Origin of the sequence: Streptomyces sp. NPDC085937, from assembly GCF_044540535.1 — a bacterium.
Classification (GTDB): domain Bacteria; phylum Actinomycetota; class Actinomycetes; order Streptomycetales; family Streptomycetaceae; genus Streptomyces.
Genome location: NZ_JBITSH010000003.1, coordinates 607,694 through 659,798 on the forward strand (window position 1 = coordinate 607,694; position 52,105 = coordinate 659,798).

Annotated in this window: 46 protein-coding genes and 2 rRNA genes (1 of these 48 only partly in view); 13 read left to right on the top strand and 35 right to left on the bottom strand. The window is 72.8% G+C overall.

What is annotated here, in order from left to right:
• On the bottom strand, window positions 1–975 hold the 5' portion of the coding sequence (locus ACIF8S_RS09845; RefSeq protein ID WP_399998504.1) for a DNA polymerase III subunit alpha. The gene continues 2,604 nt to the left of window position 1, outside the view; only the first 975 of its 3,579 coding nucleotides appear in the window; it begins with the start codon at window positions 973–975; the stop codon falls past the left edge of the window.
• 153 nt (window positions 976–1,128) lie between these two features.
• Here ACIF8S_RS09845 and ACIF8S_RS09850 point away from each other — a divergent pair, with 153 nt between their 5' ends.
• Window positions 1,129–2,187, top strand: a complete 1,059-nt coding sequence (locus tag ACIF8S_RS09850) for a DUF3533 domain-containing protein (RefSeq protein WP_399998422.1) — start codon at window positions 1,129–1,131, stop codon at window positions 2,185–2,187.
• 80 nt (window positions 2,188–2,267) lie between these two features.
• On the opposite strand, the gene ACIF8S_RS09855 is transcribed toward ACIF8S_RS09850, so the two are convergent.
• From ACIF8S_RS09855 to ACIF8S_RS09865, 3 genes are all read right to left on the bottom strand, one after another.
• Window positions 2,268–3,314, bottom strand: coding sequence for a S1 family peptidase (locus tag ACIF8S_RS09855; protein WP_399998505.1), 1,047 nt, complete (start codon window positions 3,312–3,314; stop codon window positions 2,268–2,270).
• Between the two features lie 507 nt (window positions 3,315–3,821).
• Window positions 3,822–4,727, bottom strand: coding sequence for a S1 family peptidase (locus ACIF8S_RS09860; protein ID WP_349790635.1), 906 nt, complete (start codon window positions 4,725–4,727; stop codon window positions 3,822–3,824).
• Between the two features lie 320 nt (window positions 4,728–5,047).
• The gene (locus tag ACIF8S_RS09865) at window positions 5,048–6,196 is read right to left on the bottom strand and encodes a DUF5685 family protein (RefSeq protein ID WP_399998423.1); all 1,149 of its coding nucleotides are present in this window, start codon (window positions 6,194–6,196) and stop codon (window positions 5,048–5,050) included.
• 291 nt (window positions 6,197–6,487) lie between these two features.
• Here ACIF8S_RS09865 and ACIF8S_RS09870 point away from each other — a divergent pair, with 291 nt between their 5' ends.
• Window positions 6,488–6,925 (top strand): cell division protein SepF, encoded by a 438-nt coding sequence (locus ACIF8S_RS09870; RefSeq protein ID WP_024885275.1) that lies wholly within the window; start codon window positions 6,488–6,490, stop codon window positions 6,923–6,925.
• A gap of 40 nt (window positions 6,926–6,965) precedes the next feature.
• On the opposite strand, the gene ACIF8S_RS09875 is transcribed toward ACIF8S_RS09870, so the two are convergent.
• Complete coding sequence (locus ACIF8S_RS09875) at window positions 6,966–8,156, bottom strand: acyl-CoA dehydrogenase family protein (RefSeq protein WP_399998424.1); 1,191 nt, start codon at window positions 8,154–8,156, stop codon at window positions 6,966–6,968.
• Between the two features lie 125 nt (window positions 8,157–8,281).
• The gene (locus ACIF8S_RS09880) at window positions 8,282–10,015 is read right to left on the bottom strand and encodes an MFS transporter (RefSeq protein ID WP_399998425.1); all 1,734 of its coding nucleotides are present in this window, start codon (window positions 10,013–10,015) and stop codon (window positions 8,282–8,284) included.
• 263 nt (window positions 10,016–10,278) lie between these two features.
• Here ACIF8S_RS09880 and ACIF8S_RS09885 point away from each other — a divergent pair, with 263 nt between their 5' ends.
• A complete protein-coding gene (locus ACIF8S_RS09885; protein WP_399998426.1) occupies window positions 10,279–11,613 on the top strand; it encodes a glycosyltransferase family 39 protein in 1,335 nt (444 codons plus the stop codon).
• Window positions 11,614–11,842: 229 nt separating this feature from the next.
• The gene (locus tag ACIF8S_RS09890) at window positions 11,843–12,847 is read left to right on the top strand and encodes a phosphatase PAP2 family protein (RefSeq protein WP_399998428.1); all 1,005 of its coding nucleotides are present in this window, start codon (window positions 11,843–11,845) and stop codon (window positions 12,845–12,847) included.
• A gap of 70 nt (window positions 12,848–12,917) precedes the next feature.
• Here the strand turns inward: ACIF8S_RS09890 and ACIF8S_RS09895 are convergent, their stop codons facing one another.
• The gene (locus ACIF8S_RS09895; protein WP_024885280.1) at window positions 12,918–13,133 is read right to left on the bottom strand and encodes an I78 family peptidase inhibitor; all 216 of its coding nucleotides are present in this window, start codon (window positions 13,131–13,133) and stop codon (window positions 12,918–12,920) included.
• Between the two features lie 731 nt (window positions 13,134–13,864).
• Here ACIF8S_RS09895 and ACIF8S_RS09900 point away from each other — a divergent pair.
• Complete coding sequence (locus ACIF8S_RS09900) at window positions 13,865–14,743, top strand: hypothetical protein (protein WP_399998429.1); 879 nt, start codon at window positions 13,865–13,867, stop codon at window positions 14,741–14,743.
• A 282-nt stretch (window positions 14,744–15,025) separates the two neighbouring features.
• A complete protein-coding gene (locus ACIF8S_RS09905) occupies window positions 15,026–15,397 on the top strand; it encodes a hypothetical protein (protein WP_399998431.1) in 372 nt (123 codons plus the stop codon).
• A gap of 69 nt (window positions 15,398–15,466) precedes the next feature.
• On the opposite strand, the gene der is transcribed toward ACIF8S_RS09905, so the two are convergent.
• From der to aroH, 5 genes are all read right to left on the bottom strand, one after another.
• Window positions 15,467–16,957, bottom strand: coding sequence for a ribosome biogenesis GTPase Der (gene der / locus ACIF8S_RS09910; RefSeq protein ID WP_024885283.1), 1,491 nt, complete (start codon window positions 16,955–16,957; stop codon window positions 15,467–15,469).
• Between the two features lie 73 nt (window positions 16,958–17,030).
• Window positions 17,031–17,723 carry a lysophospholipid acyltransferase family protein gene (locus tag ACIF8S_RS09915; protein WP_399998432.1) on the bottom strand — a complete coding sequence of 231 codons (693 nt, stop codon included), beginning with the start codon at window positions 17,721–17,723 and terminating at the stop codon, window positions 17,031–17,033.
• Window positions 17,720–18,406 (bottom strand): (d)CMP kinase, encoded by a 687-nt coding sequence (gene cmk, locus ACIF8S_RS09920; protein ID WP_349790625.1) that lies wholly within the window; start codon window positions 18,404–18,406, stop codon window positions 17,720–17,722. The genes ACIF8S_RS09915 and cmk overlap by 4 nt, the downstream gene beginning before the upstream one ends.
• Window positions 18,407–18,532: 126 nt before the next feature.
• Complete coding sequence (locus ACIF8S_RS09925) at window positions 18,533–19,618, bottom strand: prephenate dehydrogenase (RefSeq protein ID WP_399998435.1); 1,086 nt, start codon at window positions 19,616–19,618, stop codon at window positions 18,533–18,535.
• Entirely contained in the window at window positions 19,615–19,977 is a 363-nt protein-coding gene (gene aroH / locus ACIF8S_RS09930; RefSeq protein ID WP_399998436.1) for a chorismate mutase, read from the bottom strand. The genes ACIF8S_RS09925 and aroH overlap by 4 nt, the downstream gene beginning before the upstream one ends.
• Window positions 19,978–20,170: 193 nt before the next feature.
• On the opposite strand from aroH, the gene ACIF8S_RS09935 reads away from it, so the two are divergent.
• Window positions 20,171–20,587, top strand: coding sequence for a Rieske (2Fe-2S) protein (locus tag ACIF8S_RS09935; protein WP_399998437.1), 417 nt, complete (start codon window positions 20,171–20,173; stop codon window positions 20,585–20,587).
• Window positions 20,588–20,609: 22 nt separating this feature from the next.
• Complete coding sequence (locus ACIF8S_RS09940; RefSeq protein WP_399998438.1) at window positions 20,610–21,299, top strand: DNA polymerase beta superfamily protein; 690 nt, start codon at window positions 20,610–20,612, stop codon at window positions 21,297–21,299.
• A 4-nt stretch (window positions 21,300–21,303) separates the two neighbouring features.
• Here ACIF8S_RS09940 and ACIF8S_RS09945 read toward each other — a convergent pair whose 3' ends face one another.
• The 11 genes from ACIF8S_RS09945 to ACIF8S_RS09995 all read right to left on the bottom strand — a co-directional run bounded on the left by ACIF8S_RS09945 (window position 21,304) and on the right by ACIF8S_RS09995 (window position 34,480).
• Entirely contained in the window at window positions 21,304–22,332 is a 1,029-nt protein-coding gene (locus ACIF8S_RS09945) for an ADP-ribosylglycohydrolase family protein (RefSeq protein ID WP_399998440.1), read from the bottom strand.
• Window positions 22,329–23,060, bottom strand: a complete 732-nt coding sequence (locus ACIF8S_RS09950) for an NUDIX hydrolase (RefSeq protein ID WP_399998441.1) — start codon at window positions 23,058–23,060, stop codon at window positions 22,329–22,331. Before ACIF8S_RS09950 ends, ACIF8S_RS09945 begins: the two co-directional genes overlap by 4 nt.
• Before the next feature lie 57 nt (window positions 23,061–23,117).
• Window positions 23,118–24,233, bottom strand: coding sequence for a pseudouridine synthase (locus ACIF8S_RS09955; protein WP_033276794.1), 1,116 nt, complete (start codon window positions 24,231–24,233; stop codon window positions 23,118–23,120).
• On the bottom strand, window positions 24,233–24,886 hold the full coding sequence (gene scpB, locus ACIF8S_RS09960; RefSeq protein ID WP_399998443.1) for an SMC-Scp complex subunit ScpB: 654 nt from the start codon (window positions 24,884–24,886) through the stop codon (window positions 24,233–24,235). The genes ACIF8S_RS09955 and scpB overlap by 1 nt, the downstream gene beginning before the upstream one ends.
• A complete protein-coding gene (locus tag ACIF8S_RS09965; protein WP_399998506.1) occupies window positions 24,883–25,860 on the bottom strand; it encodes a segregation and condensation protein A in 978 nt (325 codons plus the stop codon). The genes scpB and ACIF8S_RS09965 overlap by 4 nt, the downstream gene beginning before the upstream one ends.
• A 534-nt stretch (window positions 25,861–26,394) precedes the next feature.
• Window positions 26,395–26,898 carry a hypothetical protein gene (locus tag ACIF8S_RS09970; RefSeq protein ID WP_399998445.1) on the bottom strand — a complete coding sequence of 168 codons (504 nt, stop codon included), beginning with the start codon at window positions 26,896–26,898 and terminating at the stop codon, window positions 26,395–26,397.
• Between the two features lie 41 nt (window positions 26,899–26,939).
• Window positions 26,940–28,076 (bottom strand): ParA family protein, encoded by a 1,137-nt coding sequence (locus ACIF8S_RS09975; RefSeq protein ID WP_078492773.1) that lies wholly within the window; start codon window positions 28,074–28,076, stop codon window positions 26,940–26,942.
• Between the two features lie 425 nt (window positions 28,077–28,501).
• The gene (gene ald, locus ACIF8S_RS09980) at window positions 28,502–29,626 is read right to left on the bottom strand and encodes an alanine dehydrogenase (protein WP_024885297.1); all 1,125 of its coding nucleotides are present in this window, start codon (window positions 29,624–29,626) and stop codon (window positions 28,502–28,504) included.
• 136 nt (window positions 29,627–29,762) lie between these two features.
• Window positions 29,763–31,820 (bottom strand): tetratricopeptide repeat protein, encoded by a 2,058-nt coding sequence (locus ACIF8S_RS09985; RefSeq protein WP_399998447.1) that lies wholly within the window; start codon window positions 31,818–31,820, stop codon window positions 29,763–29,765.
• Window positions 31,821–32,081: 261 nt separating this feature from the next.
• Window positions 32,082–32,708: an NUDIX domain-containing protein gene (locus tag ACIF8S_RS09990; RefSeq protein ID WP_399998448.1), complete on the bottom strand. Its 627-nt coding sequence runs from the start codon at window positions 32,706–32,708 to the stop codon at window positions 32,082–32,084.
• A gap of 104 nt (window positions 32,709–32,812) precedes the next feature.
• The gene (locus ACIF8S_RS09995) at window positions 32,813–34,480 is read right to left on the bottom strand and encodes a CTP synthase (RefSeq protein WP_349790610.1); all 1,668 of its coding nucleotides are present in this window, start codon (window positions 34,478–34,480) and stop codon (window positions 32,813–32,815) included.
• Window positions 34,481–34,943: 463 nt separating this feature from the next.
• On the opposite strand from ACIF8S_RS09995, the gene ACIF8S_RS10000 reads away from it, so the two are divergent.
• Both ACIF8S_RS10000 and ACIF8S_RS10005 read left to right on the top strand, forming a co-directional pair.
• Window positions 34,944–36,746, top strand: coding sequence for a glycoside hydrolase family 15 protein (locus ACIF8S_RS10000; protein WP_399998508.1), 1,803 nt, complete (start codon window positions 34,944–34,946; stop codon window positions 36,744–36,746).
• A gap of 159 nt (window positions 36,747–36,905) precedes the next feature.
• A complete protein-coding gene (locus ACIF8S_RS10005; RefSeq protein ID WP_399998450.1) occupies window positions 36,906–38,537 on the top strand; it encodes a PucR family transcriptional regulator in 1,632 nt (543 codons plus the stop codon).
• A gap of 24 nt (window positions 38,538–38,561) precedes the next feature.
• Here the strand turns inward: ACIF8S_RS10005 and ACIF8S_RS10010 are convergent, their stop codons facing one another.
• The 5 genes from ACIF8S_RS10010 to ACIF8S_RS10030 all read right to left on the bottom strand — a co-directional run bounded on the left by ACIF8S_RS10010 (window position 38,562) and on the right by ACIF8S_RS10030 (window position 43,872).
• Window positions 38,562–39,701, bottom strand: a complete 1,140-nt coding sequence (locus tag ACIF8S_RS10010; protein ID WP_399998452.1) for a glycosyltransferase family 4 protein — start codon at window positions 39,699–39,701, stop codon at window positions 38,562–38,564.
• 207 nt (window positions 39,702–39,908) lie between these two features.
• Window positions 39,909–41,651 (bottom strand): DNA repair protein RecN, encoded by a 1,743-nt coding sequence (recN, locus tag ACIF8S_RS10015; RefSeq protein WP_399998453.1) that lies wholly within the window; start codon window positions 41,649–41,651, stop codon window positions 39,909–39,911.
• A 169-nt stretch (window positions 41,652–41,820) separates the two neighbouring features.
• Window positions 41,821–42,726: an NAD kinase gene (locus tag ACIF8S_RS10020; protein ID WP_006132518.1), complete on the bottom strand. Its 906-nt coding sequence runs from the start codon at window positions 42,724–42,726 to the stop codon at window positions 41,821–41,823.
• Window positions 42,723–43,538 (bottom strand): TlyA family RNA methyltransferase, encoded by an 816-nt coding sequence (locus ACIF8S_RS10025; protein ID WP_399998454.1) that lies wholly within the window; start codon window positions 43,536–43,538, stop codon window positions 42,723–42,725. The genes ACIF8S_RS10020 and ACIF8S_RS10025 overlap by 4 nt, the downstream gene beginning before the upstream one ends.
• Before the next feature lie 7 nt (window positions 43,539–43,545).
• Window positions 43,546–43,872 (bottom strand): hypothetical protein, encoded by a 327-nt coding sequence (locus tag ACIF8S_RS10030; RefSeq protein ID WP_399998455.1) that lies wholly within the window; start codon window positions 43,870–43,872, stop codon window positions 43,546–43,548.
• Between the two features lie 42 nt (window positions 43,873–43,914).
• Between ACIF8S_RS10030 and ACIF8S_RS10035 the strand changes: the two genes are divergently transcribed.
• Entirely contained in the window at window positions 43,915–44,262 is a 348-nt protein-coding gene (locus ACIF8S_RS10035) for a sterol-binding protein (RefSeq protein ID WP_399998456.1), read from the top strand.
• 69 nt (window positions 44,263–44,331) lie between these two features.
• Here the strand turns inward: ACIF8S_RS10035 and ACIF8S_RS10040 are convergent, their stop codons facing one another.
• From ACIF8S_RS10040 to ACIF8S_RS10055, 4 genes are all read right to left on the bottom strand, one after another.
• Window positions 44,332–45,192, bottom strand: coding sequence for an ABC transporter ATP-binding protein (locus tag ACIF8S_RS10040; RefSeq protein ID WP_399998457.1), 861 nt, complete (start codon window positions 45,190–45,192; stop codon window positions 44,332–44,334).
• Window positions 45,189–46,226 carry a FecCD family ABC transporter permease gene (locus ACIF8S_RS10045; RefSeq protein ID WP_399998459.1) on the bottom strand — a complete coding sequence of 346 codons (1,038 nt, stop codon included), beginning with the start codon at window positions 46,224–46,226 and terminating at the stop codon, window positions 45,189–45,191. The genes ACIF8S_RS10040 and ACIF8S_RS10045 overlap by 4 nt, the downstream gene beginning before the upstream one ends.
• Window positions 46,223–47,266 (bottom strand): iron chelate uptake ABC transporter family permease subunit, encoded by a 1,044-nt coding sequence (locus ACIF8S_RS10050; RefSeq protein ID WP_349790602.1) that lies wholly within the window; start codon window positions 47,264–47,266, stop codon window positions 46,223–46,225. Before ACIF8S_RS10050 ends, ACIF8S_RS10045 begins: the two co-directional genes overlap by 4 nt.
• Before the next feature lie 64 nt (window positions 47,267–47,330).
• Entirely contained in the window at window positions 47,331–48,359 is a 1,029-nt protein-coding gene (locus ACIF8S_RS10055; RefSeq protein WP_399998460.1) for an HAD-IIA family hydrolase, read from the bottom strand.
• A gap of 72 nt (window positions 48,360–48,431) precedes the next feature.
• Between ACIF8S_RS10055 and ACIF8S_RS10060 the strand changes: the two genes are divergently transcribed.
• Window positions 48,432–49,721, top strand: coding sequence for a DUF1015 domain-containing protein (locus ACIF8S_RS10060; protein WP_399998461.1), 1,290 nt, complete (start codon window positions 48,432–48,434; stop codon window positions 49,719–49,721).
• Window positions 49,722–49,804: 83 nt separating this feature from the next.
• On the opposite strand, the gene ACIF8S_RS10065 is transcribed toward ACIF8S_RS10060, so the two are convergent.
• Entirely contained in the window at window positions 49,805–50,596 is a 792-nt protein-coding gene (locus tag ACIF8S_RS10065; protein ID WP_399998509.1) for a hypothetical protein, read from the bottom strand.
• 267 nt (window positions 50,597–50,863) lie between these two features.
• On the opposite strand from ACIF8S_RS10065, the gene ACIF8S_RS10070 reads away from it, so the two are divergent.
• Window positions 50,864–51,724, top strand: a complete 861-nt coding sequence (locus ACIF8S_RS10070) for a hypothetical protein (protein ID WP_399998511.1) — start codon at window positions 50,864–50,866, stop codon at window positions 51,722–51,724.
• An 87-nt stretch (window positions 51,725–51,811) separates the two neighbouring features.
• On the opposite strand, the gene rrf is transcribed toward ACIF8S_RS10070, so the two are convergent.
• Window positions 51,812–51,928, bottom strand: a 5S ribosomal RNA gene (gene rrf / locus ACIF8S_RS10075).
• A 104-nt stretch (window positions 51,929–52,032) separates the two neighbouring features.
• Window positions 52,033–52,105: ribosomal RNA gene (locus tag ACIF8S_RS10080) — 23S ribosomal RNA — on the bottom strand; the annotation flags it as partial.

Here is a 52,105-nt window from a genome sequence, read left to right on the forward strand (position 1 = left end):
CCGCTGGGCGGTGCGGTGGCCGGCGCCGACCAGGTGCGGCTCGGGGAAGTGGACGCTGCCCATGCCGAGGTCGTCCTCGGGGTCGACCAGGCATTCGGCGGCCGTCGCCCGGGTCTGGTCGAGCAGCCGCAGGGCGGTCTCGCGCCGGAAGCCGGCGGCCTCGACGATCCGCTCGGCGGCCCGCAGCATGGCGCCCTCGTCCTTGAGCCAGGCCTCGCCCGGGTCCAGCCCTTTGGCCGGGTCGACGGGGACCAGACGGCGGGCGGCGTCCAGCACGTCGGCGACCGGACCGAGGCCGGGGTCGGCGTACCGGACGGCGTTGCTGAGTACGGGCCGTACGTGCTGCTCGGCGGCGAAGCCCAGGGTGCGGGCGGCCAGCCGCAGCGAGCCGGGCCCGGTGCCGGTACGGCCGTGCCAGACGGCCTCCAGGCGCAGGGCGTCGCCGTACACCTCGCGCCAGGGGGCGAGCAGCCGGGCGGCACGGTCGGGGCGGCCGGCGGCGAGGGCGCGGCCGACGTCGGAGTCGGGGCCGAGCAGGACGGTCAGGCCGTCGGCGCGGTTGTCCTCCCAGGCCAGCCGGGGCGGACCGTCGGCGGTGTGGGCGGCGGAGACCAGGCGGCACAGGTCGGCCCAGCCGCGGGCGCCGTCCCGGGCGAGGAAGGTGACGCGCGGTGTCGACTCGTCGATGAAGGCACCGCCGCGCACCGGGGTGCGGAGGCGGTCCCGCCGGACGGAGACGTCCCCGGGGGCGGCCGCCGGGGCGGTCACCGCCAGCTCCGCGCCGAACAGCGGACGGACGCCGGCCTTGGCGCAGGCCTTGGCGAAGCGGACGGACCCGGCGAGGGTGTCGCGGTCGGTGAGGGCGAGGGCGTCCATGCCCCGTTCCGAGGCCCGCTCGGCCAGCCGCTCCGGGTGCGAGGCGCCGTAGCGCAGGGAGAACCCGGAGACGGTGTGCAGATGCGTGAAACCCGGCACACGCACCTCCCGCACTCTGAGTCCCGACCGCCTATCGAACAACTGTTCCCAGTCACCTCACCCCCACCATAGACCAATTTTCGAATGAGTGTGCGACATCCGTTCGGCCCCGTCCCACCTGCGCAAACACCCGCTTCCCAGGACCGTGGGGGCATGACGGAGAGCACCGGCCCCGGCACCCGCCCGCGCTCGTTCCTCGGCGAGGTGCGCGACGCCGTCACCCCCCGGGCCACCCTGCTCGTGCTCGGCGTGCTCGCGCTCATGCTGCTGTTCATCACCTCGTACGTGGGCGCCCTGCACCACCCGAAGCTGCGGGAGACACCCTTCGGGGTCGTCGCGCCGGCGTCCGTGGCCGAGCAGACGGTCAGCCGGCTGAAGGAGCTGCCCGGCTCACCGCTGGACCCGCGGGCGGTGGCCGACGCGGGCACCGCCCGGGAGCGGATCGAGGACCGGGACATCTACGGCGCGCTGCTCGTCGACCCCGAGGGCACCACCGACACCCTGCTGGTCGCCACCGGCGGCGGCACCTCGCTGGCCACCGCCCTGGAGCGGCTCTTCACCGAGGTGGAGCAGGACGAGCGGCGCACCCTGCGGGTCGAGGACGTCGCCCCGGCGTCCGCCCAGGACGCCAACGGGCTCTCGTCGTTCTACGTGGTGGTGGGCTGGTGCGTGGGCGGCTACCTGTGCGCGTCGATCCTGGCGATCAGCGCGGGCGCCCGGGCGTCCACCCTGCGCCGGGCGACGATCCGGCTCGGCACCATGGCGCTGGTCGCCGTCGTCGGCGGACTCGGCGGCGCCCTCATCGTCGGGCCCGCCCTGGACGCGCTGCCGGACGGTTTCGCGGGGCTGTGGGGGCTGGGCGCGCTGATCATCTTCGCGGTGGGCGCCGCCACGCTCGCGCTCCAGGCCGTCTTCGGGGTCCTCGGGATCGGCGTGGCGATCCTGATCGTGGTGATCCTGGGCAACCCCAGCTCGGGCGGCGCGCTGCCGCCACCGCTGCTGCCGCCGTTCTGGTCGGCCGTCGGACCGGCGCTGCCCCCGGGCGCCGGCACCTGGGCGGCCCGCTCGATCGTGTACTTCCGGGGCAACGACGTGACCGTCTCGCTGCTGGTGCTGTCCGCCTGGGCGGTGGCGGGGACCGCCGTCACCCTGCTGATGTCGGCCATGCGGAAACGGCTGACACCGGAACCAGGACGTCCGGCCGCGCACTGAGGCAGACGGCGCCCGCCGCGCACGCCGACGTCCCGCCCCACCGTGGTGGAGGGACGGGACGTCGTACTGCCGGAGCGGGCTCAGCCGATCTGCGTACCGGTGGCCGACAGGGCCTCCGTCACGGGCTGGAAGAAGGTCTCGCCGCCCGAGGAGCAGTCGCCGCTGCCGCCGGAGGTGAGGCCGACCGCGCTGCTGCCCGAGAAGAGCGAGCCGCCGCTGTCGCCGGGCTCGGCGCAGACGTCGGTCTGGATCAGGCCGTTGACGATGTCGCCGTTGCCGTAGTTCACCGTGGCGTCCAGGCCGGTGACCGTGCCGGAGTGCACCTGGGTGGTGGAGCCGCTGCGGGTCACCTGCATGCCGACGGTGGCCTCGGCGGCGCCGCTGATGGACTGCGAGGAGCCGTTGTAGAGGTTCACCTCGCTCGGGTGGGCCACGTCGGCCGTGTACTTGACCAGGCCGTAGTCGTCGCCCGGGAAGCTGGACGCGGCGTTCTCACCGATCACGTTGCCCGAGGAGTCCGACCAGGTCGAGATGCCCTCGGTGCAGTGGCCCGCGGTGAGGAAGTGCGGCTCGCCGCCCTTGGTCACGTTGAAGCCGAGCGAGCAGCGCCCGCCGTTGCCGGTGATGGCGTCGCCGCCCGCGATGAAGGGCTTGTACTCGCCCTTGGTGCGCTTGAGTTCGGCCTTGGCGCCGAGCCCCTCGACGACCTGGGTGAGCTTGGCCCACTCGGCCTTGGAGACGGTGCGGTCCGCCGTGACGACGACCCTGTTGGAGACCGGGTCGGTCACCCAGGAGGTGCCCGGGATCGTGGCGTCCTGCTGGAGGGTGGTGCGCGCGCCCTTGAGATCGGCGAGGGAGTTCGCCACGACTCTCGCCTGCGCCCCGGCCGACGTGACGGCCTCGGCCGCGGTCTCGTCGAGCACGTTCACCACGAGGCTCTTGGTCTTCGCGTCGTAGTACGTTCCCGCCGCGTCGGTGCCCAGGTCCCGGAGCAGCGTCGAGGCGAGGTTTCCGGCCGCCTGGACCGAGAGGGTGCGGGGCGCGGCGTCGGCCGGGACCTCGCTGGCGTTCGCAGTCTGGAAGGTGACCGCGCCCGCGGCCAGTGCGGCGATGCCCGCACCCGCCATGACGGCACGGCGCCTGGGTATGCGTCGGTGCTTCAACTCACGTCCTCCTGTGGGGGGACGGCCCGGGGTGGTTGTGGGGACCCCACCGGACCGGAAGGCGTACGGCCACGGGGGTGACGCACAACAAAAGCCACGCCCGTGCCGGTTGAACAGCGCCTACTCTTCCGAACCTCACAGGGAGCACACAAGGTCGACTTCAGGACGCGCGTACGACAAGAGGCGTGCGCCCCCTATGTCCTGACAGTTCATGGACACGGGCGACGGTTCGCACTGCAAACGACACACCGGCGTAACTCCCGGTACGGCCCACCCGTTCGCAGTGTGGCCGAAAATCGCCCTCTCTCGGCCGGGATTCGGCCGGGGCGCGGCGAGCGGGCGTTGCGTCCGCACCGGTTGCGACGCCGACCCCGGACAGGGACGAGCCCCCGCACGCGGATCGCGTGCGGGGGCTCGTCGGGCTGCCGGCTCCTGACGGAGCCACGGGGACCGGCGTCGCCGGAGGGCGTCCTAGTAGACGCTGACCCCGTAGGCGCTCAGGGCCTCGGTCACCGGCTGGAAGAAGGTCGTACCGCCGGAGGAGCAGTTGCCGCTGCCGCCGGAGGTCAGACCGTACGCGGTGCCGTTGCTGCCGTAGAGCGCGCCGCCGGAGTCGCCGGGCTCGGCGCAGACCGTGGTCTGGATGAGACCGGAGACGATGTCGCCGCCGCCGTAGTTGACGGTCGCGTTGAGCGCGGTGACCCGGCCGCTGTGCGTACCGGTGGTGGAGCCGTCACGGATGACCGTGGTGCCCACGCTCGGGGTGGCCGCGCGGGTGATGTCCACGCCGTTCGCGGTGCCGGGCCGGCTGACGGAGCCGGTGTACCGGACGATGCCGTAGTCGTTGCCCGGGAAGCTGGATCCGGCCGTCGTACCGATGGCCGTGGTGCGCGCGGAGTTGGAGTACCAGGTACCCGCGCCGTCGGTGCAGTGACCGGCGGTCAGGAAGTACTCGGTCCCGCTGCTGCTGCGGACGTTGAAGCCGAGGGAGCAGCGCCAGCTGCTCGCGTAGATGGCGTCGCCGCCCTGGATGAGCTTGGTGAACTGGCCCGGGGTGCGCTTGACGGTGATCGCCTCGGCGTTGTCCCCGGCCTGCTGCTTGATCTTGTTGATCTCGGCCTGGGAGACGGTGCTGTCGACGGTCACGACGACCCGGTTGGTCTTGCTGTCGACGGCCCAGGCGGTGCCCGGGATGTCGGCCTTCAGCACCGAGCTGCTCGCGCTCTTGAGCGCGGAGGAGCTGAAGGTGGTGGGGGTGTCGGCCGCGTTCGCGCTGGGGATCGCGATCGCGGCGGCGGCCACGAGGCCGGTGGAGACGGCGATCAGCCGAGTCCGTCTCGAAATGCCGCTGCGAGGGGTGGTGCGCTTGATCCTCACTTTTCGTTCCTCCACAAAGGAAGTAGGGGGCCCTCGTGGGGTTTGTGGGCCCGTGAGGCGCAGTCAGGAGACCCGACGGCGTTCGGATTCCGAACCCGACGTGCCCCTGACAAGCGCTGCGGCGAGTATTCGGCCGACCGACCGTTCGGCGCAAGGGTGCCTTTTGGCCTGTGCTTTAGGGACGAGTAGTCGAGTTGCTCCCCGCCCGACATCGCGTTACCGGTCGTCACACCCCGGTGACGACCGGTCGAACAAGAATCAGGATGGCCGGATTCCGCTCAGGACCGCACGGCACCCACCCGGTGACACCGGCCTCCCGTTCAGCAGTCGCACCCGCAGTCGCACCCGCCGCACCCGCCGTCCTCCCCGCAACAGCTGCAGCAGTCACAGCACTCGCAGCAGTCACAGTCGCAGTTGTTGGCGCAGCCTTCCTTGCGCTCCCGCGTCCACGGATCCTCGTACTCCCCGCAGCACATCTGGCACGTACAGGCGAGTCCCAGCCACACGGCGCACCCCGCCAGCAGCCCGCGCCGGTTGCGGCGCGGCGGCTCGGGGGGCGTCGGGGCGCCCGGAGCACCGGGAGGGGCGTAGGGGTGCGAACCGTGGGCACAGGAGGGCGTACCGAAGGCACGTCGGACGGAGTCGGGGAGTTCATGCACGAGAAGGCGATGGGCGAGACCGCCGTCCGTGAACTCGACCTCGCGCAGCGCGAGACGGATGCCGTGCACCGCGTCGTCGGCGAGCCGCCGGGCCTCCTCGAGCGGGGTGCCGGTGGCGGTGAGCGGGTTCCATGCGCCGGAGGCGGCGTCCGCCTCCCGGTCCTCCACGGCGTCCAGCAGATGCGCGAGGCGCCCGAAGAGCCGCCCCGCCTCCGCGAGCGGCGCCGCGTTGCCGGGCCGTCCGGCCAGCACCGCGGTGTGCGCGAAGGCCGCCGCGGTCGCGGTCTCGGTCGGCTCGGTGACGGTGAGGAGCGGGGTGCCGAATCCGGCCAGGGTCTCGATGCCGGTCTGCCGGTCCACCGCGTCGACGAGGACCGCGGTGTCGAAGCCGAGGTCGGAACCGGTCCGGGCGCCCGCCCGGTCCCAGCTCGCCGCGATCCGGCGGGCGGCGACCGCCACCGGACGGCGGGCCAGCAGCCCGTCCCCGTCGGCGACATGGTCACGCACCTTGGCCGAGGCCAGGACGAGGGAGACGGCCGCGGCCAGCCGCGCGCCCTCACCGTGGGCGACGGACGCGGTGCGCATGCCGCGCAGCGGACAGGGCCCCGCGGTGCGCCGTTTCGCGTCACCGGCGTCCGACTGAGCCTCCGTCAGGACGGAGACCAGCAGTCCGTCGTAGTTGGTGACGATCCGCGCGAGCTGTCCGTGGTCCCCGCGCAGTGCGAGGCACAGACCGCAGAGATGGGCCGTCCACTGGGCGGTGAGCTTCTGGCCCAGCCGGTGACGGCAGGGCCTGACGATTCCGAACACGACGTTCCCCCGTGCATGCGTGCGACGTTCAGCGGCGGCATCGTATCGGTCACGGCGTTCACCCGTATGCGGCCTTCATCACCCGTACGCCGCGTAGAATCATATTTCACTCACAGTCAGCAGCCGTTTACGTCAGGGCCCTTGGGAAACCAGGACTCTCGACGGATCCGCTGTGCACCAGTACCGTCACAAACCCCCCGCGCGGCGTCTATCCACTTGGCGCACCCTCCGCATCATGGACGACCATAGGGATGCGGAAAGCACGAAAGACCGCTGTGAGAGGAGGCGTCCATGGGATCGGTACGCAAGGCGAGTGCCTGGCTTGGCCTCGTCGACGACAACGAAGACGAGCGTTACTACGACGACGACTACTCCGACGGGACCGAGCCCGGGGAGGCATGGGTCACCGATCCGCGGGTCAAGGTGGCCGCGGACGCCGCCGAGGAGCGGGGCCGACGGATCGGCACGATCACCCCGGACAGCTTCCGGGACGCCCGCGCCATCGGTGAGCTGTTCCGCGAGGGCGTGCCGGTCATCATGAACCTCACGGCCATGGACGCCACCGACGCCAAGCGCGTCGTCGACTTCGCGGCGGGCCTGATCTTCGGTCTGCGCGGCTCCATCGAGCGGGTCTCCAACCGGGTCTTCCTGCTCAGCCCGGCCGACACCGAGGTGGTCAGCGGCGAACCGGCCGCGCACCGCACCGACGGTTTCTTCAACCAGAGCTGAGGCGGGGCCGCTCGCCGGCCCCGCCCCCGCAGGCGTGGTCCTACCGGAACGCGTCGATTCCGGTGAGCGCCTTGCCCAGCACGAGCTGGTGCATCTCGACGGTGCCCTCGTAGGTGAGCACCGACTCCAGGTTCGTCGCGTGCCGCATCACCGGGTATTCGAGCGAGATCCCGTTGGCCCCGAGGATCGTCCGGGCCGTGCGGCAGATGTCGATGGCCTCGCGCACGTTGTTGAGCTTGCCGAAGCTGACCTGCTCGGGACGCAGGCGGCCGGCGTCCATCCGCCGCCCCAGATGGTGGGCGAGCAGGATCCCCTTGTGCAGTTCCACCGCCATGTCGGCGAGCTTGGCCTGGGTGAGCTGGAAGCCGCCGATGGGCCGACCGAACTGCTCCCGTGTCCTGGCGTAGTCGACCGCCGCCTCGAAGCTGCTCCGCGCGGCGCCCATCGAGCCCCACACGATCCCGTACCGGGCGTGCGACAGACAGCTCAGCGGGCCCTTCAGCCCGGTCACCTCCGGCAGCACCGCGTCGGCGGGCAGCCGTACGTCGTCCATGACGAGTTCGCTGGTGACGGAGGCGCGCAAGGACCACTTGTGCTTGATCTCCGGGGCCGAGAAGCCCGGGACGTCGGTCGGCACGGCGAAGCCGCGGATGCCGTCGTCGGTCTGCGCCCACACCACGGCGACCCCGGCGACGGACCCGTTGGTGATCCACATCTTGCGGCCGTTGAGCACCCAGTCGGTGCCGTCCTTCTTGGCGTAGGTGCGCATCGAGCCCGGGTCGGAGCCGTGGTCGGGTTCGGTGAGCCCGAAGCAGCCGATGACCTCGCCGGCCGCCATCCGGGGCAGCCACTGCCGCTTCTGCTCCTCGCTGCCGAAGCGGTGGATGGCGTACATGGCGAGCGAGCCCTGCACGGAGACCAGGGAGCGGATCCCGGAGTCGGCCGCCTCCAGCTCCAGGCAGGCCAGCCCGTACTGCACGGCGCTCGCGCCCGCGCACCCGTAGCCGTCGAGGGACATGCCGAGCGCGCCGATCCCGCCGAGCTCCCGGGCCAGGTCCCGGATGCCGGGCAGCTCGCCCTTCTCGTACCAGTCGGCCACGTACGGCAGCACGCGGTCCGCCGCCCAGCCGCGCACCGTGTCCCGGATCGCCAGGTCCTCCGGCTCCAGCAGGTCGTCGAGGCCGAGGGGGTCGGCGGGATCGAACGCGGGCGGCTTCGCGGACGCGGACATGGGGGCACCCTCCGGGGGCTGGTGGGCCGGGACGTCGACGTGCACGACTAGCACTGCTAGTCAGGCTCGGGGCGACGTTACGACGCCGTCCCTCCGGCGTCCACCCCGGGCGGTTCGGGCGTGGCTCACACCTTCAGGCCCGGCCCGCGGGATTCCGCGGCCTTCCGGGGTGCGGGCATCTGCGCGGGGCCGCCACCCGGGCCGGCCTGCGCGGTGGTCTCCGGGGCGGCCCCGGGACCGGTCGTGGGAATGGTCCCGGGGGTGGTCCCGGAGGGGGTCCCGGAAGAGGCTCCAGGGGTGGTTCCGGGCGTGGCCTCAGGGGTGGTCTCGCACTGCATCACCCGCGGCAGCCGCAGCGCCATCGCCGCGCCGGCCAGCAACAGGCCCGCACTGACCAGCAGCGTCACATGCAGCCCGTGCACGAAGGAGTGGCGCGCCGCGAGTCGCAGCGCCTCCCCCGCGGGACCGCCGAGCCGCGCCGCCACCTCGTACGCCTCGCCCAGCGAGTGGGCCGCCGCGTCGGACGCCTGGGCGGGCACCCCGGGGACCTGGGCGAGGCCGGGCGCGTAGGCCCCGTTCATCACGCTGCCGAGCAGCGCGATGCCGATGCCGGCGCCGAGCTGGTAGGAGGTCTCGCCGATCGCCGCCGCCCCGCCGGCCTGCTCCTGCGGCGCCTCGCTGAGCATCGACTCGTAGGCGCCGAACAGGGTGGTCTCCAGGCCGAAGCCGAGCAGGACGAAGCCGCCGAGCAGCAGCGGGGCGTTGTCCTGGCCGCCCATCGCGGTCAGCATCACCACCGCACCGGCCGTGAGGCAGAAGCCGAAGGAGACCATGCGGCGCGGGCCGAACCGGCGCAGCGCCCGCGCCCCGGCCAGTCCCGCCGCCATCGCGGCGACGGTGAGCGGCAGCAGCCGCAGCCCGGTCTCCAGCGGGGACAGTCCCAGCACGAGCTGGAGGTACTGCGCCGCGATCAGCTCCAGACCGACCAGGGCGAGCATCGCCAGCACGATGCAGCCCACCGAGGTGCTGAACGCGGGCCGGGCGAACATCCCCAGGTCGATCAGGGGGTGCGCGCGTCGGCGCTGCCGGCGTACGAACACCACCAGCAGGGCCACTCCGGCGGCCAGCGGCAGGAAGGTGCCCGGGCCGGTCTCACCGCCGCCGAGCTGCTTCACGCCGAGGACCACCGCGAAGAGACCGGCGGCGGCCGTGAGCGCGCCGACCACGTCCCAGGGGCCGTTGCCGTCGCCCTTCGACTCGGGCAGCAGGATCCGCCCGACGGGGAGACTGACCAGCATCAGCGGAATGTTGACCAGGAAGACCGAGCCCCACCAGAAGTGCTCCAGCAGGAAGCCGCCGAGGAGCGGACCGACCGCGGCGCCCACGGCGGCGACGGCGCTCCAGATGCCGATGGCGAGCGCCCGCTCGCGTCGGTCGGGGAAGACCTGGCGCAGGATCGACAGCGTGGCCGGCATGATCATCGCACCGCCGACGCCGAGCAGCGCCCGTGCCGCGATCAGCAGCTCGGCGCTGTCCGCGAAGGCCGCCAGCGCCGAGGCCACGCCGAACAGGGTGTAGCCGAGGAGGAGGACGCGTCTGCGGCCGACCCGGTCGCCCAGGGTGCCGAACAGGATCAGCAGCGAGGCGCAGACCAGCGGGTAGGCGTCGACGATCCAGAGCAGTTCCACGGCGCCGGGCTTGAGGTCCTCCGTGACGGCGGGGACCGCCACGTGCAGCACGGTGGCGTCGACGGCGACCAGCAGCAGGCTGACGCAGAGGACGACGAGCACCACCCAGCGGTTGGCACCGGCCCCGGCCGCCCTACGGCGCAGCGCGGCGGCCGTGGTCGTCCCGGACATGTACGTACCTCCCAGATGTTCCCTCGCGGTACGGCGGGCTCACGGGGTGGGGGACTCCCCCGTGACTCGGCCGGAGAGAAGCGGTCGTCCCCGGCCCGCGCAGCGAACGGCGAGTGACACGTCAGCGTACGCGAGGGAACGCTGAGGTCGAGTGGTGGGCCTCTCAACCGTGCGGCGGATCGGTGTGGCGTACACCACTCTCCGCGTCCGGTCCGCACACCACCGCGGGCGGTCCGGTTCCGGGCCGGGTCGATAATCGGCGCGTGAACGATCTCGAGACGCGCGCCGCCGTGGCCCGCCCCGGAGCACTGCGCCGGGCCGCCCCGGCTCTCCTCGGGTACGCCGCCGTGCGTGCCCTGGGCCTGGTCGTCCTGGCCGGGTGGAGCGAGGCGCGCGGCAAGAGCGCGTACACCTTGCTGACCGCCCGCTGGGACTCCCTCTGGTACACCCGGGTCGCCGAGCTGGGGTACGGCTACGAGGTGCGGTTGCCGAACGGCGACGTGCACTCCAACCTGGCGTTCTTCCCGCTGCTGCCGTGGCTGGAGCGGCTGGCGGCGGCGGTGTCCCCGCTGTCGTACGCCGACGGCGGCTTCGTGGTGAGCCTGCTCGCCTCGCTGGCCGCGGCGTGGGGGATCTTCGCGGTGGCCGACCACGTGTACGGGCGGCGGGCGGGGGTGTGCGCGGTGCTGCTGTGGGCGGTGCTGCCGGTCGGGATCGTGCAGTCGATGGCGTACAGCGAGTCCCTGTTCACGGCGCTCGCGGCCTGGGCGCTGTACGCGGTGCTGACCGGGCGCTGGGTGACGGCGGGTGTGCTGGCGGGGCTGGCGGGGCTGACCCGGCCGGTGGGGCTCGCGGTGGTCGCGGCGGTGTGGACGGCGGGCGTCGTCGCCTTTCTACGGGAGCGCGGCGGGCCGGCGTCGGACGGCACCTTCGTACGGGAGCGCGGCGGGTCGGCGTCGGGCGGCACCTCCTTCGTGGGGGGCGGCAGTGCGCTGCCGGGGGCCGGCGCGCGCGAGGGCGGTCGCGCCGGTACGCCGACGGCCGGCCCGCGCACAGGCGCGTCCGGCGGCGCGCCGGACGGACCGGGCGCCCCCGGTGTCCGCCTGCGCCGGGTGGCCGGGATGCTGCTCGCGCCCCTCGGAGCCGCCGGTTACGTCCTGTGGGTCGGCCACCGGACCGGGGACGGCCCTCTGGGATATCTCGACGTGCAGGCGGGCTGGCGTAACGGCTTCGACGGCGGCTACGCCTTCGCCCGCTTCGTCGCCGCCCGGTTCACGTCCTTCCCGTCGGCGCTCGCCGGGGTGGCGCTGCTGGCCGGTGTGGGCCTGGTGGTGTGGCTCTACGTGCTCTGCGTGCGGCAGCGGCAGCCGCTCCCGCTGCTGGTCTACGCCGGTGTGGTCACCGCGCTGGCCCTGTGCGCGTCGAGTTACTTCGGTTCCAAGCCGCGGCTGCTGATGCCCGCCTTCCCCCTGCTGCTGCCGCTCGCCCTGCTCCTGGCGCGGACACGGACCCACCGCCTGGTGCGGGTCGTGGGGGCGGTCGCGGCGGCCTCGGCGGTGTACGGCGCCTTCTGGCTGAACGGGTCCGGGCCGCCCTGACCCGCCGCGCGGCCGGGCGGTGAGCACCACGGAAATTCCGCACGAGCCCCCGGTGAACCAATTCATAAGCCCGATAATCCGGGCGCACGGCATGAGCAAAACAATTACGTGCGGGGGTTCGGATTCGCCTGAGATAAAGGCGCGACTGAGAGGAATGCCACATCACATCGTCATCACAAAGCCGCTGAATCGTCAGGGTCCCGCACTCACTCGCTGTAACGTCGATTGGGTGCGTACCGAACGGAGTCACACCCGTCTGGACCGGGTGTTCGCGAGGCTGGACCGTGAGCCGGAGCGACCGGCTCACGTCGGCATGCCGCGAATGAGCCGGCACCGGATGGTGCTCCTCGGCGCCACCCTGGCCTTCTACGGGGCGATCGTGTGGGCCGTGGTGGTCACCTCCTGGCTGGTCCGCCTGGACTGGCGGGTGATGTTCTTCCGCCCCTACCAGCAGTGGCCGGAGCTGCACGCCTTCGTCGACTACTACGTGGTGCTCGGCCAGCGCGGCCCCACCGCCGTGATGGTCGCGGCCTGGCTGGGCTGGCGCTCCTGGCGGCAGCACACGCTGCGCCCGCTCCTCGCCCTCGGCGTCTCGCTGCTGCTGCTCAACATCACCGTGGGCGCCGCCAAGTACGGCATGGGAAGACTCGGGCCGCACTACGCGACCGAGATCGGTTCGAACGAGATGTGGCTCGGCGGCGATATATTTCCCAGCGGTCACACCGCGAACGCGGTGGTGACCTGGGGCATTCTGGCCTATCTGGCCTCGACTCCGCGGGCCCGCCGCTGGCTGTCCGCACTGTCCGCGGTGACCTCCCTCGGCGTCGGCATGTCCACCGTCTACATCGGGACGCACTGGCTGAGCGACGTGCTGCTGGGGTGGGCGGCGGGCCTGCTGATCCTGCTGGCGCTGCCGTGGTTCGAGCCGGTGATCACCTGGGCCGAGGCCCGCATCCTCGCCGTGCGCGACCGTCTGCGTGACCGCGGCCGCACCCCGGCCCGGGTGCCAGCCCCCGCGGGCCGGCCCGTCGTGCTCAGGCCGCTCGCCGAGCGCGCCGGGACGACGGCGCACGAGACGGTCCCGGCCGGCCGCGCGGGCCGGTCGCCCGTCTACCTGGCGCCCGGCCCGCACACCAGCCGCGCCGAGCGCTCACCGGTGACGCCGGCGGGCAGCAGACGCCCGCAGCACGCGGAGCGGCACCCGCGCGGTACGACACCGGCACCGCGCCCCTGACGGTCCGGCGGACCCGACGAGCAGGGCGAAGGCCCCGGTCCCCTCACGGACCGGGGCCTTCGCCGTCTCCTCAGCCCTTCCAGGCCCGCGCCACCCGGCCGTCCTTCACCTCGAAGTTCAGCCGGCCCACGCGGTACTCCATGGTGATCACGGTCCCCGGCGCCAGTGCCCGCACCGCCGACCAGCCGCGCTCGCGCGCGAGGTGCTCGGCCCGGTCGGCGGTGAGGCCGACATAGGCGTCCGGACTGTCCTGAGGTTCCGCGGGGGGTGTCGGAATGGGTGCCATACGGCCACGCTATGCCCTGCTCCGCGAGCACGGAAGTCCGCACCGGAACCCGAGGGCCGGAGCGTCCGCGGTCACACTTGTGTCACAGGCTCACGACAGCGGCGTACGGACGGCCGTCACTCGAATGAGCGATTCCCTGTCACTCCGAGAACTATTCGGGTGTAATTCCGGCGCGCCGTGTCATCACCCCGGCAAACTCGTAAGGAAAGCGACGCGGCGGTATTCCTGTGCACCTCGAGGTGAATTCGCCGTGGCACCCGGCCGGTCCGCACAACCGATGTGCACAAGACATGCGCAATTCCGTCACATGACCCGTCCGGGGCCGAGGGCGCGTACACCCGGGCGCGGGGCCCTCCTCCGAGGTCCGGGCTCCCTCCGGGCGGGACGTACCCGAGCGGCACTCGTTGCACACGACGAAGAAGCCCGGAAGCATCGGCGATTTTCGGCCACCCACTTCATTCCCTGATTTCCGGATTTGTCGACCAGGAGCCCGCTTCCGCTGCAAGCCGCTTCATCCCCTCAACGCCTGCGCACATAGGAGGAGTTGACGGTGAGTGTCGCATTCCGCACCGAACGTGAACCTGGGCGCTGGATGGTTCGATTCCGTTCGCCGTCGGGCGTTACTCCCGCCACGGATCGCCCGTTGTCTTCTTCATGAGCCGGGGACCCACCCGGACCACGGGCCGGGAGCCACCCGGCCTCGCCACGCACCGCATCCCGAGGAGCCACCCGTGCCGCGCATGCTCGACGTCAGCGACGAGGTACGCGCCGAGATCGGCGACGAAGAAGCAGCCCGTCTGCTCGCCGGAGAGTCCGCCCCGGGCAGTTACGACTGCACCTCCTGCCGTACTCCGGGCGACTCGGCGCAGGAGCGCACCAGCACCGTCCTGTTCATCGGGGACGAGACCGCCGTGCTCGCCTTCGCCCACGCCACCTGCCTGCCCTCGCAGGTCGTCCAGGTCACCGAGGAGCAGCTCCAGGGCGCTGTGCGGGCCATCGGCGGCACGGGGGCGGAGCCGCAGCAGCAGTACCGGTCGCCGCAGCCGCAGCAGCCGCCGCTGCAGCAGCAGCAGTACGAGGCTGTGCAGCAGTCGCCGCATGAGCCGCAGCAGCAGTCGGCCGCTAAGCCCGTGCCTGAGCAGGCCGTTCTCGGAGTGACCAGCGGACTGGTGCTGCTCCAGGGCGAGTTGCACCCGGCCCTGGTGGTCGAGCCGACCGCTCCGGTCGCCCGGCCCGGGTCTCTCGGCTCCGGCGACGACTTCCTGCCGCTGCTGATCGAGCAGGGCTTCATGCCGCTGACCGAGCTGGCGGGCGTACCGCCGGTGCTGCACGGCTGGTCGGTGCTGCTCGCCGCGGGGCAGTTGCACGCCGTGCTCCAGCCGAGCCCCAGTGGTGGGCGTCCGGTGGCCTGGTGGCAGGCCCACCAGCCGCTCCAGGTCACCGACGGGTGGCGGGCGGCGGCGAACAAGCACCAGCAGGTGCTGATGTTCGCCGCTCCGGTCGGCTCCATCGGGCGGCAGCCGCGGGAGGATCTGCTGCGGGACGCGCTGGACAAGGCGGCGGCCAACGGGAAGCTGGTGGCGTCCGCGCTGCCGCTCGCCGGGATCTGATCCCGGCGAGCGTGGGGCTGGCGCGGGGGCGTGCTTCTTCGGCTGGCGGCCGGTGGGGGCTGGGCGCGCAGTTCCCCGCGCCCCTGAGGGGTGGCTGGCGTGCGGTCCTCGGGTGGCTCGCCGTGGGGGCTGGGCGCGCAGTTCCTCGCGCCCCTGAGGGGTGGCTGGTGGGTGGCCCTGGGGTGGGTGGTGGTCGGCTTCGTTGCCTGGCGGGGACGGGCGTAGCCTGCGAAAACTTGAGGGGGGCCGCATCCCTTGTGGCACGGGGTCGTTTGGACATACGTGCACGCATATGACGCTCCCCGCCGCCAGTCCCTCGCCTCGGTTCCCGCCCCCGTGCGCCCGGCGCAGGACTCCCGGAGCGGCCACTCGGCCACGCCGATCTACGACGCTCTCTACACCGAGTACGTCAAGTCCTTCCGTACGCTGCCGGGCGACCGCAGCGGCGAGGAGGACTGGGGGTTCACCGCCTTCGGGAACATCCCGAGTACGGGCGGATACCGGGATCACAGTCCCGGGTCCTTCACCGCGTCCCTCGCCCGGCACGCCGCCGAACCCCCGCAGTGGCAGCGCGTGGGCGCGGTCGGCCGGGGCGGCTCCGAGATGCACCACGTGCCGGCCGGACTGCCCCCGGCCCCCCGCAGCGGCGTCTGAGGAGCGCGGCAGACGGACGAAGGGGCGGTCCCCGGAACGGGACCGCCCCTTCGCCGTGCCCGGCGAGGGCTACTTCTTCTTGCCGCGCTTCTCGCGCACCCGCACCGAGATGTGGATCGGGGTGCCCTCGAAGCCGAACTCCTCGCGCAGCCGGCGCTCGATGAAGCGCCGGTACCCCGCCTCGATGAAGCCGGAGGCGAACAGCACGAACCGCGGCGGCTTGGTGCCCGCCTGGGTGCCGAAGAGGATGCGCGGCTGCTTGCCGCCCCGCACCGGGTGCGGGTGGGCGGCGACCAGTTCGCCCAGGAAGGCGTTGAGGCGGCCCGTCGGGACCCGGGTCTCCCAGCCCGCCAGGGCCGTCTCGATCGCCGGGACGAGCTTCTCCATGTGGCGGCCGGTGAGGGCCGAGACGTTCACCCGGGGCGCCCAGGCGACCTGGCCGAGCTCGGTCTCGATCTCCCGCTCCAGGTAGTAGCGGCGCTCCTCGTCGAGGGTGTCCCACTTGTTGTACGCCAGGACCAGCGCGCGGCCCGCCTCGACGGCCATGGTGACGATGCGCTGGTCCTGCACCGAGATGGACTCGGAGCCGTCGATCAGGACGACCGCCACCTCGGCCTTCTCGACGGCGGCGGCGGTGCGCAGCGAGGCGTAGTAGTCGGCGCCCTGCTGGAGGTGGACCCGCTTGCGGATGCCCGCGGTGTCGACGAACTTCCAGGTCTTGCCGCCGAGTTCGATGATCTCGTCGACCGGGTCACGGGTGGTGCCGGCGAGTTCGTTGACGACGACCCGCTCCTCGCCCGCGACCTTGTTCAGCAGGGAGGACTTGCCGACGTTGGGGCGGCCGATCAGGGCGATCCGGCGCGGACCGCCGAGGGCGGCGCCGAACCTCTGCGCCGGGGCCTCCGGCAGCGCCTCCAGGACCTTGTCCAGCATGTCGCCGGTGCCGCGGCCGTGCAGGGCGGAGACGGGGTGCGGCTCGCCGAGGCCCAGCGACCACAGGTAGGACGCGTCCGCCTCGCCGCTCGGGCCGTCCACCTTGTTGGCGCACAGCACGACCGGCTTGCCCGCCTTGCGCAGCAGGCGGACGACGGCCTCGTCGGTGTCGGTGGCGCCGACCTTGGCGTCCACCACGAAGACGACCGCGTCGGCCGCCTCGATGGCGTACTCGGCCTGGGCGGCGACGGAGGCGTCGATGCCGAGGACGTCCTGCTCCCAGCCGCCGGTGTCGACGACCTTGAAGCGGCGGCCCGCCCACTCGGCCTCGTAGGTGACGCGGTCGCGGGTGACGCCCGGCTTGTCCTCGACGACCGCCTCGCGGCGGCCGATGATGCGGTTCACCAGGGTCGACTTGCCGACATTGGGGCGGCCGACGACGGCGAGCACGGGCAGCGGGCCGTGGCCGGCCTCCTCGATGGCGCCCTCGACGTCCTCGAGGTCGAAGCCCTCCTCCGCGGCGAGCTCCATGAACTCCGCGAACTCGGCATCGCCCAGCGCCCCGTGATCGTGCTCGTGCGCAGCGTCGTGCGCGTCCGAGCCGCCGGGCTCGATGTGGTCGTTCATGAAGTCGGTACCTCGTTCATCGTGGTGATCGGTGGAACCCCGTGGTGACGGAGATCCACTACTCAAGTGTCGCTCAGCGGCCGGTGAGACGCCTGGCGTTCTCCAGGTGGGCGGTGAGCTGCTTCTGGATGCGTGCCGTGGCCTCGTCGAGCGCCTTGCGCGTACGTCTCCCGCTGCCGCCCGCCCGTCGCCCACCACCACCCGTATCGGAGCTTCGCGCCCCTTCGATGGCCTCGAACGCGTCGCCGAAGACGACGTCGACGCGGGAGCGCAGCGGGGGCAGCGCCTTTATCAACCGGCCGGGCCGGTCGGAACTTCCCAGGACGGCGACCGGCACGATCGGCGCCCCGCTGCGCACCGCGAAGTACGCGAGGCCGGCCCGTATCGAGGCGAAGTCGCCCTCGCCGCGGGTGCCCTCGGGGAAGATGCCGAGGACGCCGCCCTGCTCCAGCACGCCCAGCGCCCGCGCGATGGCCGTGCGGTCGGTGGAGTGCCGGTCGACCTTCAGCTGGCCGATGCCGGTCAGGAACGGGTCGAGCGGGCCGACGAACGCCTCCTTCTTGATCAGGAAGTGCGTCGGCCGGGGCGCCACGCCCATGACCATGGGGCCGTCGATGTTGTGCGAGTGGTTCACGGCGAAGATCACCGGGCCGGACGCGGGGACCCGCCAGGAGCCCAGCACGCGCGGCTTCCACAGTCCGAACATCAGGCCGACGCCGATGCGTCGTCCGACCTCGGCGCCCCGCATCGAGGGAACGTCGGTCACTTTCCGGCCCGCTTCTCCTCGACGAGGGTGACGACACACTCGATGACCTGCTGAAGGGTGAGGTCGGTGGTGTCCACCTCGACGGCGTCGTCGGCCTTGGCGAGCGGGGAGGTCTTGCGGCTGGAGTCGGCCGCGTCCCGCTTGATCAGGGCCTCACGGGTGGTGCGCAGGTCGGCGCCCTTGAGCTCGCCGCTGCGACGGGCGGCGCGGGCCTCCGCCGAGGCGGTGAGGAAGATCTTCAGGTCGGCGTCGGGCAGCACCGTGGTGCCGATGTCGCGGCCCTCGACGACGATGCCGGTGACGGCGGAGGCGGCGATGGCGCGCTGCAGCTCGGTGATCCGCGCGCGCACCTCGGGCACCGCGCTGACCGCGCTGACCTTGGAGGTGACGTCCTGCTCGCGGATCGGGCCGGCTACGTCCACCCCGTCGACCGTGATCGTCGGGCCCGTGGGGTCGGTGCCGGAGAGGATCTCGGGCTTGCCGGCCGCGCCGGCGATCGCGGACGGGTCCGCTATGTCGATGCCGTTGGTCACCATCCACCAGGTGATCGCCCGGTACTGGGCGCCGGTGTCCAGGTAGCTCAGCCCGAGCTGCGCCGCCACGGCCTTCGACGTGCTCGACTTGCCCGTGCCGGAGGGACCGTCGATGGCGACGATCACGGGCTTGGCGGCGCCGTTTTCCACGGAGGAACACCTTCCTGGTGCGCTGGGGTGGGGTGTGCGGGGCGTGGACACGCCCCGCACCAGATTACTGGCTCCCGGGAACCCCTCCGACATGCGGACGTCCTGCCCCGCCCGGGGAGGCGGTGGTCACTGCCGGATCGCCCAGCCCCGCTCCCGCAGGGCGGCGCCGAGGACCGGCGCCGCCTTGGGCTCCACCATGAGCTGGATGAGGCCGGCCTGCTGTCCGGTGGCGTGCTCGATGCGGACGTCCTCGATGTTGACGCCGGCGCGCTCGGCGTCGGCGAAGATGCGGGCGAGCTGGCCCGGCTGGTCGTCGATGAGCACGGCGACGGTCTCGTAGACGCGCGGCGCGGAGCCGTGCTTGCCGGGGACGCGGACCTGGCCGGCGTTGCCGCGGCGCAGCATGTGCTCGATGCCCGTGGTGCCCTCCTGGCGCTTGTCCTCGTCGGAGGACTCCAGGGCGCGCAGGGCGCGGACGGTCTCCTCCAGGTCGGCGGCGACGTCGGTGAGCAGGTCGGCGACCGGGCCGGGGTTGGCGGAGAGGATGTCGATCCACATCCGCGGGTCGGAGGCGGCGATCCGGGTCACGTCCCGGATGCCCTGGCCGCACAGCCGTACGGCGGCCTCGTCGGCGTGCTCCAGGCGGGCGGCGACCATGCTGGACACCAGGTGCGGCATGTGGGAGACGAGGGCCACGGCACGGTCGTGGGCGTCGGCGTCCATGACGACCGGCACGGCACGGCAGTGGGAGACCAGCTCCAGGGCGAGGTTGAGGACCTCCGTGTCGGTGTCCCGGGTGGGGGTGAGCACCCAGGGGCGGCCCTCGAAGAGGTCGCCGGTGGCGGCCAGCGGGCCGGACTTCTCCCGGCCGGACATGGGATGGGTGCCGAGGTAGGGGGTCAGGTCGAGTCCGCGTGCCTGGAGCTCGCGGCGCGGGCCGCCCTTGACGCTGGCGACGTCGATGTAGCCGCGCGCCAGACCGCGCCGCATGGCGTCGGTGAGCACGTCGGCGACGTGCGCGGGCGGGGCGGCGACGATCGCGAGGTCCACCGGGCCGTCCGGCGCCTCGTCGGTGCCGGCGCCGAGGGCGGCGGCGGTGCGGGCCTGCTCGGGGTCGTGGTCGGCGAGGTGGACGGCGACGCCCCGCTGGGACAGGGCGAGGGCGGCGGACGTGCCGATCAGTCCGGTGCCGATGACGAGGGCGGTTCTCACTGGGCGATGTCCTTGCGCAGGGCGGCCGCGGCGCCGAGGTACACGTGGGCGATGTCGGCGCGGGGCCGGTCGGACTCGACGTGCGCGAGGACGCGGACGACGCGGGGCATGGCTCCCTCGATGTCGAGTTCCTGGGCGCAGATCAGGGGGACGTCGACGATGCCCAGCTTGCGGGCGGCGGCGGCCGGGAAGTCGCAGTGCAGGTCGGGCGTGGCCGTGAACCAGATGCTGATCAGGTCGTCCGTGTGCAGCTCGTTGCGCTCCAGCACGGCGGTGAGCAGGGCGCCGACCTGCTCCTCCATGTGTCCGGCCTCGTCCCGCTCCAACTGGACGGCCCCCCGGACCGCGCGTACCGCCACGACGATGCTCCTTGCTGACGTGCGTAAAGGCTGTTCGGTCGTCCAGCGTAGTCAGGAGCTGGCCGGACCGGTGCGGAGCGCCCGCCCGCTGAGACGGGCGGTATGCGCGGTGGGTGACGTCGTGCCGGTTTTGCTTCTCCTGCGCCGTATTCGGTGTCAGGATGCGGCGACGGCGAATCTGGGGAGTGACGAGATGACCACACGGGCGACGCGGCGCACGGTCCTGCTCGTATCGGGAGCGGTGGCGCTGACCGTGGGCTGCGGCTCGGAGGACGGCGGAGCCGGTACGCCCTCGGACACCGCGGAAGGGGCGGGGTCGCCCGGGCAGGAGCTGCTGCCGGTGGCGGACGTGCCGGTGGGCGGGGGCAGGGTCCTCGGGGCGGAGGAGATCGTGGTCACCCAGCCCGAGGAGGGTGAGTTCAAGGCGTTCTCGGCGATCTGCACCCATCAGAGGTGCCTGGTCTCCGACGTCTCGGACGGCACGATCAACTGCCCGTGTCACGGCAGCCGCTTCCGCGTCGCCGACGGCTCGGTGGAGCGGGGCCCGGCGACCCGGCCGCTGCCCGAGGAGCGGATCACGGTGGACGGAAATACGATCCGCCGGGCGTGATCCTCCGCGTACGCTCCCCCGCATGCGCCCCGAGAGCCTGGTCACCGACCACACGATCTACACCTGCGTCATGGGCTCCCGCGCCTTCGGTCTGGTCACGGAGGACAGCGACACCGACCTGCGGGGCGTGTTCCTGGCGCCCACTCCCCTGTTCTGGGGCTTCGAGAAGCCGCCCACGCACGTGGAGGGACCGGCCGAGGAGCAGTTCAGCTGGGAGCTGGAGCGCTCCTGCGAGCTGGCGCTGCGCGGCAACCCCAACATGCTGGAGTGCCTGCACTCCCCGCTGGTCGAGTACGCCGACGCCACCGGCCGCGAGCTGCTGGCGCTGCGCGGCGCGTTCCTCTCCCGCGGGGTCCACGAGACGTTCGTCCGGTACGCCCACGGCCAGCGCCGCAAGCTGGACGCCGACGTCCGCGCCCACGGCGCCCCGCGCTGGAAGCACGCCATGCATCTGCTCCGTCTGCTGATGACCGCCCGCGACCTGCTGCGCACGGGTGTCCTCACGGTCGACGTGGGCGACCGCCGCGAGGAGCTGCTGGAGGTGAAGCGCGGCGAGGTGCCGTGGGCCGAGGTGGAGACCCGCATGAACCGCCTGACCGCCGAGGCCGAGGAGGCGGCGGCGCACAGCCCGCTCCCCGAGGAGCCGGACCGGCGGCGGGTGGAGGACTTCCTCGTCCGCACCCGCCGCGCCTCGGCCCTCCGGGCGGCGTGACCGGTCAAGGGCGAAGGTCCCAGAGCGTGCCGAGGGCCAGCAGCTCGTCGCGGTACTCGATGCGGTCCGCCCAGTCGGCGGGCCAGGCGTCCGCGCCCAGGTACGCGCCGGCGAAGGCGCCCGCGAGGCAGGCGATGGAGTCGGAGTCGCCGGCCGTGCAGGCGGCACGGCGCAGGGCGGTGACGGGCTCGTCGACGAAGAGGAGGAAGCAGAGCAGGCCGGTCGCGAGGGCCTCCTCCGCGATCCAGCCCTCGCCGGTGGCCAGGCACGGGTCGGTCTCCGGCGAGACGGTCCGTACGGCCTCCTGGAGCCGGCCGAGGATCTCCAGGCACTCGTCCCAGCCGCGCGCGATGAAGTGTTCCGGGGAGGGGTCCTGGGCGCGGGTCCACAGGTCGCCGAGCCAGAACTCGTGGTAGCGGGTGCGGTTGTCGTAGGCGTAGGAGCGCAGCAGGCCGATCAGGCCGGTCGGTTCGGCGCCCTGGGCGAGCAGCCGTACGGCGTGTGCGGTGAGGTCGGAGGCGGCGAGCGCGGTGGGGTGCCCGTGGGTGAGGGCGGACTGCAACTGGGCGGCGCCCGCGCGCTGTTCGTCGGTGAGTCCGGGCGCCAGGCCGATCGGGGCGACGCGCATGTTGGCGCCGCAGCCCTTGGAGTGGATCTGGCTGGCGTCCTGCCAGGGCCGGTCCTCGCGGGACAGCAAGTGGCAGGCCTTCAGGCAGGTGTTGCCGGGCGCGCGGTTGTTCTCGGGCGAACGCCACCACTCCACGAACTCCTCGCGCACCGGCCGTTCCATCCGCTTCGGCGTGAGCGTCCCCCGGTCCATCGCGGTGCGCAGGCCCCGGCCGAGGGCGAGGGTCATCTGCGTGTCGTCGGTGACGATCGCCGGCCGGGGCAGGTCCATCCCGCGCCAGGGGCCGAACCCGGCGAGGATCGAGGGGACGTCCTTGAACTCGGTGGGGAAGCCGAGGGCGTCCCCGAGGGCGAGTCCGGTGAGCGCTCCGGTCGCGGCGCGCTTGGTGACGGTGGTCGTGGTCATGCGGGACGTCCTTCCGGGGTCGGCCGGAGCAGGGGCGGGCGGAGGGCGGCGGCGGTGCCCGCGCGGTACAGCGCGGCGGGCTTGCCCCGGCCGCCGGTGAGGCGCGCGGCGCCGGGCACGGCTTCGACGAAGCCGGGGGTGGCGAGCACCTTGCGCCGGAAGTTGGGGCGGTCCAGGGCCGTGCCCCAGACGGTCTCGTAGACCTTCTGGAGCTCGCCGAGGGTGAACTCGGGCGGGCAGAACGCGGTGGCGAGCCCGGTGTACTCCAGCTTGGCGCCGACCCGGTCCCGCGCGTCGGCGAGGATCCGGTCGTGGTCGAAGGCCAGGTCCCGCGCCGCGTCGTACGGCGTCCAGCGGGCCTGGGCCGCGTCGCCGCCGCCGTGCGCCTCCGGCGCGTCGGGCAGGAGGGCGGCGAAGGCCACGGACACCACCCGCATCCGGGGGTCCCGCCCGGGCTCGCTGTAGGTGCGCAGCTGTTCCAGGTGCGGCACGGAGACGTCCGTCAGGCCGGTCTCCTCGCCCAGTTCGCGGCGGGCGGCGCGCTCCGCGGACTCGTCGGGCCGCAGGAAGCCGCCGGGCAGCGCCCAGCGGCCGGCGTACGGTTCCTGGCCGCGCTCGACGAGCAGGACGTGCAGCGCGGCCCCGCGGATCGTGAACACGGCGAGGTCGACGGTCACGGCGAAGGGTTCGAAGGCGTGCTTGTCGTAGCCGTCCGGCACGACGCCCACCCCCTTTAATAGTCGGTGCGACTATTAAAGGGGGTGGGCAGGCGGGAGCACAAGCCCTTAGAGGTCGACCTCCTGCATCAGCATCCCGACCTCGGTGTTCGACAGCCGCCGCAGCCAGCCCGACTTCTGGTCGCCCAGGGTGATCGGCCCGAAGGCGGTGCGCACCAGCTTGTCGACCGGGAAGCCGGCCTCCGCGAGCATGCGGCGCACGATGTGCTTGCGGCCCTCGTGCAGGGTCACCTCTACGAGGTAGTTCTTGCCGGTCTGCTCCACCACCCGGAAGTGGTCGGCGCGCGCGTAGCCGTCCTCCAGCTGGATGCCGTCCTTGAGCCGCTTGCCCAGGTCACGCGGGATGGGTCCGACGATGTGCGCGAGGTAGGTCTTCTTCACGCCGTACCGCGGGTGGGTCAGGCGGTGCGCCAGCTCACCGTGGTTGGTGAGCAGGATGACGCCCTCGGTCTCGGTGTCGAGCCGGCCGACGTGGAAGAGCCGGGTCTCCCGGTTGGTGACGTAGTCGCCCAGGCACTGGCGGCCGTCCGGGTCCTCCATCGTGGAGACGACCCCGGCGGGCTTGTTCAGCGAGAAGAACTGGTACGACTGCGTGGCCACGGTCAGACCGTCGACCTTGACCTCGTCCTTCTCCGGGTCGACCCGCTTGCCCTGCTCCAGCACGATCTCGCCGTTGACCTCGACGCGCGCCTGCTCGATCAGCTCCTCGCAGGCCCGCCGGGAGCCGTAGCCGGCCCGCGCGAGCACCTTCTGCAGCCGCTCGCCCTCCTGCTCGGCGCCCGGGAAGGTCTTGGGCAGCTTGACGTCCTTCCGGCCCGCGTACCGCTCCCGGTTGCGCTCCTCGGCCCGCGCCTCGTACTCACGGGACGTCGCCGGGACCGAGCGGCCCCGCTGCAGGGGCTTCTTCGGCCCGCCCTTGGCGCCTCCGCGCGCCCCCGGGCCACGGCCCGACTTGGGTCCCTCCTGGGAGGCGCCGGGGCCCACGTCGTAACGCCGCTCCTCCGGGCGCGGCTTCTTCGGACGGCCGCCCTGCCGGTCGTCACGGTTGTTGCCGGCGCCGCGGTGGTTACCGCGGCCACCGCCGCTCCCGCCGCGGCCGCCGCTGTTGCCACCACGGCTCCCGCCGTTGTTTCCGCTGCTGTTCCTGCCGCTGCTGCTTCGCATCAAAGTTCCGTCTTGTCGTCTGCGTCCTCGGAATCCGGGGCGTCCGGATCGAACGACGGGACCCCTTCCAGTGTCTCGGCCTCGATCGCCTCCGCCTCCGGGAGGAAGGGCGCGAGCTCCGGGAGCTCGTCCAGGCCGCGCAGGCCCATCCGCTCCAGGAAGTGGTTCGTCGTCGTGTACAGGATCGCACCTGTTTCGGGTTCCGTGCCCGCCTCCCCGATCAGACCCCGCTGGAGGAGGGTCCGCATCACGCCGTCGCAGTTGACTCCGCGGACCGCGGAGACCCTGCTGCGGCTGACCGGCTGCCGGTAGGCGACGACCGCGAGGGTCTCGAGGGCGGCCTGGGTGAGCCGGGCCTGCTGCCCGTCCAGGACGAAGCCCTCGACGGCCGCGGCGTACTCGGGGCGGGTGTAGAAACGCCAGCCGCCGGCGACCCGGCGGAGCTCGAAGCCGCGTCCCTGGGCGGTGTACTCGTCGGCCAGCTCGGCCAGGGCGTCGGCGACCTGGCGCCTGGGGCGCTCCAGGATCTTCGCCAGGTGCTCCTCGGTCGCGGGCTCGTCCACAACCATCAGCACGGCCTCCAGGGCGGGCTTCAGATCGAGCTCCGCGACGCCACCCGCCCCGGCGGGGGCGCCGCTCGTGTCCTCGCTCACGGTGTCCTCTCCTCCTGCGGCGGCTCGGGCGGCCGGTCGAACTCGTCGGTCACCGCGGGTACGGCGTCCCCGTCGCCGCCGGTCCAGCGCACGGTCAGCTCGCCCAGCGCGGTCTCCTGGTCGAGGGCGACGGCCTTCTCCCGGTACAGCTCCAGCAGGGCGAGGAAGCGGGCCACGACGGTCAGGGTGTCGTCGGTGTCCTCGACGAGGTCCCGGAAGCTCGCCTCGCCCAGCTCCTTGAGCCGCGCGACGACGATCCCGGCCTGCTCCTGCACGCTGACCAGCGGGGCGTGGATGTGGTCCACGTACACCTGCGGCCGGGGTTTGGGCTGCATGGCCTTGACGGCCAGCCTGGCGAAGCCATCGGGGCCGATGCTGATGACCACGTCGGGCAGCAGCTCGGCGTGGTGCGGCTCCAGCCCGACGGTACGAGGGAAACGGCGGGCCTCGTCGTCGAGCCGCCGGCTGAAGATGTCGGCGATCCGCTTGTACGCGCGGTACTGCAGCAGCCGTGCGAACAGCAGGTCGCGGGCCTCCAGCAGGGCGAGGTCGGCCTCGTCCTCCACCTCGGCGGCGGGGAGCAGCCGCGCCGCCTTCAGGTCGAGCAGGGTGGCGGCCACGACGAGGAACTCGGTCGTCTCGTCGAGATCCCAGTCCGGCCCAAGCGCCCGGATGTACGCCATGAACTCGTCGGTCACCCTGGACAGCGCGACCTCGGTGACGTCCAGCTTGTGCTTGGCGATCAGCTGCAACAGCAGATCGAACGGCCCCTCGAAGTTGGCCAGCCGAACCTTGAACCGCCCGTCGCCGTCGCCCCCCTCGGCACCGCCCTCAGGCGCCCCGTGAGCCTTCCCGACGCCCTCCGGCCCCGGAGCGGCCTCCTCGGGCGCGCCAGGCCCCTTGAGCGGCGCCACCCGGCCTCCGACGGACACCTCCGTCACACCGCCGCCCCCGCCCGACGCGGGCACGCCCATCCGCCCGGCGGCAGCTCCTTCGGGCCGCGCGGCGGGCACAGCGGGACCCGCGGACGTCGGGCCCTCCACGACGGCGCCCTGCGCACCCGCACGGTCGGAGCCCGCAACCACGCCCCCGGGCGCACCCGGCGCGCCGGCCGGAACCGACGGCACCCGGGGCGTCATGGCCCCGCCGTCTGGCGCCTGCCGGCCGGCCTCGGCACCCGGCGCGTACGCGTCCTCGTGACCCACAGCCGGGTCGGCCGGCACCCGCGGCCCGTCGGCGAAGGCGCCGTGAGCGGCAGCCCGCCCGGACCGGGCGGCTGCCGGGTCGCGGGGCTCGACGGCCGGGGCCGACGGCGGCCGGGGCGATCCGGCCGCGTCGTCGGCGGAGGTGTCCGGTGCGGCAGTCGGGGCGGTCGAGTCCGCCCCGGCCTCGGACGCGGCGTCCCGCGCAGCGGGGGAGGCCGCGGCGTCCGGGCCGCGGCCGAGGGCACGGCGGCGGGGCGCGGAGGCGGCTGCGTCGTTCGAGGTCATGGCCCCCGCAGGCTACCGCTACCGTCCCCGCAGGCGTCGTACGAGGATGCTGGCGTCCCCCCGGCTCTCCAGGTCCGCGAGGACCACGGCGACCGCCTCGCGGACGATCCGGCCGCGGTCGACGGCGAGACCGTGCTCACCGCGCAGCACGAGGCGGGCGTGCTCCAGATCCATCAGCTCTTCCGCGGACACGTACACGGTGATCTTCTCGTCGTGCCGCTCACGTCCGCTGGGCCGCCGTGCCGCGGCCCGTCCCCGCTTGCGCGGGGCCGCGGCGGCCGCACCGTCCGGCGTCGCCGCCGCGCGGCGTCCGGCGCCCGAGGCGCCCCGGCTGCGGGACTCCCCGGCCTCGGCCGGTTCCACGTCCGCCGCGGCGTGCTCCGCGCCCTCGCCGTCGCCGCCCTGTGCGGGCACCGACTGCGGCGCGTCCTCGTGGGCGGCCGCGGCAGCGTCGCCCTCCCCCGCGGGAGCGGGGACCCGGGCGTCGCCGCCGCGCCTGGGGGTGGACGCCTGGAGCGCCATCCCCCCTGTCGTACGGAAGAGTTCGTCGGCCCCCGGCAGACTCACTCGGCGTGACACCGGGCGAGCACCTCCCTGGCGAGCTGGCGATAGGCGGCGGCACCGACGGAGTTGGACGCGTACGTGGTGATCGGCTCACCGGCGACCGTGGTCTCCGGGAAGCGGACCGTGCGCCCGATGACCGTGTGGTAGACGTGGTCGTCGAACGCCTCGACCACCCGCGCGAGCACCTCACGGCTGTGCACCGTGCGCGAGTCGTACATGGTGGCGAGGATGCCGTCGAGTTCCAGCTCCGGGTTGAGCCGCTCCTGGACCTTCTCGATCGTCTCGGTCAGCAGGGCCACACCGCGCAGCGCGAAGAACTCGCACTCCAGCGGCACGATCACCTTGTGCGCCGCGGTGAGCGCGTTGACCGTCAGGAGACCGAGCGAGGGCTGGCAGTCGATGACGATGTAGTCGTAGTCGTCCATCAGCGGCTTCAGCGCCCGCTGCAGCGTCGACTCGCGCGCGACCTCGCTCACCAACTGGACCTCGGCCGCCGACAGGTCGATGTTGCTGGGCAGCAGGTCCATGTTGGGGACCGCGGTCTTCAGCAGCACCTCGTCGGCCGCCATGCCCCGCTCCATGAGCAGGTTGTAGACGGTGAGGTCGAGTTCCATCGGGTTGACGCCGAGTCCGACCGACAGCGCGCCCTGCGGGTCGAAGTCGACGAGCAGCACCCGGCGTCCGTACTCCGCGAGCGCGGCACCCAGGTTGATGGTCGACGTGGTCTTGCCGACGCCGCCCTTCTGGTTGCACATCGCGATGATCTTCGCGGGGCCGTGGTCGGTCAGCGGGCCCGGGATCGGGAAGTACGGCAGCGGGCGCCCGGTCGGGCCGATGCGCTCACGGCGCTGGCGTGCCGCGTCGGGCGCGAGCGTGGCCGCGTACTCCGGATCGGGCTCGTACTCGGCGTCGGGGTCGTAGAAGTGCCCCTCGGGCAGTTCGTCGTAGTCGGCGAAATGGTTGTGGGGCGCGCCACTTCCGTCGCCGGCCATGGCGTTCACGTGATGGCCATCCATGCTCTGGTGTGCTGGGTGAGTCACTCCTGGAGTTGCGTGACTCTGGTGGGCTGCGAAGGTGCGCACAGCGACGGAGCCGACAGCAGCGAATCCCGCGGACCCCTGGCCCGGCGCAGGCATTCCTGGTTGACCACCCCCGGGAGTAAATGTCGACTCATTCACAAGTCGTCTTACCTCCTTGGTGACCAGGAAACTTCTAGACAGGTCAGCGTGGCACCATGCCGACGGTTGGCGACTCTATGGCGTGTCGGCCGTCCGCAGCAACACAATCCGCCGGACCCGGCACGATGTGTCGGTAATGAAACACCCCTCTGTCAAGGGCGTACGGCCGTCGCACGGCAGGTTTCACGGGTGTGCGAATCGGTAGAACAGTTACGTTCGAGGCGAGTTGCCCCTGAACCAGGACGTGACCATACACACATCCGGCCGGACCTTGGCGCGCAAGGTCCGGCCTGGTGCGAGGCGTTGACGTCCGAAGTTGACGTATCGCCTTTGCGAGTCCGTGACTTGGTCGACTTACCGTCCCGCTTACCGTCCTGGACGGTTCAGCCGAGCAGCGAGGCGAGCTCCACGTGCTCCAGTCCGTGCGCCTCGGCGACCTCGCGGTAAACGACCTTGCCGTCATGCGTGTTGAGACCCTTGGCGAGCGCCGGGTCCCGGCGCAGCGCCTCCACCCAGCCGCGGTTGGCGAGTTCGACGATGTACGGCAGCGTGGCGTTGGTGAGCGCGTAGGTCGAGGTGTTGGGCACCGCGCCGGGCATGTTGGCGACGCAGTAGAAGACCGACTCGTGGACCTTGAAGGTCGGCTCGGCGTGCGTGGTGGGGCGGGAGTCCTCGAAGCAGCCGCCCTGGTCGATCGCGATGTCGACAAGGACACTTCCGGCCTTCATCCGGGAGACCAGCTCGTTGGTGACCAGCTTGGGCGCCTTCGCGCCGGGGACCAGCACCGCGCCGATCACGAGGTCGGCCTCCAGGCAGGCCTTCTCCAGCTCGAAGGCGTTGGAGACGACGGTCTGGATGCGCGTGCCGAAGACCTTGTCGGCCTCCTTGAGCTTGTTGATGTCCTTGTCGAGCAGGGTCACGTGGAAGCCCATGCCGATGGCGATCTGCGCGGCGTTCCAGCCGGAGACGCCGGCGCCGATGACGACCGCGCGGCCGGCCAGCACACCGGGGACGCCGCCGGGCAGCACACCGCGGCCGCCGTGGGCGCGCATCAGGTGGTAGGCACCGACCTGGGTGGACAGCCGGCCCGCGACCTCGGACATCGGGGCGAGCAGCGGCAGCGCCCGGCTGGGCAGCTCGACGGTCTCGTAGGCGATGGCGGTGGTGCCGGACTCCAGGAGGGCGTCCGTGCACTCCTTGGACGCGGCCAGGTGCAGGTAGGTGAAGAGGGTCTGGTCCTTGCGCAGACGGTGGTACTCCTCCGCGACCGGCTCCTTCACCTTCAGCAGCAGGTCGGCGGCGGCCCAGACCTCGTCGGCGGTGTCCAGGATCTGCCCGCCCGCGGCGATGTACTCGCCGTCCGGGATCGAGGAGCCGACACCGGCGCCGCGCTCGATGACGACCTGGTGGCCGTGGCGCACGAGCTCGTGCACGCCGGCGGGGGTGATGGCCACCCGGAACTCGTTGTTCTTGACCTCGCGGGGGATGCCGACCTTCACGTGGATCACGGTCCTTGGCTCAGAGGGTATGGGGATATCACTACACATACCCGGGCACGCACGGGCACACCGGGAGAGACCGCAGGAGATGGTGCGGCAGAGCCAGTCTAATGAAGGTGTTCCTGCTGTCTAGCCTTCCATTGCATCAATCTTCTGCGGAAGTGCTACGGATTTCGCAGGCGTTAGCGCCGTGTTCCGGCTCGGAGTCGCTCTCCGGGGCCTCTTCGGCCAGCATGTGCTCCGCCGTGGTGCGGTGCAGCGCGGCGGAGGCGGGGTCGCCGAGCCGTTCGAAGGAGTCGGCCAGACGCAGGTGCAGCGCGGCCTGCAGCCGGGTGTCCTCGGCCCGGCGCGCCCACTCCACGGCCTCCCGGCAGGTGCGCAGCGACTCCTCCAGCCGGCCCGCGTACTCCTGCACCCGGGCCAGTTCGCTCAACGCCCGCGCCTGCGCGGCCACGTCGCCGTCCCGGCGGTGCCCGGCGACGGCCGCGCGCCAGTCGCGCAGCGCCTCGCCGTAGCGGCCCGCGTAGGTGTGGGCGGCGCCGATGCGTCCGTAGAGCCGGGCGGCCTCGGGGCCCTCGCCGCGGGCCAGCCGCTCGGCGAGGGCGCGGCCGAACCAGTCCGCCGCCCGGTCGTAGTCCCCGAGGTCCAGGTGCGCGCCGCCTACGGATTCCATCGCGCGGCCGGTGGCGTACGGGTCGTTCGCCTCGCGTCCGGCGTCCAGCGCCGCCCGGTACCTCACCAGCGCCTCCGCCGTACGGCCGGTCCGCGCGTCGAGGTCGCCGAGGTTCAGCAGGGCGGCGGCGCGCTCCCGGGGGAGGTCCCGGCGCTCGGCCACGTCGAGGACCAGGTTGTGGATGTCGTAGAGGTCGCCGGCGGCGGCCCGGGTGCCGAAGTGGGCGACCATGGCCCGCACCAGCTGGGACATCAGCCGCCGGGCCAGGGTGTCCAGCTCCCCGTCGGCGACCGCGAGCCGGGCGCAGGCCAGCAGGGCGGGCCGGCGCAGCCGCAGCCAGTCGGCGGCGGCGCGGGGGGTGGGGAAGCGCAGCGGGGGCGGCAGGGCGAGGAGTCTCTCGCGGGCCTCGGGACTGTCGGTCTCGGTGATCGCGCGGCAGGACTGGAGCAGGCGCACCGTGCGCTCCAGCATGCGGGCGCGCGCCAGCTGCAGCTCGGCGGGCCGCTCGTGGTCGGCGGCGAGCCGGCCCAGCTCGCCGTGCAGGCAGCCGGGCACGCGGTACTGCGGCACGGAGGAGCCCACCGAGTGCAGCAGGCCGTGGGCGGCGAAGTCGTCCAGGGTGGTGTGGGCGGCCTCCACCGAGCAGCCGGTGAGCGCGGCGGCGGTGTGCGGGTCGGCCAGTCCGGCCGGGGCGAGGGAAAGCAGGCGCAGGGTGCGGGCGGCAGCCTGCGGCAGCGAGTCGTGCACCAGGCGCAGCAGCCGGCCGACGACGGGCTCGGTACCGGGATCGGTGTGCAGCTGCTTGGCGAGGTCGGCGACGGCGGCCTTGGGCCGGGCCGCGAGCCAGCCGCCGGCCAGCACCAGCGCGGCCGGCTGGCCCTGGCACTGCTCGGCGAGGCGCTCGGCGGCGCGCGGGTCGACGGTGATGCGCACGGAACCGGTGAAGCGGGACAGCAGTTCCACGCCGGACTTGGTGTCGAGGCCGCCCAGGGTGCAGGGGCGGACGTCGGCGATACCGGTGAGCGGACCCGAGGAGACGGTGACGGCGAGGCAGTCGGGGTTGTCCGGGAGCAGGGCGTCGACCTGTCCGGCGTCGGCGGCGTCGTCGAGCAGCAGCACCGCGCGGCGGTCGGCCAGGGCGATGCGCAGCGCCTCGCCGAGCTCGTCCTCGGGGGCGCCGGCGGGGGCGGGCTCGTCCAGCGCCTCGAGCAGTTCGCGTGCGGCGCGCCCGACCGGTACGGGTGTGCCGTCGGGGTCGCTGAGCCGGACGCGCAGTACCCCGTCGGGGTAACGGCCGGTGACCCGGCGGACCAGTTCCTCGGCGAGGGCCGACCGGCCGGAGCCGGGCCGGCCCGCGATGAGGAGCACCCGTGCGCGGGGGGCCTTGCGGCCCGAGAGGGTGTCGAGTCCCGCTCGCTCGATGTCGGCGAGCAGCTCCTTCAACTCCCTGGTACGGCCCAGGAATCGACCTTCCGGGGCAGCGTCCCGAGGGAGCCGCACACCGTCCGGGTCCACCGCCTGATCCGTCACGGGCCACACTCCCGTCCCACCGCACGCGCAAGCCCGCCGGGTCTCCGGTTCGGGCGTTTTCCAGAGCCTAGTTCACGCTCTGCGACGTTCCGTGAGGAGCGCGGCGCGGAGGACGAGACTCCCTCGATCGGATCAACAGATCGTAGGAGTTACACCCCCGGCGCCCATCGGTCCGCTTCACGCCTCGGCCGGCTTCGGCCCCGGACAACTTCGACGGCGGGACGGCTTCGGCGGCGGGACGGCGTCATGCCACGAGCGGCGTCACGCCTCGAACGGCCGGGCCGGCCACGGCGCCTCCGCCGGGCGCAGGGCGTCCAGGCCGTCACCGGCGCGGGCGGCGACCAGGGACAGCGCGCCCACCACCAGGCAGTTGTTGTGCAGGTCACCGGCCAGCACGCCGCGCACCAGCTCGTCGACGGGGACCCGGGACAGCTCCATGTCGGCCTCCTCGTCCTCCACCGCGAAGCGGTCACCCTCGGCCTCCGACAGCCCGCGGGCGAGGAAGATCCGTACGGCCTCGTCGCAGCCGCCGGGCGTGGTGTAGACGTCGGCCAGCACCCGCCAGTCCTCCGCCTTGACGTGCGCCTCCTCGTACAGCTCGCGCTGGGCGGCGTGCAGCGGGTTCTCGCCGGGGACGTCGAGCAGGCCGGCCGGGATCTCCCACAGCTTCTGGCGCACCGGGTGCCGGTACTGGCGCAGCACCACGACCCGGTCGGCGTCGTCGAGGGCGAGGACGGCCACGGAACCCGGGTGGACCTGGTAGTCGCGGCTGACCACGGCGCCCCCGGGCATGACGACCTCGTCCGTGCGGACGGACGTCTTCTTGCCCGTGAAGGGGGTCTTCGTCCCGCGGATCTCCCACTCCTCCGGAGTGTCCTTGATCGCCATGCCTGTCCTTCCGAAGTGAAGCGGTCCTGCCGTGGCCTGCGGAAAAGCAGCCGGGGCGCGAACCGTTGAAGATTCGCACCCCGGCAACCGTACAACTGGACGTGCTACTGCGAGATCTTCCGCTCGACCGCGGCCTTCACCAGTCCCGCGAAGAGCGGGTGCGGACGGGTCGGACGCGACCGGAGCTCCGGGTGCGCCTGGGTGGCGACCAGGTAGGGGTGGACGTCACGCGGGTACTCGACGTACTCGACGAGCTTGCCGTCGGGCGAGGTGCCGGAGAAGACCAGGCCCGCCTTCTTCTCCAGCTCCGCGCGGTAGGCGTTGTTCACCTCGTAGCGGTGCCGGTGGCGCTCCTCGACGTACTCCTTGCCGTCGTACACCTCGCGCACGATGGAGCCCTCGGCCAGCTTGGCCGGGTACATGCCGAGCCGCATGGTGCCGCCCATGTCGCCCTCACCGGCGACGATGTCGAGCTGCTCGGCCATGGTGGAGATCACCGGGTGGGAGGTGGCCGGGTCGAACTCGGTGGAGTTGGCGTCGGAGATGTCCGCCAGGCTCCGCGCGGCCTCGATCACGATGCACTGCAGGCCGAGGCAGAGGCCCAGCAGCGGGATGCCGTTCTCGCGGGCGAACTTGATCGCGCCGACCTTGCCCAGCACACCGCGGTCGCCGAAGCCGCCGGGGATGCAGATGCCGTCGACGTCACCGAGCTGCGCCTGGGCGCCCGCCGGGGTCTTGCAGTCGTCGGAGGTGACCCACTTGATCTTCACCCGGGCCTTGTTGGCGAAGCCGCCGGCGCGCAGCGCCTCGGTGACCGACAGGTAGGCGTCCGGCAGGTCGATGTACTTGCCGACCAGGGCCAGGGTGATCTCGTGGTCGGGGTTGTGGACCCGGTCCAGCAGGTCGTCCCAGGTCGTCCAGTCGACGTCACGGAAGGGCAGGTCCAGCTTGCGGACCACGTAGGCGTCCAGGCCCTCGCCGTGCACCGTCTTCGGGATGTCGTAGATGGAGCGGGCGTCGGGGCAGGCGACCACGGCGGCCTCGTCGACGTCGCACATCAGCGAGATCTTGCGCTTGATCGCGGTGGGCACCTCGCGGTCGCAGCGCAGCACGATGGCGTCCGGCTGGATACCGATGTTGCGCAGCGCCGCCACCGAGTGCTGGGTCGGCTTGGTCTTCAGCTCACCGGAGGGGCCGATGTAGGGCAGGAGGGAGATGTGGACCACGAACACGTTGTCGCGGCCGACCTCGTGCCGCACCTGGCGCACCGTCTCCAGGAAGGGCAGCGACTCGATGTCGCCGACCGTGCCCCCGACCTCGGTGATCACGACGTCGACCTCGTCGGTCGCCATGCGCCGGATGCGGTGCTTGATCTCGTTGGTGATGTGCGGGATGACCTGCACGGTGTCGCCCAGGTACTCGCCGCGCCGCTCCTTGGCGATGACCGTGGAGTAGACCTGGCCGGTGGTGACGTTGGCGGAGCCGTCGAGGTCGCGGTCGAGGAAGCGCTCGTAGTGGCCGATGTCCAGGTCGGTCTCGGCGCCGTCGTTGGTGACGAACACCTCACCGTGCTGGAAGGGGTTCATCGTGCCCGGGTCGACGTTCAGGTACGGGTCGAGCTTCTGCATCACGACGCGCAGACCGCGGGCCTTGAGCAGCATGCCGAGGCTGGAGGCGGTCAGCCCCTTGCCGAGAGAGGAGGCGACACCCCCGGTGACGAAGATGTGCTTGGTCGTCGAAGCTGTGCTGTTTCGGAAAGCAGCGGGCGGCATGGCCAAGAGGGGGCTCCCGTGGTCGCGGTCTGTGGGTGCGGTTCCGGGGTTTCTCGCCCACCGGTCCACGGGCTACCAGCGTATCAGCGCCGCGGGGGGTCGGCTGACGGCCACGCTCCGCGCACGGGGCGGCACGCAGCATGTATCACGCATGGAACCCTCACCCGTGGGCCACTCGTTCGGCGGAGGCGCGTTGCCGCGAGCGGCACACAGATCATCTACGTGCGTCGTATCCTGCTCGGACACTCGCTGCCGAGCCCGGCCGGCCGAACGGCACCACCCCCGCCCGTAAGTTCCGGAACAACGTGAGCTCGACAGTTCGTTGAGCAAAGATTGGCGCTTTGCATTCACGGCTGAGCGACTGCTTTGCTTCACAGCTCAACGACGCATGGCAAGACCCCCCTTGACCGCACTAGCGACAGCCCCCTTGTGGGGTGACGTGGCCGTTCGACTGGAGATGCACGTGGCCGGGCGCATCGAAGACTACGCACTCATCGGAGACATGCAGACCGCGGCGCTGGTCTGCCGGGACGGCACGGTCGACTGGCTGTGCCTGCCGCGCTTCGACTCGCACGCCATCTTCGCCGGGCTGCTGGGAACCGAGGAACACGGCTTCTGGCGGCTGGGGCCGGCCTACGCCGAGGACTCCCGGCCGCCCGCGGCGACGCGGCGGAGCTACCGCGGCGACTCGCTGATCCTGGAATCCGAGTGGGACACCCCACGCGGCACGGTCCGCGTGACGGATTTCATGCCCCCGCGCGACGGCGCCCCGCAGCTGATCCGCATCGTGGAGGGCGTCTCGGGCCGGGTCCCCATGCGCTCGGCGCTGCGGATGCGCTTCTCCTACGGCCGTGTGGTGCCCTGGGTGCACCGCCACGAGGGCCGTACGGTCGCCGTGGCCGGCCCGGACTCCGTGTGGTTCGACACGTCCGCCGAGACCTACGGCGAGGACCTGACCACGTACTCGGACTTCACCGTCGCGCCGGGTGACCGGGTCGCCTTCGCCATCTCCTGGGAACCGTCCCACAAGCAGCCCCCGGCGCTGCCGGAGCCGGAGCAGTCCCTTGAGGCCACCGAGGACTTCTGGCGCGAGTGGGTCGAGCACTGTACGTACCACGGTCCCTACCGCGAGGCCGTGATCCGCTCCCTGATCACGCTCAAGGCGCTGACGTACGCGCCGACCGGCGGCATCGTCGCCGCGCCCACCACCTCGCTGCCCGAGGACATCGGCGGCGTCCGCAACTGGGACTACCGCTACACCTGGCTGCGGGACGCGGCGATCACCCTGTCCTCGCTGCTGCGCACCGGCTACCGCGAGGAGGCCCGCGCCTGGCGCGAGTGGCTGCTGCGCGCGGTCGCGGGCGACCCGGAGAACCTGCAGATCATGTACGGCATCGCCGGCGAGCGCGAGCTCGGCGAGGCGGAGCTGGACTGGCTGCCCGGCTACGAGGCCTCCGCCCCCGTCCGGGTGGGCAACGGCGCGGCGCACCAGCTCCAGCTGGACGTGTACGGCGAGGTCACCGAGGCCCTGCACCTCGCCCACATGACCGGTCTCGCGCGCAACGACTACGCCTCGCTGCTCCAGCTCAAGCTGATCCAGTACCTGGAGAAGCACTGGCAGGAGCCGGACGAGGGCATCTGGGAGGTGCGCGGGCCGCGCCGCCACTTCGTGCACTCCAAGGTGATGGCCTGGGTCGCCGTCGACCGCACCATCAAGCTCATCGAGTCCGGCGACGCCGACGGCCCGCTGGAGGAGTGGAAGCAGCTGCGCGACGACATCCACCGGGACGTGTGCGAGAAGGGCTACGACAAGGAACGCAACACGTTCACGCAGTCCTACGGCTCCAAGGAGCTGGACGCGGCCCTGCTGCTGATCCCCCAGGTGGGATTCCTGCCGCCGGACGACAAGCGGGTCATCGGCACCGTCGAGGCGATCCAGCGCGAGCTGTCCACGTCCGACGGCTTCATCCTGCGCTACCCGACCGAGGGCGTGGACGAGGGCGTGGACGGCCTGCCGGGCGACGAGGGCGCGTTCCTCGCCTGCTCGTTCTGGATGGCCGACGACCTGGCGATGATCGGCCGGGTGGACGAGGCGCGGAAGCTGTTCGAGAAGCTGCTCTCGCTGCGCAACGACCTCGGTCTGCTGGCGGAGGAGTGGGACCCGCGCCTGCAGCGCCAGGTGGGCAACTTCCCGCAGGCCTTCAGCCACGTCCCGCTCATCGACACGGCCCTGCGCCTGACGGCGTCGGGGGCGTACGGGGGCTGACGCGGACGCCCGCCCCCTGGGCCGGACCGGGGGCGGGGGCGCCGGCCGGTGCGTGAGCGGGCGCGCAAGCTGGTGCGGGGCCGCCGCCGGCACCGTTCGTGAGGAATATGTGCAGGCCGGACGTGTGCCCGGGACACACCCCCGGGTACCGTCCGCTGCATGAGCACCCCCCGTACACCCCCGCCCTCGGGCATCACCGTGCAGCGCGCCCTGGAACTCCCCGGCCTGCGCGGCGGCCTCCCGGAGGTCCTCGCCGGCGCCGAGCGGCTGGGGCGCACGGTGCGCTGGGTGCACGCCGGTGAGGTGCCCAACATCGCCTCCCTGCTCAAGGGCGGCGAACTCCTGCTGACCACCGGGTACGGGCTCGGTACCCGCCCGGCCGACCAGCGGGCCTTCGTGCGCACGCTGGCGGACCGGGGCATCGCGGCCCTGGTCGTCGAGCTCGGCCCGCGCTTCACCCGGCTGCCCGCCGCCCTGGTCGACGCGGCCCGCGCCGCCGGGCTGCCGCTGGTCCAGCTGCACCGCGAGGTGCCGTTCGTGACGGTCACCGAGGAGATCCACACCGAGATCGTCAACGGGCACTACGCGCTGCTGCAGCGCGCGGAGGAGGTGCACCGCCGCTGCACCGAGGCGCTCCTCGGCGGCGGGGGCGTGCCCCAGGTCCTGGAGATCCTCGCCGGGTTCACCGGCAACCCCGTGTTCCTGGAGACCACCGACGGGCAGCTGCTGTACGCGGCCGGCGAGGGCCCCGAGGGCGCGGATCCGCTGCAGGTGTGGGAGGGGCTGCGCGACCGGCAGCGGGACGATCCGCCGGCCGGCTCGGTCCTCGTGGACGTGCCCGGTGGCGGCCCCGGCAGCGGCGGTGTCCGCGCGCGCCTGGCGCTGCTGCCGGTGCGCAGCGCGCCGGAGCCGGTGCACCGGATGGCGGCCGAGCGGGCCGCGGGCATCCTCGCCGTGGTGTTGATGCAGGCACGCCAGGAGGAGGAGCTGGCGGCGCGGGGCCGCGGTGACTTCCTCACCGACCTCGCCGAGGGCCGGATCACCGCCGAGGACGCGCCCGCGCAGGCCCGCGTCCTGGGCTTCAAGCCGGGCCGGGGGCCTCTGCTCCCGGTCGTCATGCGGCTCGGCGACACGCTGTCGCCGCAGAGCGGCGGCTGGGCGGTGCTGGCCCGCGCGGTGGGCGAGGAACTGTCGTCGGTCGGCGTGCCCGTGCTGCTCGGTGTGCGGCCGGTCGAGGGGCGTGTGCCGCTGCTGCTCGGGCTGCGCGCCGAGGCGGACCGTCCGGCCGCCGCGGACCGGGTGGCGGCCGCGCTGCGCGCCGGTGTTGAGCGCGCGGGGATGCTCAGGCCGGGCGGGCGGCCGCCGGTGGTGGTGGTCGGCCCGGCCGGCGGCTGGGCGGCGGTGCCGACCGGGCTGCGGCACGCGGTGGAGACGGCGACGGCGGCACAGGGCCTGCCCGAGCGCCCCTGGTACGACGCACGGCGGCTGGACATCGACCTGCTGCTGTGGCGGCTGCGCGACCATCCGGACCTGGCGGACTTCGTGGACCGGGCGATCGGTCCGGTCCTGCAGCACGACCGGCGCTCGCGGCCCGCGCTGCTGCCCACGCTGGAGACGTATCTGGCGCACGCCGGGCGCAAGGCGGAGACGGCGCGGGAGCTGCACCTGAACCGGCAGACGCTCTACAACCGGCTGGCCCGCATCGGGGAGTTGCTGGGCACGGACCTCGACGACCCGCAGACGGTGCTGACGTTGAGCCTGGCCCTGCGGGCGCGGCGGCACGTGCCCTGACCCACCGGGCGCTGTCCGCGAGGGTCAGGGCAGCGGCCGGGGCCGGGTCAGCTCGTCGTAGACGCTGAGCACCTGGGCGACCGTCTGGTCCTCGGTCGGCCAGGTCGCGGCCTGCCCGGGGCCCCGCTCCGCCAGCAGCGCGCGCCGTCCGGGGTCCTCCAGCAGGCGGGTCACGGCGTCGGCGAGCGCCCGCGGGTTGCCCCGGGGCACGAGCTCGGCGGCGTCGCCGACGAGTTCGGGGACACCGCCCACCCGGGTGGCGACCAGCGGTACGCGCGCGTGCAGGGCCTCCTGGGCGAACGGCGAGCGCGCCTCCTCCCGGCGGCTCGGCAGCACCGCCACGTCGGCCGCGGCGAGCAGGTCGGGGACGTCCTCGCGCGGGCCGGCCAGCAGGACCGGCAGTTCCTCGTCCTCGATCCGGCGCCGCAGTTCGCCGTGCAGCGACCCCTCCCCCGCGATCACCACCAGCGGCACCGGCTCCAGGAGACGCCAGGCGTGGGCGGCGTCCAGCAGGTCGTCGTAGCCGCGGTGCCGTTCCAGGGAACCGACCGCGATGATCAACGGGCGGTCCACGGCACCGAGTTCGGCCCGCACCTTCGGCCGCAGCCGGTCGGCCTCGTCCGGCGCCGGCACGCTGCGGAGGCCGGGCAGGGACACCGCGGCCAGCCGCGCGTCACGCGCTCCCGAACGGCGGGCCCGGTCCACCAGCGCCGAGGTCGTCCCCAGCACCACGGTGGCCGCGCGGACGACCCGCCGTTCCAGCACACGCAGGAAATGGGCGCGCGGGCCTTCGGCGTGCGCCCGGTCGTGCCAGGTGACGACGAAGGGGGTGTGCCGCCCGCTGAGCGCCAGGGCGGCACGGAACGAGGCGTGCAGCCCGTGCGCGTGGACCAGGTCGGCGCCCGAGCAGGCGGCACGCAGGGCGGCCACCGACCCCGGGTCGCTGCTGCGGGGCACGTGCACGTGCTCGGCCCCGACCCCGGTGAAGTCGTAGGCGTGGTCGGCCTCCGCGGGGGCGCACACGGTGACCCGCACGCCCCGCGCGACGAGCCCCGCGGCCAGCGAGCGCACGTGCGCGCCGCTGGCGGCGTTGCCGCCGCCCAGCACCTGCACGGTGCGCAGCGACGACTGGCCGTGCGATGCGTGGCTGCTCACGGGGGTCACGTGGCCGGGCTCCTGGTTCGGGTCGGACGGTCACGACGAACGTACCGAAGGATCCCGCGGAGGGGTGTACCGCGCGGCGTCCTCCGCGTACTCCGTCAAGCATGCCAGGACACACGGCCGTTCCGGGAAACGCGCGGGCGCACGCCTGTGTCCACACGGGACGCCACATCACCCGTACGGATGACGGAACTTTGCCTTCCGGTGGGGCTAGCCGTCCGCGCGGGCCGCCGCCAGCAGCTCCTCCGCGTGCGCCCGGGCCGTCTCCGAGTCCTCCTGGCCGGCCAGCATCCGGGACAACTCCCGCACCCGGTCCTCACCTTCGAGCACCTTCACGCCGGACCGGGTCACCGAGCCGTCGTTGGTCTTCTCCACCAGCAGCTGCCGGTCGGCGAACGCGGCCACCTGCGGCAGATGCGTGACGACCACGACCTGGGCCTTCCTCGCCAGACGGGCGAGGCGCCGGCCGATCTCCACCGCCGCCTTGCCGCCGACGCCGGCGTCCACCTCGTCGAAGAGGTACGTCGGCACCGGGTCGGTCCCCGCGAACACGACCTCCACGGCCAGCATCACGCGCGACAGCTCACCGCCCGAGGCGCCCTTGGCGATCGGCCGGGGCGGCGCCCCGGGGTGCGGAGCCAGCAGCAGCTCCACCTCGTCCACCCCCGACGGCCCGTACGCCACCGTGCGCCCGTTCACCTCGACGCCCTCGGAGTCCTCGGTCTGCCGGATGTCGAACGACACGCGCGCGTGCGGCATGGCGAGCGACGCCAGCTCCTCCGTCACGGCCGCCGCGAACCGCTCCGCCGCCTCCGCCCGGGCCTCCGACAACTCCTGCGCCAGCACGCCCAGTTCGGCGCGCAGCCCGTCACGCTCGGCGGTCAGCTCCCCGATCCGCTCGTCGTCGCCCTCCAGGTCGGTGAGCCGCGCGGCGCTCCGCTCCGCCCAGGCCAGCACCTCGGCGACGTCCTCGCCGTACTTGCGGGTCAGCGCGGTGAGCGCCGCCCGCCGTTCCTCGACCGCCGCCAGCCGCAGCGGATCGGCGTCCAGGTCGTCGGCGTAACCGGCCAGCTCGCCCGCCACGTCCCGCAGCAGGATGCCGATCTCGCCGATGCGGTCGGTCAGCGCGGCCAGCGCCGGGTCGTGCGCCCGCACGGCCTCCAGGGCCCGCTGGGCGCCCGCGACGAGCGTCCCGGCGTCGACGCCCTCGGGGTCCTCCGGATTGCCCGCGAGCGCGGCGTGCGCGACCGCGGCGGCCGACGCCAGCGCCTCTGCGTGACCGAGCCGCCCGGCCTCCTCCGCGAGCTCCGTGTCCTCGCCCGCGCGGGGCTCGACGGCGGCGATCTCCTCCAGCCCGAAGCGCAGCATGTCGGCCTCCTGGGCCCGCTCCCGCGCACGGGTGGTGATCTCCTCGAGCTCGGCGGTGACGGCCCGCAGCCGCTTGTACGCCTCCGTGTACTTGCCGAGCGGCACGGCGACCGCGTAGCCCGCGTACCGGTCGAGCGCCTGCCGCTGCCGGGACAGCTTCAGCAGCCCCTGCTGGTCGCTCTGCCCGTGCACGGCCACCAGGTCGTCGGCGAGCTCGGCCAGCAGCCCCACCGGCACGCTCCGCCCGCCCAGATGCGCCCGTGACCGCCCCTCGGCCGAGACGGTACGGCTGACCAGCAGCGTCCCCTCGTCGAGCTCGGCCCCGGCCTCCTCGGCGCGCACGACGGCCGCCGAGCCCTCGGGCACGGCGATCCGTCCCTCGACCACGGCGTTGCGCGCGCCGATCCGCACCAGCGCCGCATCCGCGCGTCCGCCCAGCAGCAGGCCCAGGCTGGTGACCACCATGGTCTTGCCCGCACCCGTCTCACCGGTGACGGCGGTGAAGCCTGGCGACAGCTCGACGACGGCATCGTCGATGACACCGAGCGACCGTATCCGCATCTCCTCTAGCACGGACACGACCATACGAGGTCGACGCTGCGGGATGCGACCGCCCCGCCTTTGTCACCCACGGGAGTGTCCCCCTCCTGCAGGGGCGCGGGGCTGTGCCGACATGCGGCTCCGCCGCGCGGGCGCGACAAGCCACGATCCACCCGCAGCCGCCCACGTCGGGACACCACCCCTTCGGTGACGGCTACTGCGGCGCCCCCCGCCACCCGGACACGGGCAAGGCGAACTTCGCGACCAGCCGGTCGGTGAACGAAGCGTGGTGCAGGCGAGCCAGCCTGACCGGCACAGCCCCCCGCCGCACCTCCACCCGAGCCCCCGCGGGCAGCTCGACGGTCCGCCGCCCGTCGCACCACAGCACCCCCGGCGGCACGTGCGGCAGCACCTCCACCGCCAGCACCGAGTTCGGCGAGGTCACCAGCGGCTTGGCGAACAACGCGTGCGCGCTGATCGGCACCATCAGCAGCGCCTCGACCTCCGGCCACACCACGGGCCCGCCCGCGGAGAACGCGTACGCGGTGGACCCGGTGGGCGTGGCGCACACGATGCCGTCGCAGCCGAAGCCGGTCACCGGCCGCCCGTCGATCTCCAGGACGACCTCCAGCATCCGCTCGGCGGACACCTTCTGCACGGCCGCCTCGTTCAGCGCCCAGTCGGTGTGCACGATGTCGCCGTTGCGGTGGACCACGACGTCGACGGTCATCCGCTCCTCGACCTCGTACGCCCGGCTCACCACCCGGTCGACGACCTTCTCCAGGTCGTCCCGCTCGGCCTCGGCGAGGAAGCCCACGCTGCCGAGGTTGACGCCGAGCATCGGCACCCCGGAGGCGCGGGCGAACTCGGCGCCGCGCAGCAGCGTGCCGTCACCGCCGAGGACGATCAGCAGCTCGCAGTCGTCCAGGCACTGCGGGGTGGCCTCCTTGACCGTCTCCACGTCGTCCGGGAGCGGCAGGTCGCGGGCCTCCTCCTCCAGGACCCGCACCCCCAGCCCCGACCGCAGCAGGCCCTTGACCACCAGTTCGGCGCTGCGGATGGCCGCGGCGCGCCCCGTGTGGGCCAGCAGGAAAACAGTACGAGCTCGGTTCTGCGTCAACGCGGCCCCTCCGCCACAGCACGGTCAACATCGGCCGGGTCCAGTTCCGGTGCCCCGGCCCGCAGCCACAGGAAGTATTCGACATTCCCCGAGGGTCCGGGCAGCGGACTCGCCGTCACGCCCTTCGCCCCGAGTCCCAGCTCCCAGGCCCTGGCGGCCACCCCTCGGACGGCCTCGGCGCGCAGCTGCGGGCTGCGCACGACACCGCCGCTGCCCAGCCGCTCCTTGCCCACCTCGAACTGCGGTTTCACCATCATCACCAGATCGGCGTCCGGCGTCACGCACCGCTTCAGAGCGGGCAGCACCAGGCCGAGCGGGATGAACGACAGGTCCCCCACGACAAGATCCACTGGCTTCCCATCGATGACCTCGAGCGTCAACTCCCGTACGTTTGTACGGTCCTTGACGGTCACACGTTCATCTTTCTGCAGAGGCCACGCGAGTTGGCCGTATCCGACGTCGACCGCGACCACGTGCGCGGCCCCGGCCCGCAGCAGCACATCGGTGAAACCGCCCGTGGAGGCGCCGGCGTCGAGCGCCCGCCGGCCCTCGACGACCAGCCCCTGCGGCACGAAGGCGTCCAGGGCACCGGCCAGTTTGTGACCGCCGCGCGAGACATAGTCCGGGTCGCCCGCGTCCTCGGCGACCACGATGGCGGCCGCGGTCTCCACCTGGGTGGCGGGCTTGGTGGCCACCGTCCTGCCCACGCTGACCCGCCCGGCGGCGATCAGCTGGCTGGCGTGCTCGCGCGAGCGCGCCAGCTTACGGCGGACCAGCTCCGCGTCGAGACGGCGGCGTGCGACTCCTGCCACGTTCGGTTCAGCTCCTGTGTCCTTGTGCCGGCGGGGGCCCCGGGTGGGTGTCGAGCGCGGTGAGCGCGTCGCGCAGCCCCCGGTGTACATCCTCGTACACCTCGAGGTGGCCGTCGGTGGTGAGGTGGTCGGCGTCGGCCAGCCGCTCCACGTGGGCGTCGATCTCCGCGCGTCCGGTGGGGGCGCGCGGCACGCCCAGGGGTGCGGGACCGGCGGGGCCGTCGTCCTGCGGTGGCGGCGCGGCCCGCTCCGGCTCGGCGGGGCCGTGCTGCCCGTCCCCCGGGGCCTCGGCGTCCGGCTCCGTGTCCGCCACCTGCGGCACTGCGTCGTTCATGCCCCGACGCTACCGCGAACGGCTGCGGTACCGTCGTGCGCGATGGCCACGATCGAGGAGTGCCGTGCCGCACTCGACAAGCTTTCGGACAGCATGGGGAGCGCCGAGGGGGACGTCCGCGCGGCGGCGTCGATGGACCGGTCGGTCAGCTGCCACATCACGGACCTGGACGTGACCTTCGCGGGCCGGCTCACCGGCGGCCGGATCGAGGTGCGCGACACCGTCCCCGGGCCGCCGCGCGAGAAGGCGCAGATACGGCTCGCGATGAAGGGCGACGACCTGGTGGCCCTGGTCGACGGCGAGCTGCACTTCGCCCGCGCGTGGGGGTCGGGCCGGGTACGGCTGGAGGCGGGGCTGCGCGACCTGTTCACGCTCAGGAAGCTGCTCTAGCACCCGTCCCGGGCCCTTCGTGGCCCCGCTCGGACCGTGGTGGCCTCCGCTCGGACCCTCCTGGTCTTCTCAGACCTTCGTGGCCTCCGTCTTCACCCGGGACGCGCGGGCGGCCGGCACCACCAGCGGGGTTCCCGTCTCGGGGTCGTCGATGACCTGACAGCGCAGCCCGAAGACCTCCTCCACCAGTTCCGCGGTGACGATGTCCTTCGGCGCGCCCTGGGCGACCACCCGGCCGGCCCGCAGCGCGATGAGGTGGGTCGCGTACCGGGCGGCGTGGTTGAGGTCGTGCAGGACGGCGACCAGGGTGCGCCCCTGCTCGTGCAGGTCCGCGCACAGGTCCAGCACGTCGATCTGGTGCTGGATGTCCAGGAAGGTGGTCGGCTCGTCGAGCAGCAGCAGCGGCGTCTGCTGGGCGAGGGCCATCGCGATCCACACCCGCTGCCGCTGCCCTCCGGAGAGCTCGTCGACGTAGCGTTCCGCGAGGTCGGCGACGCCGGTGTGGGCCATCGACTCCTGGACGACCCGCTCGTCCTCGGCGGACCACTGGCGCAGCAGGCTCTGGTGCGGGTAGCGGCCGCGGCCCACCAGATCGCCCACGGTGATGCCCTCGGGCGCGATGGACGACTGCGGCAGCAGGCCCAGGGTGCGGGCGACCTTCTTGGCGGGCATCGAGTGGATGGCCTGCCCGTCCAGCAGCACCCGTCCCTCGGACGGCTTGAGCATCCGGGACAGGGCACGCAGCAGGGTGGACTTGCCGCAGGCGTTGGGCCCGACGACGACGGTGAAGGAGTTGTCCGGTATCTCCACGGACAGCTGTTCGGCGATGACCCGCTGGTCGTAGGCCAGGGTGACGTTCTCGGCGGACAGGCGGTTCACGGGGCTCCTTCGGGGGTTCGGCTCGCTGCGGTCGGGACCGGCGGGGCTCATAGCCGGCCCGCCCTGCGCTCGGTGACCAGCAGCCACAGCAGGTAGACACCGCCGAGCACGCCGGTGACGACGCCCACGGGCAGCTGTTCGGCGCCGAACGCCCGCTGGGAGACGAAGTCGGCGAGGACCAGCAGGGCGGCACCCATGCACATGGCGGCCACGAGGTTGGGGCCGGGCGAGCGGGTCAGGCGCCGGGCGAGCTGCGGCGCGGTGAGCGCGACGAAGCTGACCGGTCCGGCGGCGGCGGTCGCCGACGCGGTGAGCAGCACCGCGGACAGCATCAGCACCAGCCGGAGGCGTTCCACGCGCACCCCGAGGGCGTTGGAGACGTCGTCGCCCATCTCCGTCATGCGCAGCGCCCGGGAGTTGGCGAGGACCACGGGGACGAGGACGGCGCACAGCGCGAGCAGCGGCCACACCTGGTCCCAGTCCCGCCCGTCGAGGGACCCGGTCATCCAGACGACGGCGCGCGCCGCGTCGACGATGTCGGACTTGGTGAGCAGGTAGCCGTTGACGGCCGTGACGATCGCGGAGACGCCGATGCCGACCAGCACCAGCCGGTACCCGTGCACGCCGCGCTTCCAGGCGAGGACGTAGATGGCGGTGCCGGTGATCAGTCCGCCTGCCAGCGCGCCGAGGGCCACCTGGTTGGCGCTGCCGGAGAACAGCACGATGACGGTGAGCGCGCCGGCCGTGGCGCCCTGCCCGAGACCCAGCACGTCCGGGCTGCCCAGCGGGTTGCGGGAGATGGACTGGAACAGCGCGCCGCCGAGCCCGAGCGAGGCGCCGACCAGGAGTCCCACCAGGACCCGGGGCAGCCGCAACTCGGTGACGATGAACTCCTGCCCGGCGTCGCCCTGGCCGACGAGGGTGGTCAGCACGTCGGAGGCGGACATCGGGAAGTCGCCGGTGCCGATGAGCAGCACGCTCGCGCCGAGCGCCAGCAGCAGCAGGAGCACGACGACGGTGAAGGCACGCACGTCCAGCCGGACCGAGAGGCCGCCGGGAACGCGCACCGCACGGTTGGTCTTCACAGCTGGGCCGTCCTCCGCCGTCGTACGAGAAAGATGAAGACCGGGCCGCCGATGATCGCGGTGACGATGCCCACCTGAAGCTCGGCGGGCCGGGCCACGATCCGGCCGAGCACATCGGCGCCGAGCAGCAGCACCGGCGACAGGATCGCCGCGTACGGCAGGATCCAGCGCTGGTCCGGTCCGGTGAAGGAACGCACGACGTGCGGCACCATCAGGCCGACGAAGACGATCGGCCCGCACGCGGCGGTCGCGGCTCCGCTGAGCATGGTCGCGACCAGCATGGACAGCGCCCGGGTGCGGTTCAGATCGGCGCCGAGTGCCTTGGCGGTGTCGTCACCCATGGCCATGGCGTTCAGCGGCCGGGCGAGCGCCAGCGCCAGCAGGCTGCCGACGACCAGGAACGGCACCACCTGCTTGACTGCCTCGGGGCTGCCGGAGGCGAGCGAGCCGACCGTCCAGAAGCGCATCCGGCCGAGCGCGGCGTCGTCGAGGATCATGATGGCCTGGAGATAGCCGTAGAGCGCGGCGCTGATGGCGGTTCCGGCGAGCACCAGCCGCACCGGGGTCGCGCCCCGGCGGCCGCCGAGGAACCACACCACCGCCCCGACGGCGGCCGCCCCGCAGAACGCGAACCACACGTACCCGGACAGCGAGGTGACGCCGAAGAAGGTGATGGCGGTGACGACCGCGGCGGAGGCACCCGCGTTGAGGCCGAGGAGTCCCGGGTCGGCCAGCGGGTTGCGGGTCAGCGCCTGCAGCACCGCCCCGGCGAGCCCCAGCGCGGCGCCGGCGAGCAGGCCCAGCAGGGTGCGGGACAGCCGGTCGGACACGACGGTGTCGGTGTAGGTGCCCGACGCGTGGAACAGCCCGTGCCAGACCTGCTCCAGCGACAGTTCCTTCGCCCCGACCGCGATGCTCGCCAGCGCGACGAGCACTAGCAGCGCGAGCGAGACGAGCAGACCGACGGCGCGTATCGCCCGGCGGTTCGGGGGCGCGGGGGCGGTCTCCGCGCGCTGTTCGGGGGGACTCTCGACCAACACCCGGTTAGGTTAGCCTACCCTCCAGTTCGATCACGATCCCCGGGACCGCCCTTCCGGCGGGGCGTCACAGACCCAGCCGGGCCAGCGCCTTCCCCGCGTCCAGCCCGCACGCGTCCTCACCCGCCGACGTCCAGGCCGCCGCGCACAGCGCCCGCAGCCCGTCCACGGCCTCGCCGTCGCCGTCCAGCTCCAGCCGTCCGGTCCCGGCCGCCGCCGTCCAGCCGCCGCACCGGAAACCGCCGTCCACCGCGACGACCTCGGGCTGACCGGTGAGCAGCCCCCGCAGATCGGCGTCCACGTACGTCGGCCGATGCCGCGGCGGCGCCGCCAGAAGCTGCGCCCCGTCGGTCACCCCGGTGAGCACCAGCAGCGAGTCCACCCCGCCGTTGAACGCGCCCTCGATGTCCGTGTCCAGCCGGTCCCCCACCACCAGCGGCCGCTCGGCGCCGGTACGCAGGATCGTCTCCCGGTGCATCGGCGGCAACGGCTTGCCCGCCACCTGCGGCTCGGCACCGGTGGCGATCCGCACGACCTCCACCGCCGCGCCGTTGCCCGGCGCGATGCCCCGGCCGCTGGGAATCGTCAGGTCGGTGTTGGACGCGAACCACGGCAGCCCGCGCGCGACGGCGTAGCTCGCCTCGGCGAACCGCCCCCACGCCAGCTCCGGTCCGCCGTACCCCTGCACCACCGCCACCGGCTCGTCGTCCGCCGACTCCACCGGCTCGAGACCCCGCTCGCGCAGCGCCACCCGCAGGCCCTCACCGCCGACCACCAGGACCCGGGAGCCCTGCGGCACCTGCTCGGCGACGAGCCGCGCCACCGCCTGCGCCGAGGTGATGACGTCACCGGCCTCGGCCGGTATGCCCAGCTCGGTCAGGTGCGCGGCCACGGCATCGGGCGTGCGCAGCGCGTTGTTGGTCACGTAGGCGAGCCGCATGCCGCCGTCGCGTGCCGTGGCGAGCGAGGGGACCGCGTGCTCGATGGCCTCACCGCCCGCGTACACCACTCCGTCGAGGTCGAGCAGCGCCGTGTCGTACGCCTCGCTCAGGGCCTGCCCACTGCCCTCGGGCCTCGTCCTGACGCTCCGGCTCATTCCGCATCGCTCCTCGTTCGACGGCTTTCCCCCGATCATCCCCCATCGCACCGACACCCGTACGATGCCGGGATGAACACTGCAGGTCACTCGAAGGCAACGGCGCCCCGAGGCCTGGAACTCACCCCGTTCCGAGGCCTTCGTTACGACCCCGACCGGGTCGGCAGCCTGGCCGCCGTGACATCCCCGCCCTACGACGTCGTGGTCCGCCCCGACGGCCTGCACCACCTCCAGTCCGCCGACCCGTACAACATCGTCCGGCTGATCCTGCCCGAGGCCGCCACCCCCGAGGAGCGCAACGCCCAGGCCGCCGAGACGCTCCGCCGCTGGCGCGCCGAGGGCGTTCTGACCACCGACCCCGAGCCCGGCCTGTACGTCTACGAGCAGCGCGACGGCGACGGCCTGGTGCAGCGCGGCGTCATCGGCGCCCTGCGCGTCTCCGACCCGGACGAGCACCTGGTGCTGCCGCACGAGGACGTCATGCCGCACATCGTGGCCGACCGCGCGGACCTGATGCGGGCCACCTCGGCGAACCTCGAACCGCTGCTGCTCACCTACCGGGGCGACGGCACGGCGACCGCCACGGCCGACCTCATCGAACGCACGGCCGAGCAGCCGCCGCTGCTGGCGACCACCACCGAGGACGGCGTCCACCACCGCCTGTGGTCCGTCACCGCCCCCGCCGACCTTGCCGTGGTGAGCGGTGAACTCTCCGCCCACCAGGCCCTCATCGCCGACGGTCACCACCGCTGGGCGACCTACCGGCGGCTGCGCGCGGAACACCCTTCCCCCGGCCCGTGGGACCACGGCCTGGTCCTCCTCGTCGACACGGCCCGCTATCCGCTGCGGGTCCGCGCCATCCACCGCCTGCTGCACGACCTGACGGTCACCGAGGCCCTGGCCGCACTCGACGGCCGGTTCCGCGTCCGCCGCCTGGACCTGCCACTGCCGAAGGCCATGGACGCGCTCGCCGAGTCGGCCGCGACGGGCAACGCGTACCTCCTCGCCGGGGACGGCGCCTTCCACCTCGTCGACCGCCCGGACCCGGGTCTGCTGGACCGTACGGTCCCGGCGGACCGCCCGGAGGCCTGGCGCACCCTCGACGCGACGATCCTGCACGCCACGCTCCTCGACCACGTGTGGCGGGTCCCCGACTCCCCCGCGCACATCGCGTACATCCACGACACGGCGGCCACGGTGAAGAAGGCGGAACGCGACGGCGGCACGGCGGTCCTGATGCACCCGGTGCACGAGGACGTGGTCCGGGACCTGGCCCGCCAGGGGGTGACGATGCCCCGCAAGTCGACGTCGTTCGGCCCGAAGCCGGCGTCGGGTCTGGTGCTGCGCGCGCTCGACCTCTGAGCGTCCGGGTACACGAAAGGGGCGGGTCCCGGCCGGGACCCGCCCCTTTCACCTACGTTCCGCTGCGTCCCGCCCTGCGGACGTCAGTGCTTGTCGTCGCCGCGCTCGCCCTTCTCGTCCTGCTCGGCACCGTCGGTGTCGTCCGCGGCCACGTCGACGTCCTCGTCGCCGGCGTCGTCGTCCTCGCCCTCGTCCTCGACGAAGGCGTCCGTGAACTCCACGCCGTCCAGCTCGGCCAGCCGGTCGGAGGCGTCCGTGCTGCCGTCGCGGTCGGCCTCGACGGCCTTGGCGAACCACTCGCGCGCCTCGCCCTCACGGCCGGCCGCGAGCAGCGCGTCGGCGTAGGCGTACCGCAGACGCGCGGTCCACGGCTGCACGGAGTTCGACGCCAGCTCGGAGCTCTGCAGGGTGACGATCGCCGCGTCCAGCTGCCCCATGTCGCGCCGGGCGCCGGCCGCGACGAGCCGCATCTCGACCTGCCCGGCCTTGTCCAGCTTCTGCACCTCGGGGGCGCCGGCCATGTCGAGGGCCTTCTCCGGCCGTCCGAGCCCGCGCTCGCAGTCCGCCATCAGCGGCCACAGCTCCACGGTCCCGGTCATCCGCCGCGCCGCCCGGAACTCGGCGAGGGCCTCGCCGTACTTCTGCGTCGCGTACGCGGCGAATCCGGCGGCCTCCCGTACGGCGGCCACGCGCGAGGCGAGACGCAGGGCCACCCGCGAGTAGGCGTAGGCGCGCTCGGGCTCCTCGTCGATCAGCCGGGCGACCATCACCAGGTTCTTGGCGACGTCCTCGGCGAGCGTCTTGGGCAGGCTCTGCAGCTCCTGCCGTACGTCCTTGTCGATCTCCTCGCCGGTGACGTCCTCGGGGATCGGCAGCCGCTTGATGGGCTCGCGGTCACGGTCACGGTCGTCACGGAACCGGCCGCCGCCGCCCTGGCGGTCGTCACGCCCGCGGAACCCGCCGGGACGGCCGCCCCGGTCGTCCCGCCGCGGCCCACGGCCCCGGTCGTCACGGCCCCGGTAACCGCCCCGGTCCCCGCCACGGCTGTCCTCGCGACGGAAGCCACCACGGTCACCGCGGCTGTCGGTACGGTCGCCCGGACGGCTGTCGGTGCGACTGTCGTTGCGACTGTCGTTGCGCCGGTGGCCGCCACGGTCGTCACGGCCTCGGTCGTCGCGGCGTCCGTATCCACGGTCGTCGTCGCGACGGAAGCCCCCGCGGTCACCGCGGTTGTCGCCGCGGTTGTCATCGCGGCGGAAACCACCACGGTCGCCACGGTTGTCGCGCTCCGGACGGTCGTCACGCCGGAAGCCGCCACGGTCACCACGGTCGTCACTGCGGCCCCGGTAGCCTCCACGGTCACGGTCACCGCCCCGATCGTCACGCCGGCCGTACCCACGGTCGTCGTCACGGCGCAAGCCCCCGCGGTCACCGCGGTCGTCCTCGCGACGGAAGCCGCCACCGCCACCGCGGTTGTCATCGCGGCGGAAGCCGCCACGGTCACCGCGGTTGTCGCGCTCCGGACGGTCGTCACGCCGGAAGCCGCCACGGTCGCCTCGGTTGTCGTCACGGCGGAAGCCGCCACGGTCACCACGGTTGTCGTCACGGCGGAAGCCGCCACGGTCACCACGGTCGTCGCTGCGGCCCCGGTAGCCACCGCGGTCGCCGTCACGCCGGTCGTCCCTGCGGTCGTCACGCCGGTCGTCCCTGCGGTCATCGCTGCGACCCCGGTAACCGCCGCGCTCACCCCCCCGGTTGTCGTCCCGGCCGCGGAAGCCGCCACGCTCGGGCCGGCCGCCGCTGCGGTCACGGTCCCGGTCACGGTCGTCGCGACGGAACGCGGGGCGGTCACCGTCCCTGCGGAAGCCGCGGTCGCGGTCGTTGTCGCGACGGGGGCCTCCGCGCTGGCCGCCACGGTCGGGGCGGTCCGAGCGGTCACCACTGTCCCGTCGCCGCTGGTCGCGCTCCGGTCGGTCCTCGGGAGAGTTGGTGGCCATCGGTAACTCCTGTCTTAGGTACTGCAAGCATAAATACAAAAGGACCCCTGGTCCCAGCTGAACGCTGGTGACCAGGGGTCCCTTCCAAAGATTGTTCGGCGGCGTCCTACTCTCCCACAGGGTCCCCCCTGCAGTACCATCGGCGCTGTAAGGCTTAGCTTCCGGGTTCGAAATGTAACCGGGCGTTTCCCCTACGCTATGACCACCGAAACCCTAATGGTTTCGAGCGAACAAGCACACTTTTCTTTTGTTTGTTCTGCTCAAAGCCGACAACGGTCGTTGTCTCAGAACTAACACAGTGGACGCGAGCAACTGAGGACAAGCCCTCGGCCTATTAGTACCGGTCAACTCCACACGTTACCGTGCTTCCATATCCGGCCTATCAAC

What these genes read in the sequence shown, in the direction of transcription:
- ACIF8S_RS09945 (WP_399998440.1), bottom strand. Translation starts at nt 22,332, where the DNA reads ATGACCACGACCACCGTCACCAAGCGCGCCGCGACCGGAGCGCTCACC.
- ACIF8S_RS10060 (WP_399998461.1), top strand. Translation starts at nt 48,432, where the DNA reads ATGAACACTGCAGGTCACTCGAAGGCAACGGCGCCCCGAGGCCTGGAA.
- ACIF8S_RS09970 (WP_399998445.1), bottom strand. Translation starts at nt 26,898, where the DNA reads ATGGCGCTCCAGGCGTCCACCCCCAGGCGCGGCGGCGACGCCCGGGTC.
- ACIF8S_RS10035 (WP_399998456.1), top strand. Translation starts at nt 43,915, where the DNA reads ATGGCCACGATCGAGGAGTGCCGTGCCGCACTCGACAAGCTTTCGGAC.
- ACIF8S_RS09975 (WP_078492773.1), bottom strand. Translation starts at nt 28,076, where the DNA reads ATGCCTGCGCCGGGCCAGGGGTCCGCGGGATTCGCTGCTGTCGGCTCC.
- ACIF8S_RS10005 (WP_399998450.1), top strand. Translation starts at nt 36,906, where the DNA reads ATGAGCACCCCCCGTACACCCCCGCCCTCGGGCATCACCGTGCAGCGC.
- recN (WP_399998453.1), bottom strand. Translation starts at nt 41,651, where the DNA reads ATGGTCGTGTCCGTGCTAGAGGAGATGCGGATACGGTCGCTCGGTGTC.
- ACIF8S_RS10055 (WP_399998460.1), bottom strand. Translation starts at nt 48,359, where the DNA reads ATGAGCCGGAGCGTCAGGACGAGGCCCGAGGGCAGTGGGCAGGCCCTG.
- ACIF8S_RS09870 (WP_024885275.1), top strand. Translation starts at nt 6,488, where the DNA reads ATGGGATCGGTACGCAAGGCGAGTGCCTGGCTTGGCCTCGTCGACGAC.
- ACIF8S_RS09965 (WP_399998506.1), bottom strand. Translation starts at nt 25,860, where the DNA reads ATGGGCGTGCCCGCGTCGGGCGGGGGCGGCGGTGTGACGGAGGTGTCC.
- ACIF8S_RS09935 (WP_399998437.1), top strand. Translation starts at nt 20,171, where the DNA reads ATGACCACACGGGCGACGCGGCGCACGGTCCTGCTCGTATCGGGAGCG.
- der (WP_024885283.1), bottom strand. Translation starts at nt 16,957, where the DNA reads ATGAACGACCACATCGAGCCCGGCGGCTCGGACGCGCACGACGCTGCG.
- ACIF8S_RS09990 (WP_399998448.1), bottom strand. Translation starts at nt 32,708, where the DNA reads ATGGCGATCAAGGACACTCCGGAGGAGTGGGAGATCCGCGGGACGAAG.
- ACIF8S_RS09880 (WP_399998425.1), bottom strand. Translation starts at nt 10,015, where the DNA reads ATGTCCGGGACGACCACGGCCGCCGCGCTGCGCCGTAGGGCGGCCGGG.
- ACIF8S_RS09955 (WP_033276794.1), bottom strand. Translation starts at nt 24,233, where the DNA reads ATGCGAAGCAGCAGCGGCAGGAACAGCAGCGGAAACAACGGCGGGAGC.
- ACIF8S_RS10040 (WP_399998457.1), bottom strand. Translation starts at nt 45,192, where the DNA reads ATGAGCCCCGCCGGTCCCGACCGCAGCGAGCCGAACCCCCGAAGGAGC.
- ACIF8S_RS09850 (WP_399998422.1), top strand. Translation starts at nt 1,129, where the DNA reads ATGACGGAGAGCACCGGCCCCGGCACCCGCCCGCGCTCGTTCCTCGGC.
- ACIF8S_RS09855 (WP_399998505.1), bottom strand. Translation starts at nt 3,314, where the DNA reads ATGGCGGGTGCGGGCATCGCCGCACTGGCCGCGGGCGCGGTCACCTTC.
- ACIF8S_RS09895 (WP_024885280.1), bottom strand. Translation starts at nt 13,133, where the DNA reads ATGGCACCCATTCCGACACCCCCCGCGGAACCTCAGGACAGTCCGGAC.
- ACIF8S_RS09995 (WP_349790610.1), bottom strand. Translation starts at nt 34,480, where the DNA reads ATGCCGCCCGCTGCTTTCCGAAACAGCACAGCTTCGACGACCAAGCAC.
- ACIF8S_RS09940 (WP_399998438.1), top strand. Translation starts at nt 20,610, where the DNA reads ATGCGCCCCGAGAGCCTGGTCACCGACCACACGATCTACACCTGCGTC.
- ACIF8S_RS10030 (WP_399998455.1), bottom strand. Translation starts at nt 43,872, where the DNA reads ATGAACGACGCAGTGCCGCAGGTGGCGGACACGGAGCCGGACGCCGAG.
- ACIF8S_RS09875 (WP_399998424.1), bottom strand. Translation starts at nt 8,156, where the DNA reads ATGTCCGCGTCCGCGAAGCCGCCCGCGTTCGATCCCGCCGACCCCCTC.